Raw genomic sequence first — 57,671 nt, 5'->3', positions numbered from 1 at the left:
AATCAACTTGAAAACCAAAATGTGAATCTGACCATTCACAGTCTTGAAAAAGTGATTGACGCCCTAGAAATAACCCCAGAGGAATTTTTCAATTTTGATAGCCTTGAATCAACCTCTGATAAGAGTGACAATCTTTCACTCAAAAGAATCAACATGAAGATTAAACAGCTCCCTATTGATAAACGAGAAAAAATGTTGGTCATTTTTGAGAGTATCTTAGATAATCTTTGAGATCCCTGACTCACTTACATTTTAACTGGTGAATACTCGTATAGTCAAATTGTAGGATACGGATAAAAATTATTTATCTGCTGTTTTCCACTTATTTTCCTTCTCCAACTAATGAAAGTGAACCCATATGAATTTAAAAGATCTACAATATTTTTATGACCTCTGCCAGCTTCAATCCTATACGGAAGTAGCAAAACAACATAAAGTCAGCCAACCATCTATTTCTTATGCTATCAAGCGCTTAGAGGAATACTTTAACTGCAAATTGATTCACCATGACCCCTCGCATCGTTCCTTCAAGCTAACTCCTCAAGGACAAATCCTTCTAAAGCATACAGAACTGATTTTACCTGAGTTCATTTCTACTCGCAAAGAAATTAATCGCTCCTTGGCACAATACTCTACTGTAGGATTCCCTCCTATTATCATTCAGTATCTCTTTGCTGCCTTAAACGAAAAAGATAAATTCGATTTTTTAAAAAAGATACGTCCTATCCGCGGTGGTTCCGTAGAGTTATTAAACCTTCTCCTTAAGGGAGACCTTAATGTAAGCCTACTCGGTTTGATTGAACCTCTCAATTATCCTTCAATAGAGACACACGAGCTATTTCATAAAGAACTGTATGTCGTTTTATCTAAGAACCATCCTTTTGCCACTGCTCCTTCCCTCGCTTTTGAAGAATTAGTAGATCAATCCTTTATACTCTTAGACGAACACTTTGTTCACCTGAAAGCTTTTGAAACGCTTAATCAAAAGCATCAAAACAAGGCAGAAATATTCTTTAAGACTGATGACATTGTCATTCTTAAAGAACTTTTAAAGAAAGGAATTGGCCTTAGTTTACTGGCTGATATCGCACTTTCTGATGAAGATGACGATTTAATAAAAATTCCTCTTATACCGAAGGATAAGATAACTTTTACAGTTTATTACGCTTACCTTAAATCAGCTACACCGTCATCAGAAATAGAAGCTTTATTTAAACTCCTTAAATCATATGAATAGAAAAAACTCTAACTATCAATGAACTGATAGCTAGAGTTTTTTACATTGTAGATATTAGACTCAATGAAAATCAAAAAGCAAACTAGGAAGCTAGCCGCAGGTTGCTCAAAACACTGTTTTGAGGTGGCAGATAGAGCTGACGTGGTTTGAAGAGATTTTCGAAGAGTATTAGACTATAGTAGATTGAAGCTAGAGTAATACGCCGCGACTTCTAAACCTTTTCTAGAAATTAATTTGACTTTCCTAATCGAGTTGTTCAGATTTTATTTCATCTCACTATAATTCAATGATTTTCTAAGAATTCTATTTCTTTCGAAAATTCTTTCAAAGTTTTTTCAAATCAGTCCAACAAAAAAGGTTTATAATTTCCATAAAAGTTGACATGGAAATTATAAAACCATTATTAATTTAACCCTTGTTGGTAACGCGCCAATTCGGCTTGGTTAGCCCAAACATAGTGACCTGGACGGATTTCTACCATAGATGGCTTATCAGTCTCATAGTCGTGTTGACTTGGGTCGTAAACTTTCAAGACCTTCTTACGTTCCAAGATTGGATCTGGGATTGGTACCGCTGAAAGCAAGGCTTGAGTATATGGGTGAATTGGATTGTTAAACAATTCTTCTGTTTCTGCAACCTCTACAATAACACCCTTGTAAATAACTGCGATACGATCTGAAATAAAGCGAACGACAGACAAGTCATGGGCGATGAAGAGATAGGTCAAACCAAGTTCTTTTTGGAATTTTTTGAGCAAGTTCAAGACTTGAGCACGCACAGAAACGTCCAAGGCTGAAATGGGCTCATCCGCAATAACAAAGTCTGGTTGCATGACCAAGGCACGGGCAATACCGATACGTTGACGTTGACCACCTGAGAATTCATGAGGGTAACGAGTCAAGTGCTCAGCAAGAAGCCCCACTTCACGGATAATATTTTTAACTTTCTCTTTACGTTCTTCTTCATCCTTGAACAGATGATGATTGTAAAGACCTTCAGAAATAATATAATCAACAGTCGCACGTTCATTCAAACTTGCGGCAGGATCTTGAAAAATCATCTGGATACGACGAATCAATTCTGCAGCTTGTTCACGCGATTTCTTACCATTAATCTTTTGACCATCAAAAATGATATCCCCATTACTTGTATCATTAAGACCGATGATGGCACGACCAATAGTTGTTTTCCCACTACCTGACTCACCTACAAGCGAGAAAGTTTCTCCCTTGTTGATAAAGAAGTTAGCATTTTTAACTGCGACAAACTTCTTACTTCCTTCACCGAAGGAAATTTCTAAATCTTTGATTTCTACTAATTTTTCAGACATTTCCTTCCTCCTAGTCAGCCAGATGGGCAAATCCCATTTTTTCACGAATCTTATCATGGAGATTTGCAATCACAGCTGGTTTTTCTACTTTTGGAGCATCCTCATGAAGTAGCCAAGTTTTAGCCCAATGTGTCTCTGATACTGAGAATTGAGGAGCTTTTTGTTCGAAGTCAATCTGCATTGCATAGTCAGAACGCAAGGCAAAGGCATCACCTTTCAGGTCAGTATAAAGTGACGGAGGTGTTCCTGGGATTGAGTAAAGATCCCCTTTATCATCAGCAAGCTGAGGCAAGCTAGACAAGAGACTCCATGTATATGGATGGCGAGGGTCATAGAAGACTTCCTCAACAGTTCCATACTCAACGATTTCTCCTGCATACATAACCGCTACCTTATCTGCAATACTTGCCACCACACCAAGGTCGTGGGTGATAAAGATTGTTGTGAAATGGTACTCGTTTTGTAAAGATTTCAACAAATCAATAATCTGAGCTTGGATGGTCACATCCAAGGCAGTCGTTGGCTCATCACAAATCAAGACATCAGGTCGGCAGGCAAGAGCAATCGCAATAACGATACGTTGACGCATTCCTCCAGAATATTGGAATGGGTATTCATCAAAACGTCTATCTGCATCTGGAATCCCAACCTTATTCATGTAGTCAATGGCCAATTCTTTCGCTTCTTTAGCTGTTTTTCCTTGGTGTTTTACAATAACTTCTGTAATCTGACTACCAATTGTTTTAATTGGGTCCAAACTAGTCATTGGATCTTGGAAGATAGTCGCAATCTTAGCGCCACGAATTTGTTCCCAATCCTTGTGAGAAGATAAAGCTGTCAAATCTTGACCACGGTAGTCAATACTACCTTGGGCAATGCGACCGTTTTCTTCAAGCATACCTGTGAATGTCTTTGTCAAAACAGATTTCCCTGATCCTGACTCACCTACCAAGGCTAATACTTCTCCTTCAACTAGTTCAAGGGAAACGCCGCGAATGGCTGTCAATACTTTGTCACGAACGTCAAATTCCACGACAATATCGCGAGCAGTCAAAATTACATTTTTTTCTTTTGTCATTTCTACTCCTATCTATGTGTACGTGGATCACTAGCATCCGCTAAGTTTTGACCAACTACGAAAAGGGATAAGGATACCAAGACAAGAGTTGTCAATGGAATCCAGAACAAGTAAGCATTGGTTGTTACGTTTTGTGAATAATCCGAAATCAAACGACCCAAACTTGGCACGGTAATTGGTAATCCAAGACCGAAGAATGACAAGAAGGCTTCGTATGAGATAAAGCTTGGAAGCATTTGAGTCATGGTTGTCACAATAACAGATACCAATTGAGGCATGATATTTTTGGCAACAATCTTCAAGGTTGGTGTTCCCAGAGTACGTGACGCCAAGTTGTATTCCAAGTCACGATAACGCAAGATTTGCACACGGATCATGAAGGCAATCCCAATCCATGTCGTCACACTCATGGCAAAAATCAGATTCCAGAATCCAGCTCCGATTGAGTAAGTCAAGACAATGACAATCAAAAGAGATGGGATGTTTGAGATGACGTTATAAACTTCCATCATCACGCGGTCAACTGATTTTGAAATTCCCCAAATACCACCGACAAAAACACCGATAACCAAGTTAATTACTGTCGCAATCACAGAAATGAGGATAGAGTTACGAGCTCCGAACCAGACACCGTCAAAAAGAGATTTACCGTTACTGTCTGTACCGAACCAATGCTCAGCATTTGGCTTGATATAACGAGCACTAAAGTCGTTTACCTTGCTGACATCATTGAAATCAAACTTAGAAAACATTGGGTAGATGAAACTCATCAAAATGATAGCTACCAAGATTCCCAACATGACTACAGTTGATTTCTTCTTCATAAATTGTCTAAACACTGAACCCCAGTATGAATAAGCTGGCGCATCAATAGCTTCAGAGGCAAAATCGTCACGTTTTACAAACTGAAATTTTTCTTTATCGATTGTAGACATTATTTGCCTCCTTTCTCAGTCAATTTAATACGTGGGTCAATAATAGTCATCCAAATATCTCCCAAAAGAAGTGAGAAGATAGAAATACATGTAAAGATGAAGACAAGACCAACGACCATAGAGTTATTAGATGCTTTTACAGAGTCAATCAACATTTTACCCATACCTGGGAAGGCGAAGACTGTTTCAGTAAGGGTTGCACCACCAATAACCCCGATAACGGCACCAGGAATTCCTGAAACCAGCGGAACCATGGCATTTTTAAAGATGTGTTTGTTTGAAATTTCTTTTTCAGACAAACCTTTGGCACGAGCAAAACGAACAAAGTCCTGTGATTGCAAGTCAATCATGTAACGACGAATCCAAATAGCTGTACCAGGAGCACCCAACAAACCAAGAATCACTGCTGGTAAAACATACGAACGCCAATCTCCAGCACCCAAAATAGGGAATGAATCTGGAAGACCAATTGATGATCCAATCAAACGAACAATGTAAACCAAGGCAATGGTTGGAAGGGCCATCAAGAAGGTCAAAAACCCTGTTGAGAAGCTATCAATCCAAGTATTCTTGAAGCGAGCCATAGCTGAACCAAGTGGCACGGCAATCGCATAAGAAATCACCAAACCAATCAATCCAACGACTGCAGAGCTAGCAATCATAGAAGGATATTGGTAGTTGCTTTCAGTTGCAGTATATGGGTCATCTTTCCCATAGTTGGCTACTTCACGAGAATCAGCCTGACTAGGCGATTTGTAGGTTCTTGAGTAAATATTTACAGAAGAAGTTTTCTTACCTGTTGGGAACTGAACTTGAGATGTTTTTGTTTGCCCTTGTCCTTGAGTAATGACCTGTAAAACAGGGCTATTAGCATAGGTTGGATAAGAGTCACCTAAATTAATGTTCACAAAGTTTTGATGCACAAACGGGAACTGACTGTTGAAGTACAAGAGATATTTGTGTTTTGTTCCTGAACCGACCAAGGACCATCCGATCGCTGGATCGTTTTCAAAACGAAGGTAACGTTTCAAGTCTGGATTTTCAGGGTCTTGAATTTTATTTGTATGATCAATGTCAATCAAGTTAGCATAGAAGTGAAAAACACGTTCAAAAATCGGGATTTCACGCGTAGCGTAGAATTGGCCACTTTCAGTAAATTCTCCCAGGGTCCAACCATGACCGATTTGTTTGATGTATTTTTCATAGATAGCCTTGTTGGTATCATTGGCTTCAACTGTTACAGAAGCATCCATCTGGCTAGCTTTTTCTTGCAACTCTTTGGTATCGTAGTACTCGATATAGCCCATACGCTCATAAACGGTATTCTCATAGTTATCACGTTTATCAGCAGTTGTAGCAATCTTGTTATAGTTGGTATCCTGTTTGAAAATCAATTTTCGAGGAACCATTGTATAGATAATCGTGTAAGTCAAGGTTGTTACTAAGAAGATAGAAACCAAGGACCGCAAAACACGCATAAAAATATATTTTTTCATATCATTTCCTTTAAAAATCCCAAAAGAACCTTCTCCTCATGGAGAGAAAGTTCTATTGAAAATTATTTACTTCACATGACTTGCCAATTCTTTTTGAGCTTTTTCGTTTGACTCAGTCTTTTCTTTCAACCATTTTTCACGAGCTTTTTCATACTCTTCTTTGGTGATTGCTTTTTCACCAACTTCAGTGTACTTCAAGTATCCTGAATTTTCACCTTTAAGGCCGGCTACAGAATATGAAGAGCTAAATGGTAGAACTTTTGAAACATATGAAACGGCTGTTTCTTTAGGAGAAGCCATTACTGGAATTGTCAAAGCATTGTCAGTCAACCAAGCTTGTGCCACCGCGTATTTTTCATAACGTTTTTGAACATCTTGGTTTTCGCTGTTTGCGTCATCAAGTAATTTTCCATAGTCAGCTAAACCAAGTTTGCTTACTACTGATGCATCTGTGTTTTGGTCAATACCAAGGTAAAGGCGAGTGCTTCCTCCCTTAAGGACGAATTGATCCAAGAAAGTAGAAGGATCTTGATAGTCCGGGTTCCATCCTAGCAAGGTATGGATATCCCAGTCTTGCTCTTTAGCTGTTGGAGCGCTAAATGAAATTGGTAAAGCTTCTGCTTGAGTCATTTGTTGTAAGTCTACAACAACATTATCTGAACCCAATACTTTTTCAATTGATTGTTTCAATGATTGAACACGGTTTACAACCGCTGTTGATTCTTGGATAACCAGGGCATCCAAGTGGATTGGGAATTCAACACCTTCAGCTTGTAGACTTGATTTGGCTTTAGCAAAGACTTCTTTCGCTTTTTCTTCATTGTAAAGGCCATTTTGAGAATCTGCTAGAGACACGTTTGACCAAGTAGAAGAATTTGTCTTAGCCAAGCTATCTTGTACCAATTCACCAAATGTTTTCTTACCAACTTGAAGATTATATGGTGCGAATGTATTACGGATGGCTACTGCAGCTCCATCAGTACCATTTGTTTGAGCTGAGTAAGAATTGCGATCGACAGCAAAGTTCAAGGCTTGACGGAATTCCTTGTTTAGCAATGCTTTCTGAGTAGATGTCTTTTGAGCATCACTTGTTTTGGCAGTATGATTATAGGTTGTACGGCCATAGTTCAAGCTGACAGTTGCAACACCCGCTCCTGGTTCATTAAAGTAAATGTTATCTTTAAAGTCAGCTGCATATTTTTCATATGTAGAACTTGTAGGGAAGATACGAGCCTTGCTATATTGACCATCAGCAAAACCTTTGGCAATCACATCTTGGTCCTTACCATCCCAGAAAGTGAACTTAACGTTCTCAATTTTTACATTTTCTTTGTCCCAGTAAGCATCATTTTTAGCCATCTCGATAGATGATTTTGGAGTTACAGATTTTAAGACAAATGGACCGTTATAAAGAATAGAGTTAGCATCGGTTGGGGCACCAAAACCTTCCCCTTTTGAAGTTAAGAATTCTTCATTAACCGGCATCAAAACACCACTAGTGGTCTTGTCATTCCAGAAAGTTTCTGGCTGGTTCAAGGTATATTCTAGTGTTTGATCATCAAGTGCTTTTACTCCAACGGTTGAAAAATCGCTTGTTTCACCCTTGATATAGGCTTCTAATCCCTTAATAGAAGAGCTAACGATTGAAAGTCCTTTTGATTTTCCATCTACGGCGTGTTTCAAACCAGTAACGAAGTCTTTAGCAGTTACAGGAGCGTATTCCTCTCCCTCTGCTGTCACCCATTTAGCATCCTTACGGATTTTATAGGTATATGTCAAACCATCTTTTGAAACTGTCCATGATTCAGCAATAGAAGGAACCAAGTTACCATATTTATCATTAGCCAACAAACCATCTACAGCATTTGTTGTGACGAATGATGTTGAATCGATATTGCTGACGATATAATCCAAAGTTTCTGGATCTGTTTGATAGACATATTGGTAATCTTTTGCTAGTTTAGCATTATTTGAACTAGTGTTTGAACACGCAGCTAGAACTCCTGACGCTAATAAGGTAGCTCCCGCTACAGCAAGCACTTGACTTTTTTTCATTTATTTACTCCTCTTATAAATAAAGTATAGGTTATCATCAATTATATCATAGATTTCAAGAAAAGTAAACGAATTTTCAGAATATTTAGGCTTATTGACACAAAAAATCTGAAAAAGCTATTGACTGAAAATCATTTTCAAGGTATAATAATAAACGTTAAGGCGGTATAGCCAAGTGGTAAGGCACGGCTCTGCAAAAGCTTGATCGTCGGTTCAAATCCGTCTACCGCCTTCTATAACTTGATTTTTTCAGGTTTCATTTAAACAGAAAGCCCAATTTAAAGGGCTTTTTTCTTTTTTCCTCGAATAAATACGTATAACCTTAAAAAACTTTTGAGACTAGGTTGGGGCTGAGTTTTTCGAGGACACAATTCCCTCTTGAAATCAACTGAAAAAAGCTTCGTCACGCCTGGTGACAAAAGCCTCTAGTTTACTCTGTTTCTTCTTCTATTTCAACTTCGGTAATTTGGACTTTTACCTTGGTAACACGTCCATTTTTCACTTTATCATTGGTTAGGATAAGCTGTTTGTTTTGGCTGACTAATTCATAACTGAGTTTCTCAGTCGTTGGAATGGTCCCCACTCCTGTCAAATAGTAACCAGCGATGGTATCAACATCATCACTTTCCAGTTCAACATCAAAGTAGTCATTAAAATCATTGAGATTCATGGTGCCTTGAACGATATAAGTATCTTCTCCAATTTTATGAACTTCGATTTCAGCCTTATCTGTTTCGTCATCGATTTCCCCAACGATTTCCTCTAAGAGGTCTTCCAGGGTCACCAAACCAGCCATCCCACCGTATTCATCCAGCAAGATTGCCATTTGTCTTTGGGTATTGCGCAATTCTTTTAACAAGTCATCCACAAAAATAGTTTCAGGAACAAAAAGTGGATCTTGTAAGATTTTCTTCCAAACAATATTGTCAAAACCGTCCACAAAGCCTGCCTTAAGGAGACTCTTGGTATGAATGATTCCAATCACATTGTCTTTATCCCCATCATAAACTGGTATACGGGAGAAGTTTTGTTTTAAAATGCTTTGGATAATGGTTTGACTATCATCCTGAATATCGACCATAAAGGCATCCGTTCGAGGAACCATGACTTCTCTGGCCATCAGTTCATCTAGTGAAAAAATCCCTTGTAACATCTCAATTTCGTCAGCATCTAGTGTTTCTTCACTATTTGTCAGCATGTACTCAATTTCATCACGGGTCATTTTTTCGTCAGCATCATCAAAGGTCATAGGAGTCAAACGACTCAAAAGATTGGTAGACGCAGACAAGAGCCAGACAAAAGGACTAACTAGTTTCCCCAGACCAATAATAACTGGCGCTGTACGAATCGCTAAAGCGTCCTTTAGGTTAAGAGCGATTCTCTTAGGATACAATTCCCCAAAAACGATAGAAATATAAGTCAAAAATGCTAAAGATAGAAAACTTGCAATAGCATAAGCTGTTTCGCCATTTCCAAGCCAAGATGCAATTTCTCGTCCCAGAGTTTCTGCCAAACTTGCCCCTGACAAGATCGTAATCAAGGTAATTCCTACTTGAATAGTTGATAAAAAGTGGTTAGGATTTTCTAGTACCTTCAGCAGACGGATATAGCGTCTATCTCCTTCTTCTGCCTTTTGTTCAACCCGCGCACGGTTAAGTGAAACCATGGCCATTTCTGTGGCTGAGAAAAAGGCATTTAACACCGTCAAGATAAACAATAAAACAAATTGTAGCAACAAATTCTGACTACTTGGGTCTTCCATAGTTCTTCTCCTAAAATAGTATCTTATCCTTTATTATATCACAAAATATAGTCCAGTACATATTATTTTTCCCATACTCTTCGAAAATCTCTTCAAACCACGTCAGCTTTATCTGCAACCTCAAAACTGTGCTTTGAGTAACCTGCGGCTAGCTTCCTAGTTTGCACTTTGATTTTCATTGAGTATCAGTGTCTATTGTAGCCCTGCTTAAACTAGTAAGAAAGAACTCCTATATCCACAAGTGACATAGGAGTTTATTTTGTATTTTACTGAGTAACAGTCACTTCTCCAGTTCGGTAATCCAGTTGAAGCCCTTTTTGAACATTGGGAACTAGAACATTAAATTCCAATTCTCCGTCTGAAGACTTGGCTTCAATCTGTGAAGCTGAAGGAACTAAATCCTCGTTTGAAGCATAATAAAGAGTTACACGGTAACGAACACGCTTGTTTTTATCCAAGGCCTTACGTACCATGCTTTCATAGTAGTTTTGACCAGTCGAATCCTCGGCTTGAGCCTGATTTGCCCAGGCTGTTTGAACAGCAATGTTTTTAGGATTGCTTGTCGAGGCATCAAAACCATCCAAGCCACCGATTAAGGCATAGCCTAACAAGTGACCTCTATCGACCGCATGGGTATAAGTACCCTTTAGATTCTTAACCTGATGCCAGCCTGGAGGAGTCCATGAAGTCGAACCATTCCCAGTTTCTTCACGATTCTTGTACTGACGAGTAGCCTTAGACAAGAGGGCATTTGCTACGGTTGGCACTGTTTCCTTTCCCACTGTCTTTGTTTTATTATCAGCGTAGGGCTTACTTGAACCTTGGCATCTAGATTTGTTTTATTACCATTGACGATAAAAGCACCTGAGCCATTCCACTCCAGACTCCCTTTTATTTGACTCTTGACTGCGTCTGTTAAGACACTTTCTGCCAATTCTTGACTAGGAGCTTCCGACGCTTGTTTTTTCTGACTAACCTTTGTTTTAGGACTATTAGCTGTCGACTGCATCTGCTTGATATAATAGCTTCCCGCAGATAAAAGCAATAACACTAGCAGTCCGATCAGTGTCTGTCTTGTTTTTTTATCCATTTTTCTCCTTATCTCTAGAAAAAGACTGGTTCTCCAGCCTAATTTCCTGTAAATTTATGAATCAATTCCTGCCATTTTGCTGGAGACAGGATAGCCCATGGATCTTGACCCTTGCCCAAGATTCCATAACCTACCATTAAGCCGATACCTAGGGCTAGAGCACCTAAAAACAGTACCAAAATGACTAGAAGTAAACGCTTGATTACGTAGCTTGATTTCTTATTCATCTTCATCACTTGCCTCAATCCGCTGAATCTTAGCACCTAGCTGTGCCAACTTCTCATGGAAACGGTAGTAACCTCTATCCAAGTGAACCAATTTACCAACTACAGTTTTTCCTTGTGCCACCAAACCTGTCAAAATCAAGGCAGCACTGGCACGAAGGTCAGTTGAAAGAACTTCTGCCCCCTGCAAAGGTTGACCACCAACAATACGAGCTGTATCACGGATAATCTCAGAGTGCAAGCCCATGCGACGCATTTCTTCTAGATGTTGGAAACGATTTTCGAAAACTGTCTCCACCATAGTTGATTCCCCTTTTGCAACGGTCATCAAGGCTGTAAATTGGGCCTGCATATCTGTTGGAAATCCTGGGTGGGGCAAGGTTTTCACATGAACAGCTTTTAAATTTTCTAGTTGAGAGCGAACTCGAATTCCTTCAGCCTCCTCTGTCACTTCCACTCCCATTTCAAGTAACTTGGCAATCAAGGGACGGTTGTGCTCCCAGACAGCGTCTTTAATCAAGACATCACCACCAGTCATGGCAGCAGCTACCATAAAGGTTCCGGCTTCGATACGGTCTTGGACTACATTGTGAGTCGTACCATGAAGTTTCTCAACACCTGTAATGGTAATGGTCTCTGTACCAGCCCCCTTAACCTTAGCTCCCATTTCATTGAGGAGAATGGCTAGGTCCACAATCTCAGGCTCACGCGCAGCATTTTCAATCACTGTCACCCCATCAGCCAGAGTCGCTGCCATCATCAAGTTCTGAGTAGCACCAACACTTGGGAAATCCATATAGATATGAGCTCCATGTAAGCGATCAGCCTTGGCTTCGATGTAACCAGCTGTTTGACTAATCTTAGCCCCCATAGCTTCCAGACCTTTTAAATGAAGATCAATAGGGCGGCTACCAATCGTACAACCACCTGGCATGGATACCTTGGCATGACCTACACGGGCAAGAATTGGTCCCAAGACAACGATAGATGCACGCATCTTGCTGACATACTTGTAAGGAGCTTCCTCTGTGATATCGCCAGTCGCATCCACCTCGACAAGATGAGCTTCCTCATCAAAATCCACCTTGGCATTTAAACCGAGAACCACCTGATTCATAGTGAAAACATCTGACAAGATAGGAACATTCTGCAAGACGGTCTTCCCTTCACTTGCTAGAATAGTCGCTGCCAACAAAGGTAAGACTGCATTCTTTGCTCCTTCAATCGTAACACTTCCTACCAGACGATTATCGCCACCTTGAACCACAATTTTTTCCATACTTATTTCCTTTACATTTGATTTTATAATAATCCTCTAAGCGCTTCTTGCCACAACTGATATAGGCTGATAAAGAAAGAACTCATGATATAGCCCATTACAATGCTGAAAAAGGCTACTAGTAAACGAACTTTTCCTGTATTCTCAGCTGTCACTTTTAAAACCTTTTCCCATCTAACAAGATTCTTTAAAAGGTAAAAACTCACATAAATAAAGAGCATGTGACTGCTTAGAGTGAATAATAATTGAACCATTTGACTATTATACCATCTTCTCTGTTTGTGCGCTAGTTTGGAAACTTAACTTAAAACTAGGGATTGTTTTTCAAGTAATCAATTGCATCTTGTAGGGTTTTAACAGGCACGATTTTCATATCCGTCTTGATTGTTTTAGCTGCTTCTAGGGCTGTTTGGTAGTTGTTTTTAGCATCAGGATGTGCTGTCTTTTCTTCTTCGCTAACAGGATTATCAGGTGCAAAGAAAATCGCGGCACCTTCTCTAGCTGAAGCTACAACTTTCTTATCAATACCTCCAATGTCCCCCACATTACCATCGCGGTCAATGGTACCTGTACCGGCAACGATACGGCCATTTCTAAGGCCAGGGTCAGCTATTTGGGTATAGATGGCCAGACTAAACATGAGACCAGCACTTGGTCCGCCGATACCAGCTGTTGAAAAGCGAATTGGGACATCACTGGTCACTTCCGTACGGTCAATCAAACCGATTCCAATCCCATTTTTGCCATTTTCTAGAGTAATAATTTTTCCTTCTGCAGACTTGGTTTGCCCATCCTCTTCATAGGTGACCTTGACGGAGTCCCCTAATTTTTGAGAATTGACATAATCAATCAAATCTTTGGAACTGTCGAAGGTCTGATCATTGACTGCTGTGACCGTATCAGAGATGTTGAGAATCCCTTTAAAGGTTGAATTATCTGTCACAGTCAAAACATAAACCCCAAGATATTTGAGTTCAATATCCTTACCAGCTGTTTTTAACCCTTGATACTTGGCCATGTTTTGTGATGTTTGCATGTAGAATTGATTGATCCGAATAAATTCAACATCGGAAGAGCCACCTGTAGTCTCTTGGGCACTACGAATATCTGTAAAAGGCGTCAACCAAGCATAAATCATATGGGCTAAAGTAGCGTGCTGGACACCAACCGTAACGAATTGATAGGCCCCAGCTTCCTTATCTTCTGTGTCATTTACTTTAAGAACTTGGCGAATATCTTCCGAACCACCTGGAACCTCTATATAATAAGGCAAGGGCACTACAAATGCCAAGAAAGTCACAATCAAGGCCGCAATGACATATAAGGGCCATCTAATCTTTTTTTTCATTTCTTATTTCCTCCAAAATACTATCAGGAACATAGCCGGCAATATCCTGACCGAACTTCAATAGTTCCCTAACACCTGATGAACTGATATAGAGATGTTCAGGTCTGCTATGTAAATAAATGGTCTCTATATCAGGAGACAGCTGATGATTGTAGTAATCAAAACTGGCTTCATATTGCAAATCCAACGCATTTCTCAAGCCTCGCACTAGGAAAGTAGCCCCCAGTCTTTTTGCAACATCAACCACCAATTCATCATGAGAAGACACAACTTCAACATTTTCCAAATGTTTCAAAGCCGTTTCTAGCCCCCGTTTACGATTTTCGATAGGGAGAAATCCTTGTTTATGGGGATTAAAAAAAATACCGACATAGAGCTTATCAAAGAGTCTGCTCGCCCGTTCAATCATATCCAGATGCCCATTTGTCATCGGATCAAATGAGCCTGTGAATAAGCCAATCTTATCTGACATAAACTGTCACCTTACTAATTCCATAAATTTTTTCCTTCCAGATACCCAGGCAGGCAATTTCTTCTGGAAGTTCGACGGCCTTATCCGTCTCACACACGACCATGACATCTTCAGAAAAAAGCTCTTTCTCATCCATTTTTTCAATATCTGCTACGATTTGTTCCTTGGCATAAGGAGGGTCTAAGAAAATGAGGTCAAATTCCCCAGATACCTGTTCCAATGCCCTTTCTGCATCCATCTTGAGGAGCTCAAATTTTCCAACTTCCTTGGTCATCTGAATATTTTCAGCCACGATAGCCTGAGCCTTACGGTCTCGTTCCACCAAAACAGCGCTGGACATGCCACGCGAGACTGCCTCGATAGATAAACCACCACTACCTGCATACAGGTCCAAGACTCGTCCCCCTTCAAAGTAGGGACCAATCATGTTAAAAATGGCTCCCCTAACCTTATCCGAAGTAGGTCTTGTCGTCTTTCCTTCTAGTGTCTTGAGGGGACGTCCCCCATAGATTCCTGATACGATTTTCATACCGTTTATTATACCAAATTATGGGCGAAAAGAGAAAGAAAACCGAACCTTGCGGTTCGATTCTCTACAAAATATTTTCGTAAGTATCGCGGACTTCTTGAGGCCAAACACTTGTTTGCACTTCTCCGATGTGTTTCTTGCGAAGTAAGAACATGGCCATACGAGATTGTCCAATTCCTCCACCGATTGTCAATGGGAATAGACCATTTCAACAAAGCCTTGTGCCATTCCAATTCCAAGCGGTCTTCATCACCTGTAATGGCAACCTGACGACGAAGCGTTTCTTCATCTACACGGATTCCCATAGAAGACAACTCAAAGGCTCCCCCCAGAGACTCATTCCAAACAAGAATATCACCATTTAGACCCTTGTAACCATTTTCAGACTCACTTGTCCAGTCATCGTAGTCTGGTGCACGTCCATCGTGCGGTTTACCGTCTGGTAATTCACCACCGATACCGATCAAGCAATACTGCTCCAAATTCTTTACAAATAGCATTTTCACGCTCTTTTGGTGTCAAATCTGGGTAGCGTTCTACCAACTCTTCTGTGTGGATAAAAGTGATTTGTTTTGGCAAGATTGATTCGATGTCATAGCGGGCTTCAACAGCTAGCTCAGTAAGACGAATAGCCTTGTAAATCTTCTCAACTGTTTCTTTTAGATAAGCGATATTACGTTTACCATTTGGGATAACTTTCTCCCAGTCCCACTGGTCAACATAAACAGAGTGGGTCGCATCCAGCGAATCTTCGTCTGGACGAAGGGCCTTCATGTGGACAAAAAGGCCTTCTCCCTCACCGAAACCAAAACGGGCCAAAGTATGGCGTTTCCATTTGGCAAGTGAGTGCACCACTTCATAAGTAGCATCAGGGATTTGGAGAACCTTGACCGATACGGCATTCTCCACACCTGATAAATTATCCTGCATCCCGTCGCCGACCCTGCTCAAGATAGGACCTTGAACTTCGACAACTTCTAACTTATCTTTCAAATACTGGGTAAAAGTGTTTTTGACAAAGGAAATCTCTTCTTGTTGATGAATAAAACTTTTCTTCATAAACTACTCCTCAAAAAATTAATTAAAAGCATTATACACCTATTTCCAAGAAAAGAAAAGACCAAATATAAAAAAATCAGTGCTCCTTCGAACACTGATGTCATGAACCTTTTAGTCATTTCGACCGAAGATACGTAGAATACTTAGGAAGAGATTGATAAAATCAAGATAGATACTGAGAGCCATTGACACAACCCAACCTGTCGCTACACGGCCTTGTGATTGTTCATAAGCAAGACGAATTCTTTGGTTGTCCCAAGCAATCAACCCTGAGAAAACCAAAACCATGGCTACGCTAATCATATAATCAAAGAAGCCGCTAGCCAAGAAAATATTAACTACCATGGCAATCAGCAAACCGATAAGAGCCGCCATCATAGCCCGACCAAGGCCACTCAAATCTTTCTTGGTGAACATGCCAACTGCCGCCATGACAAAGAAGAGAAGGGCGCTAGACACAAAGGCGGATAAAACTGTACCCGGAGTATAGAAGGCCACCACAAAACTAAGAGTAAAGCCGTTTAAAACAGAGTAAAGTAAAAATACTGGAAGAGCCGCTGGACTATTCTTTAAGGCCATGTTACTGGCAACGAAAACCAAGGCCAACTCCGCAAAAGTAGCAATGGTCAACCAGAGGCGTCCCTGCATCAAAAAGTAAACCAACTGAGATTGAAAGACCGTCAACATAAGACCTGATACTAAAGCGGATAATCCGATTCCCAGACCAACAAAGGCATAAACCTTAGCGTAAAATTGATTGAGACCTGCGCGGTCGTGAATAATAGTGTGATTCATCTTTTCTCCTTTTCTATGAACATCTTTCCTTGATTATAACAAAGAAAGTTAAAATTAGCTTAAATGGAAAATTAAAATACCGGCCGCAACTGCAACATTCAAACTCTCTGCCTTCCCCTTCATGCTAATATGGACCAATTGATCTGCACTTTCAGCCATGAGGGAACTAATTCCTTGACCCTCATTTCCCATGACTAGTACAAAATTTTCTATAGGAGGCAGTTCTCTGTAATCAACAGAATCTTTAGATAGGGTTGTTGCCAGCACTGAGATACCTGCCTCTTTGGTTTCCTTAAGAAGCGCTTGACTCGACATCCTATAAATGGGCAGGTGGAAATGACTGCCTTGCATGGAACGTAGAGTCTTGAGACTGTATATATCTGCCGATTTATCTGAAACAATCACTCCAGTAAAACCTGCTGCATCCGCAGTCCGAATGATAGTTCCCACATTACCAGGATCTTGCACATCTTCCAAAAACAAGAACTTGCCCTGGCTAAAGTCAGCTTGCCCTACTTCTTCTTTTTGAACCACGGCAACAATTCCCTGTGGAGTCTGAGAATCCGCCAAATCTAGCAAAATATCCTCTGACACCCAGACAGTTTGCGAAAAAGCAGCTAACTGTTCTCGATAACTTTCTAGGGCAAAGATTTTCTCAATCGTCACTCCAGCTTGAACAGCTTCTTCAAACAAGTGCCAGCCTTCAATCAAATAAGCAGACTTGCGGTATTTTTTTTGGTGTAATTTCTTGGCATTTTTTACCACAGAATTGGCTTTTGAGGTTATAATAGTCATAGAAATATTATAACACAATCAAAGGAGTTTGGTATGCAAAAGGTTAGAATGATCGCCCAAGGCAGGGTGCAGGGAGTCGGTTTTCGTTGGGGTGTTTACAGCTTGGCGCTTGAAATTGGTGGCATCACAGGTCGAGTATGGAATAACGACGATGGCACAGTGGAAATATTAGCCCAAGCAGACTCATCTGCTACCATGGCAAAATTTATCCAAGAAATCCGCAAAGGACCCACACCTTTTTCAAAAGTCAGCTACTTAGATGTCAAACTAAGTAACTTTCCTCCCTACCCTGACTTTAAAATCGCAAATTAAGTCTCTAGAACTATTGTATATTTTGTAAAAAAACAGTAGAATAGAAAGGTATAATTTTTAAAGAAGGAATAAAAACAGTGAAATCTATTAAACGTTTTGCACTCTCGACTATGGGAGTGGCTATGTTGCTTGTCTTGACTGGCTGTGTTAGCGTCGATAAAGCAACAGGAGAGCCAACAGGATTTATTTGGAATACTTTCGGAGCGCCTATGGCTGAAGCTATCAAGTACTTCGCTACTGATCAAGGTCTAGGCTTTGGTATGGCTATCATTATCGTAACCATTATCGTGCGCTTGATTATCTTGCCACTTGGTATCTACCAATCATGGAAGGCAACGCTTCACTCTGAAAAGATGAACGCCCTCAAGCACGTCCTTGAGCCACACCAAACACGTCTCAAGGAAGCGACTACTCAAGAAGAAAAACTCGAAGCCCAACAAGCTCTCTTTGCTGCTCAAAAAGAGCACGGCATCAGCATGTTTGGTGGTGTAGGATGCTTCCCTATCCTCCTTCAAATGCCTTTCTTCTCAGCTATCTACTTTGCTGCCCAACATACTGAAGGGGTTGCTCAAGCAAGCTACCTAGGCATTCCTCTAGGTTCTCCAAGTATGATTTTGGTTGCCTGCGCAGGTGTCCTTTACTATCTTCAATCGCTCCTTTCACTTCACGGAGTAGAAGACGAAACGCAAAGAGAACAAATCAAGAAAATGGCTTACGTGAGCCCAATCACGATTGTTGTCTTCTCCCTCATTTCACCAGCCAGTGTCACACTTTACTGGGTTGTCGGTGGTTTCATGATGATTCTCCAACAGTTTATCGTCAACTATATCGTCCGTCCAAAACTTCGCAAAAAAGTCCGTGAAGAACTAGCCAAGAACCCACCAAAAGCACGTGCTTTCTCTACACCAAGTGGACGAAAAGACGTTACCCCTGAACAACCAACTGCTATCACAAGCAAGAAAAAACACAAAAATCGCAACGCTGGAAAACAACGTTCGAGATAAGAAGAAAAAGGCTTAGCTGGTTTGCTAAGTCTTTTTGCAAGTCATACTCTTCGAAAATCTCTTCAAACCACGTCAGCTTCGCCTTGCCGTAGATGTGTTACTGACTTCGTCAGTCTTATCTACAACCTCAAAACAGTGTTTTGAGCTGACTTCGTCAGTTCTATCCACAACCTCAAAACCATGTTTTGAGCAGCCTGCGACTAGCTTCCTAGTTTGCTCTTTGATTTTCATTGAGTATCAAAAGCCCGATGTTTCCATCAGGCTTCTTTTTTATCCATGTACACGTTTCATATAGTCTTGGTAACTTTCGGTATCCATGAGTTTTTTAGCGTTCTTGACGCGGTCTGCTGTTGGTGGTTTGACCCCTTCGAGGGAATATGGAATTCCCAATTCACGCCATTTAAACTCACCCATAGTGTGATAAGGCAGAATTTCAAACTTATCAACATTTTTGAGGGTCTTGACGAACTTCCCAAGTTCAATCAAGTCGTCATCTCTATCTGTCAATCCTGGAACTAGCACATGGCGAATCCAGACAGGTTTTCCAATATCTGATAGATACTGGGCACAAGCCAAGATATTTTTATTGGTTTGGCTAGTGACAATCTTGTGCTGTTCTTCGTTGATTTCCTTGATATCCAAGAGAACCAAGTCAGTGACAGCCATGAGTTTGTCAAACTTCTCAAGGTAACGTGGTTTATTACGGAAAGGAAGGGCACAGGTATCCAAGGTACAGTGGATTCCTTGTTCCTTAGCCTTAGTGAAGAGGGCAATCAGGAAATCAATCTGCAAGAGGGCTTCTCCTCCACTGACTGTAATCCCACCCTTATTTCCCCAGAAACCGCGGTAGCGCAAGGCCTCTGTCAAAACATCATCTACCGTCCGTTCACGCGATTTATTAGACTCCATAGCCCAAGTGTCCGGGTTGTGGCAATACTGGCAACGCATGTGACAGCCCTGCAAAAAGACAATAAAGCGAATACCAGGTCCATCTACTGATCCAAAGCTTTCTGTCGAATGTACCATTCCTGTCACTTGTCCATAATCAATTGTTTCTTCAGACATATCGTTACCTTCCTTGAAAACGTTTTATAGTTTTATTATATCACGACTTGAAGGAAAAACAAGATTTTTGCCTATTTTTTAGAAAGCAATCTGTTTTTCAATTTCATTTTCAATTACTTATCATTTTATTCTTCAAAATCAAAGCCATACAAGGTTGCAAAGTAGTCCTCAGGTCGCTCTGCACGGCGAATTTGACGGGCTTTACCTTCTTCGGTATAGAGGATTTCCGCAGAACGAAGTTTGGCGTTGTACTGGTAACCCATTGAAAAACCGTGGGCACCTGTATCATGAATTATCAGCAAATCACCGATTTCTGTATGAGGCAATTCGCGATTCACTGCAAATTTATCATTGTTTTCACAGAGTGAACCGACCACATCTACCACTTCAGCTGGTCCTTCTAGATGTGTCAGATTGGTAATATGGTGGTAGGCTCCGTACATGGCTGGACGCATGAGGTTGACTGCCGATGCATCCACACCTAGATAGGTACGGTAGGTTTTCTTCTTATGGGTAACTCTTGTGACCAAAGCACCGTGAGGTGCTAACATAAAGCGACCCAATTCGGTGAAAATCTTGACTTGACCAAGACCTGCTGGCGTAAGGACCTCTTCATACACCTTACGAACTCCCTCACCAATCAAGGCAATATCATTTGGCTCCTGGTCTGGACGATAGTTGACACCAATACCGCCAGAAAGATTGATAAAGTCTAGCGAAATGCCCAACTTTTCCTTGATTTCAACAGCCAATTCAAAAAGCTGACGAGCCAACTCTGGATAATAGAGATGGGTCACGGTATTGGACGCTAGGAAGGAGTGAATCCCAAAAGTCTTAGCTCCTTTTTCCTTCAAGATGGCAAAAGCTTCAAAGAGCTGGTCCTTGGTCATGCCAAACTTGGCTTCTCCAGGATTGTCCATAATATCTGTTCCTAGCTCAAAAACACCACCAGGATTGTAACGACAAGAGATGATTTCTGGAATGCCTGCTGCGCGCTCTAGATGTTCAATATCTTCAAAGGCATCCAAGTTAATGGTCGCACCCAATTCACGCGCATAGGCATATTCCTTATCTGGCGTATTGTTTGAAGAGAACATAATCTCAGAACCAGGGAAATTCAGTTTATGACTCATCAAAAGTTCTACATAACTAGAGCAGTCCACTCCACAACCTTCCTCTTGAAGAATTTTCAAGATAGCTGGTGTTGGAGTAGCCTTAACCGCAAAATATTCCTTAAAGCCCTTGTTCCAGGAAAATGCTTGGTTGACGGCCCTTGCCTTCTCACGAATCCCCTTCTCATCATATAAGTGAAAGGGAGTCGGGAACTCGGCAACAATCGCTTCTAAGTCTTCTCTATTGATAAATGGTGTTTTCATATACTTCCTTCTATTCTATTTGCAAAGAAAGGCTGGGACAAGCGTTCCAACCTTTAGTTCTATCTCTTATTTATCTTCGTCAAAGATATTACCAACCTCAACATCGATGGCTTGGTTCTTGACATCAATATTGGTTACCTTCAAGAGTGACTTGTAGTCAAACTGCTTTTCGCGTTCTTCTTGAGCATTATCCGCAAAGACCGCTACACCAGCCAATTCTGAATCAAACTCACGCAAGAGACTAATCATCCCGTTGACAGTTCCTCCGCCTTTCAAGAAGTCATCCACAATCAAGACACGGCTGCCTGCCTTGAGACTGCGTTTTGAAAGGAACATTTTCTCAATGCGGTCACCACTTGAACCTGATACATAGTTGACGCTAACAGTTGAACCTTCGGTAATTTTCAGGTCGCGGCGCACAATAACAAAGGGAACATTGAGGACATTGGCAACTGCATTTGCAAGAGGAACACCCTTAGTCGCTACGGTCATAACGGCATCAATTTTTTGGTCCATAAAGCTCTTGGCAATAATACGACCAATATTTTTCAAGATAGCTGGTGTGCTGAGCAAATCGGACAGGTAGATGTAACCACCTGGCAAGATACGGTCACTTTCTGACAACTTGGCACGCAAGTCTTCAACCATTTCCTTGGCATCATGGCTTGAGATTGATGGTGTGAAAATGACACCACCACCAGCACCAGTTACTGTCTGGATATGACCGATTTCAATTTCCTCAAAGGCACGTTTGATAATGACGATATCCTCTGAGATGGATGATTTAGCAGATTCATACTTTTCAGCAAAAGTATTGAGACTAGTTAGTTTATAAGGATTATTGATCAAATAGTTGGAAATGACAACCATCCGATCACTTCTTCTTAATTTCATTTCTATTTCCCACTTCATTTAATTTTGATATTTTATCTATTATACCATATTCACATAAAAAAACGAACATTCTTATCCTAAAAATGCTCGTTTTTCTTAAATTATTAATCTAAATCTGGTTTATAGAAGGAACGATTGTCCATAGCGAAGATTTTATTGGTCATCTCTCCTTTATCCACCAAAGCCAGAGCTGTTGACATCATCATCATGCTTGCATCCAGATTATCAATCATATGGATAATCTCTGCTTCCATAATGCGTGGACGGACTGGACTTCCATACTCAAGCAAGCCGTGGTGACTAAGGATGACGTGACGAAGCAGAACGACTTCTTCCTTGGTATCATCGATACCGAGTTCCATAACTGTCTTGGTAATTTCGCTATCAATCAAAGCAATATGCCCAAGAAGATTGCCTCGCACTGTGTACTCGGTCTGGTCTGGTCCCGTCAACTCGATGACCTTAGCCAAGTCATGCAGCATAATCCCCGCATAGAGCAGGCTCTTATTGAGCTGAGGATAAACTTCGCTAATAGCATCTGCCAAACGCACCATGGTCGCCGTATGATAGGCCAAACCCGTTTCAAAGGCATGGTGATTAGTCTTGGCAGCTGGATAGGAGTAGAATTCCTTATCATACTTGGTGTAGAGCTTTCGGACAATTCGTTGCCAGACAGGATTTTCAATTTTAAAAATCATTTGCGACATGTAGTCACGGATTTCCTTGACATCAACTGGTGACTTGACCTTGAAATCAGCTGGGTCATTGGGTTCACCAGGTTGAGGCAGGCGAAGGGTAATTTGATTGACTTGAGGGGTGTTGTTATAAACTTCTCGGCGTCCTTTCATGTGGACAACCTTACCTGCAGTATAGGCCTCAACGTTATGAGGTTGGGCATCCCAGAGTTTCCCTTCAATCTCGCCACTATCATCTTGGAAGGTAAAGGCTAGGTAGTTTTTCCCAGCTCGAGTTTGCCTCAGATCAGCTGACTTGATTAGGTAAAAACCTTCAAACAGCTCATCTTTTTTCATGTGACTAATCTTCATATTCTTCCTCATTTTCTTGGAAATGGAGTAGATCAAGCGCAGGCTCATCTTCTGACAACTCAATGTGACGGAGCGTCCGCTCGATAGCTATGGTACGACGGTTTAATAGTTCATCAATATTGCCAGAGGCATGTTGGAGGTGTTTTTGTGCCTTGACCAGAATGCCACCAAACTTGCCAAACTCGGTCTTAACGCTAGCAAGGGTCTTGCTGATATGGTCGGCACTCTTTTGGATATTGAGAGTCTTGAAGCCAACTGATAGGGAATTGAGGAGGGCTGACAGGGTACTTGGACCTGCGACAATAATCTGTTCCTCCCGTCTCAAATCATCAAAGAAAACCGGATTGCGGACAATTTCTGAGTAGAGACCTTCTGTTGGAACAAACAAGACTCCAAAATTGGTTGTCCGAGGCGGTGCTAGATACTTATTCCTGATATCCTTAGCAAAGCGCTTGACGCTTGCTAAAAGCGATTTACGACAGCGTTCAATCTCGTCCTTATCACCTGCTTCATAGGCTTCTTCTAGACGGTAATAATCTGCCAGTGGAAACTTAGAGTCAATTGGTAGGTAGACGTATTCCTGGTCGCCTTGTCCGGGCAACTTGATGGCATACTCCACTCGTTCACTAGAGTTTTCAACCGTTGCAAATTCTCTTTCGTACTGGGCAGGTGTCATGATGTCTTCGATGATTTGCCCCAGTTGCAATTCTCCAAGAATCCCTCGCGTTTTGGTTCCAGAGAGAACCTTGTTAAGGGCGCCGACATCACGGGCAACTGTCTGCATTTCTCCCAGGCCACGATTGACCGACTCCAGTTGTTTGGAAACTGTCTCAAAGGAAGCCTGCAAGCGTGTCTGTAAGGTCTTTTCTAGTTTTTCCTCGACTGTTTGGCGCATTTGTTCCAAGCGTTGCTCATTTGATTCCTGCAAGGCTTGGAGACGTTGGTCAGTCTTGTCTCTGGTTTGGAGGAGATTATCTGTCATTTCTTGACGAACCTGAGTCAGACCTTGGTGCAATTCAATTCTCACTTCTTGCAAACGGTCACTGACAGACACTTCCAAATCTTTTTGATCTAACTGGCTGGCTTGTCTTGCTTGTTCAAAGCGGTAATCCAACTGGTCTGACAAGTGATCTGCCTGATCCTCCAAGATCTTACTTAGATGTTTTTCCTGCTTATCCTGCCTTTGCCAAATCAGAAAGATACCAGCTAGGTTGGCAATCAATAATAGAACAAGTAAACTTTCCATCCTACCTCCTGTCCTTGCTATGCAGTACGACCACATAACCATCTGGGCAAGTCACCGAAACTTCCCTATCTATATATTCGTTAGAAGCGTACACTTTTTTAAAGAAAAAATTCTCCTCTGTCAACTCATACTTAGCTCCGAGAATAGTCAGCTGGCTATCCCGAACTGGCATAAAGGCTAGATAGTCGTAGTCTGAACGGGGTTCTAGCTGACTGGTCCCTTCTGGACAATAGGCAATCAAATTTTGCCCATCCTCAATTTCTATCTGGCGCATATAGGGCGCCAACTTAGGATTGCTAGGTAGAAAGACGTTAGCTAGCATATGATCAATACGACCACCCAAAGCACCGAAAATAGTAACCTGAGCCTGAGAATTTTGCTCAAAGATGGTTAAGAGAGCCAATTCCAGATCTGTATCATCTTTTTCTGGTCGGGCTTGAACAAAATGCTGGGCACGTTTTTGAATCACCTGTCGCTCTTCTGCAGTAACAGAATCAAAATCCCCAACTGCTAGAGCAAGAGGCAGCTTTTCTTCCAAGACCCAGAGCGAGCCTCGATCCACACCGACAAAGCAATCAAAGTCTGTCCGATAATGACCGCGGTCTCCGCCTGCAAAAACGGCAACCCTAGTCCAGTTGTTTTCTGAGAGTTTGTACTCGCTCATTGACATCTCCCTTAAAGACATAGGAACCTGCTACAAAAACGGTCGCACCAGCTTCTTTAGCTTGGGCAATAGTTTGGTCATCAATCCCACCATCCACTTCAATCTCAAAGTTCAAACCTTTTTCCTCACGAAGGGCAACCAACTCACGGACCTTATCCATGGTCTCTGGTAGAAAGGCTTGCCCACCAAAGCCTGGGTTAACTGTCATGACTAAGACTTGGTCAACTAGGTGAAGCACGTGCTTGATGGCTTCAACTGGTGTGCCAGGATTGATAACAACTGAAGGCTTAACTCCGAGTGAACGAATTTTTTGGAGGGCACCATGAATATGGGGCGTTGCTTCCACATGGATACTGATGATATCCGCACCTGCACGCGCAAAGTCTTCTAAATGATGCTCTGGATTAGCTACCATCAAGTGGCAGTCGAAGACCATCTTACTATGAGGACGAAGAGCTTCAACCACACCTGCACCAAAACTGATTTGCGGGACAAAATGGCCATCCATGATATCGATATGGGCATACTCTGCCCCAGTTGCTTCTAGACGTTTGATTTCACGTTCAAAGTTGGCATAATCTGCTGCCAGAATTGACGGAGCAATCTTGTATTGAGACATAGGTTTCTCCTTATTTTGGAATTTTTTTGCTGACTTTTTTATAGGTTTCTCTGCGATTTTCAATCTCACTGAGGAATTGCAGGTAGTTGTCAAAACGGAAGGGCGCAATGGTACCTTCTTCAACTGCTGGCTTAACCGCACAAGAAGGCTCATGGGTATGGGTACAAGTACGGAATTTGCAGTCTCGACTGACAGTGGCAATCTCTGGGAAGGCCTGATTGAGGTCTTCCGCCGTTGATACTTCATAATCCAAGGATGAAAAACCTGGTGTGTCTGCGATTTTACCCCCATTGAGATTATAAAAACTAACTGCTCGAGTAGTGTGGCGCCCGCGACCCAGACTGTCTGAAATTTCTCCTGTTTCAAGATTGAGGTCTGGTGCGATTTTATTGAGAAGAGTTGACTTCCCAACACCTGTCTGCCCCATAAAGACCGTAACCTTGCCTGTTAATAAAGGCAGGAGTGCCTCTTTACTGGTCACAAAGTCGTAGCCGATATTACCATAAGTCTGTTCATAAAAATCCAGTTCTTCTCTATCTTCCAACAAATCCATTTTAGAAATATAAACGATGGGATGGATTCCCTTGTGTTCCAAAAGAACCAAGAAACGATCCAGCAAATTGCTGTTAAAATCAGGTTCCTTGACGGACATGATTACTACAGCTTGGTCAATATTGACAATGGGCGGACGGACTAGGCTATTTTTGCGTTCGTGAATCTTGAGGATATAGCCTTCTGAATTTTCTTCGGCAGAAAAGTCGACCCAGTCCCCAACGTAAGGGGTATGACCTTTTTTACGGAAATTTCCACGCGCTCGTGTTTGATACACCTTGCCCTCACTTTCTACATAGTAGAACCCCGCCAAGGCTTTAATGATTTGTCCCTGCATCTTAGAGTCCTTGCCCTTTAAGTGCGTCTGCTAGGCTAGCAAACTCTGCCAAGCTGAGAGCTTCCCCACGTACACTTGGTGACAAGCCTGCTTGATCCAAAGCCTTGGTCAGCTTGTCCTTAACCTCTTCAGTCTTGCCAAAGTAACCTGTCAAGTTATTCCACAAGGTCTTGCGGCGATGGGTAAAACTAGCCTTGGAAACCTTAAAGAAGAAGTTCTCGTCTTCCACTGCTACGGCTGGCTCTGGACGACGCACCATTTTCAAGATGGCCGAATCCACATTTGGCGCTGGCACAAAGACCGTACGAGGCACGATAAAGGCAACCTTAGCTGTCATATAGTATTGAACAGCGATTGACAAGCTGCCATATGCCTTAGTGTTAGGCTGGGCTGAAATGCGGTCCGCCACTTCTTTTTGCATCATGACGACAAACTCACTAAACGGAATGCCACTTTCAATCAAGTGCATGAGAATAGGTGTCGTGATGTAGTATGGTAAGTTAGCTACTACCTTGATTGGCAGGTCAGGATTTTTAAAATTCTGGATATGTTGCGCCAAATTAACCTTGAGAATATCCTCGTTGACTACGGTCACATTGTCAAAATCACGCAAGGTATCTGCCAAAATAGGCACCAAACGGTGGTCGATCTCAAAGGCCATAACTTCTGCTGCACGCTCAGCCAAAAACTCCGTCAAGGCACCAATCCCTGGCCCGATTTCGATGACATTAACCTGGTCATCAATCTCAGCCGTATCCACGATTTTTTGAAGAATATTGGTATCCGTCAAGAAATTTTGCCCGAAGGACTTTTTAAAGGTAAAACCGTGACGCTCCAGCACTGCCTTGGTCACGCTGTAATCTGCAATTCTCATCTATTCTCTTTTCTATTATCTGTTACTTCTATTGTAACACATTCCCCTTACATTTGGGGTCTGCTTAGCTGTTCTCATAAGATTTCATAGCTTCTTCCACTTCTGCCAAGGTAACCCCAAACAACTCTAGGCGTTTGAGGAGTTGCTTGCCGTTGGAATAGCCAATTCGGAGAGCCTCTCCTAGATATTCTCGTCGCTTACGGCTGTCTGCCCCTGCTAGAAAACCAAGGCGAATCAAGTCGCTACGACTGATATCAAACTGACTCTCATGTTCAAATTGTTCTGTAATCTGAGCTAGAGCCATTTTCAGGTCTTCATAGCTGGCATGCTCAATTCCCAGAGAACGGCCCTTGGTCTTGGACTTGGGAACAGCTTCATCTCGTTTGAGGAAGGCATGCTGAACTGTTGGAATAGCCGTCATAATCATGCGACGAATCCGCTCCCCATTAAAATCTGGGTCTGTAAAGACAATGACTCCATGAAGCTCATGTAGGCGCTGAATACGTGCAATATCTTGCTCATTGATGGCAGAACCTCGTGTCTCATAGGTCTCTACATCGAAATAGCGTTTGAGATTGGCCGTATCATCGCGCCCTTCGACCACGATAACTTGGGAAATTTTTTCTTTCATTACTTGCTGTCCAATCCAAAAATTCGTTCTGCATTTGCAGTTGTTATCGCCGCTAGCTCTTCTGTCGTCATACCACGTAAGTCGGCGATAAAGTCCACTACATAGCGAGTGTAGGCTGTTTTATTTTCACGACCACGTTTAGGAACAGGAGCCAAGTAAGGCGCATCCGTCTCCACCAAAATCTTGTCCAAAGGAAGTTCTCTAGCCGCCTCTTGGATGTCGGTGGCCTTCTTAAAAGTCACCACTCCTGAGAAGGAAATAGTCATGCCAAGCGCGACAAACTTCTCTGCCCACTCAAGAGTCCCTGAAAATGAGTGCATAATCCCACCACGAGGACCAACGCCCTCACTTTTGATAATCTCATAGGTATCTTCCAGCGCATCACGAGTATGGACAACAAAAGGTAAATCCAAGTCCTTAGATAACTGAATCTGACGGCGAAAAACCTGCTCCTGCACCTCTTTTGGCGCTGTCATCCAATGGTAGTCCAAACCAATCTCACCTAAAGCAACAACCTTGGGATGCTTGAGCTTATCAAGCAAGTAGGCTTCAATCTCCTCCGTGTAAGTCCCTGCTTCTGTCGGATGCCAACCAATAGTCGCATAGAGCTGGTCATACTCATCTACCAACTCCAAGGCACGCTCAATCGTCGGTTTATCAAAACCAACAATATTCATCTGTGTCACACCCATCTCAGCAGCTAAGGCGATTTCTTCTGCCTCATGACCTGCAAATTCTTCTACATTCAAGTGTGTATGTGTATCAAAAATCATCTCTTCTAACCTCGTTTTCTATCTTCTATTATACCAAAAAACTGCCCTCTCTCCTCATCTGTACAAAATATTCTAAAATCCATCGTCGTCTCTTGACGCTATTTTCCCAAAGCAGTATAATAGCACTTATTGAAATTTTCAGAAAAGGAAAATACAATGTTTACAAAATTAAAACAGACCTTTATCGGTCGTCCTCTTAAGTCCTTAACAGAAGGCGAGGGAGGTCTGCTGGGAAAAATGCAGGCCTTGGCCATGTTGTCAAGCGACGCTCTATCTTCCATTGCCTATGGGCCTGAGCAAGTAGTCCTCGTCTTGGCTAGTCTCTCTCCTCTTGCGATATGGTGGAGTCTTCCTATCGGCCTCTTTGTCCTCCTACTCCTAGCTAGCCTGACCGTCTCCTACCGTCAAATCATCCATGCCTACCCTCAAGGAGGAGGGGCCTATATGGTTACTCGAGAAAATCTATCTCCCGAACTTGGCTTAATTGCTGGAGGTAGTCTGCTGGTTGACTACATGCTGACTGTGGCGGTATCGGTGTCATCTGGAGCCGATGCTATCACAGCAGCTCTCCCTGCTCTCCACCCTTACAACCTCCACATTTCCATTTTTCTAGTTTGTTTGCTTATGCTCTTGAATTTACGGGGCTTAAAAGAATCTGCCAGTTCACTGATGATTCCTGTCTATCTCTTTATCATCAGTACTGTCTTTCTCTTGCTCTATGGAATCTTTCAACTAGTAACTGGTTCTCTCAGCTATCAGGCAACTTCTCCTATCGGGCATGCTGTACCGAGTCTGTCTATCGTTCTCATTCTAAGAGCCTTTACCAGTGGTTCTGCCTCTCTGACAGGGGTTGAAGCTATTTCAAATGCCGTTCCCTTTTTCAAGGCTCCGAAAGAAAAGAATGCAGCTCAGACCTTGACCATCATGTCACTGATTTTAGGTTTTCTGTTTGCTGGTATTACCTTCCTAAACTACTGGATGGGAATTATGCCGCAACACGGAGAAACCATCCTCTCACAGATGGCTCAAGGTATCCTTGGTAATTCCTTCTTAGGCCACCTTGGCTATTATACCTTCCAATTCTCCACAGCCTTAATTTTGGCCGTAGCTGCAAATACCGGCTTTTCGGCCTTCCCTATGCTAGCTTACAATATGGCTAAAAACAAATACATGCCCCATCTCTTTATGGAAAAAGGAGACCGCCTAGGCTACTCTAATGGAATTTTAACTCTGGCATTTGGGGCTATGATTCTTCTTCTCATTTTTAATGGCAATACCGAACGTTTGATTCCCCTTTATACTATCGGGGTCTTCGTTCCCTTCGCCCTATCTCAGACTGGGATGATTCGCCATTGGAAAAAAGAAAAAGGGACAAATTTCTTAAAACCTGCCCTTGCCAATATCCTTGGAGCCATCATTTGCTACGCTATCGTGCTGATCCTGCTCTTTTTCCGTCTCAGTGATATCTGGCCTTTCTTCCCGATTATTCTCGTACTCACCCTACTTTTCTTGGCCATTCACAGTCATTACCAAAAAGTGGCCCAACAACTACGTCTCTATGAAGGCATCGAAAAACGTACCTACGATGGCAATCTTGTCCTCGTCCTAGTAGGAAATGTCACCCGAGTTAGCGTCGGAGCCATTAACTACGCTCAAAGTATCGGTGATGAAGTCTTAGCCATGCACATTTCTACTAAGGAAACAGCAGAGAAAGACCAAGAAATTCTCCAAGAATTTGCCGATTACTTCCCAACCATTACTCTGAAGAACATCAAGACCAGCTACCGCGACATCATCACCCCTACTGTCAAGTATGTCAAACGAATCTCTGAGGATGCCCAGAAAAAGAACTATACAGTCACTGTCCTGGTACCCCAGTTTATCCCTAATAAACCTTGGCAAAATATCCTGCACAATCAGATGAGTCTTAAACTCAAATACGCCCTTCGTTGGCACCAAGACGTCGTTGTCGCTAGCTACTCTTATCACTTAAAAGAATAAAGAAAAGGCCCTACCAGAAGCAAGAAGCGTCTGGTAAGGCCTTTTTCTGAATTCAGCCACTATGCTTATACTCAATGAAAATCAAAGAGCAAACTAGGAAGCTAGCCGCAGGCTGCTCAAAGCACTACTTTGAGGTCGTAGATGAAACTGACGAAGTCAGCTCAAAACACTGTTTTGAGGTTGCAGATAGAACTGACGAAGTCAGTAACCATATATACGGTAAGGCAACGCTGACGTGGTTTGAAGAGATTTTCGAAGAGTATTAACTGAAAAGCATGACTAGGAATATTATTGAATATGGTTAGCTAAATCTTCCTGAGCTTTTTTATTTGACTCAGCTTTTTCTTTCAGCCATTTTTCATAGAGTTCTTGATACTGTTTAGCAGTGACTGGCTCTTTTTGCAATTCAACATATTTGTAGTTGTCAGCATTTCCCTTATGACCAACGAATGAGAATGGGCCTGTAAACGGTACAGTCTTACGGAAGATTGGGTTAGCTCCACCACTTTGAACTGGTAGGAAGAGGGCACTATCTGTCAACCAAGCTTGGGCTTCAGCATATTTTTCATAGCGAGCTTGAGTATCTGTGATTTCCGCATCAGCCTGATCCAAGAGTTTCTTGTAGTCAGAAAGACCAATCTTGTTCTTGACTTCCTTGTCTTTTCCTTCAGACAAGCCCATGTTTTTCAACTGAGAACCTGTCTCTGGATCAAGAATAGCTAGGTAAGTCTTAGGATCTGAGTAGTCTCCACCCCATCCTGAGATGTCGATATCGTAGTCTTTTTGTTCTGCTGTATCTGCAAAGTAGGTTGCCTGGTCTTTTTCATCTGGAGAAAGTTGGATAACATCGATAACTACATTCTCCTTACCAAGAGTTTCTTCTACTGTTTGTTTGAAAGAGCCAGCCTGTTGCACATCTAATTTGGCAGTCTGGTCAACTGGCATATCCAAATGAATTGGGAAGGTTACTCCTTGAGCTTGCAGACTTTCTTTGGCCTTGGCAAACTTCTCTTTGGCCTTTTCAGGATTCAAGAAGGCTTGCTTACCATCGTTTAGGTTGATATTTGCCCAATCTTTACCGTAGTTGACAATTTTCTCATTGACAATGTCACCGAAGTTCTTATCACCAACTTGAACAAAGTTACTTGGTGTAATCGTATTACGCAAGATACGGTCTGCTCCATCTTCACCATTTGTCTGCGCTGCATAGGCATGACGGTCAAAGGCAAAGTTGATAGCCTGACGGAAATCTTTATTTTGCATAGCTGCGCGTGAATCCGTCTTTTCCTTATCAGACTGTTTCATAGTCTGCTTGTAGCTTTGACGATTCACGTTGAAAAGATAATAGAAAGTAACTGAGTTTTGCGGTGTGTAGGTAATCTTGTCCTCATTCCCCTTCTTGAGTTCAGCAAAGACTGAACTTGTTGGGAAGATACGGCCATCTGTATAGTTACCATCCAAGAAACCTCTAGCAATGCTGTCTTGGTCAGAACCGTCAAAGAAAGAGAGTTTCACTTTCTCGATTTTAACATTGTCCTTATCCCAGTAATTAGGGTTTTTGTCAAGTTCAATCAAAGATTTGGATGTGAATGATTTAAATAAGTAAGGACCATTTGACAAGATACTTGATGGTGTCACACTTCCAAAGTCATCTCCCTGAGACTTCAAGAAGGCTTCATTTACAGGACTAAGGATACTTGCTGTTGTTTTAGAGTTCCAATAAGTCTCAGGTTGGTTGAGAGTGTATTGTAGCGTGTAATCATCCACTGCCTTAACACCAACAGTTGCAAAATCAGATGATTTCCCTTCAACATAGTCTGCTAGTCCCTTGATAGAGTCTTGAACCAAGTACAAGTTCTCAGCTTTTTTATCAGCCGCATACTTGAGACCAGTCACAAAATCATGAGCCGTCACATCCGCATACTCTTCTCCTTCAGAAGTGTACCATTTAGCTCCCTGACGGATTTTATAAGTGTAAGTCAAACCATCTTTTGACACGGTCCATGACTCAGCCATAGAGGGGATGAGATTGCCATACTGGTCATTTTCCAACAAACCATCAACCAAGTTGGTTGTGATACTAGATGTAGAGTCTCGTGTAGAGGTAATGTAATCCAAGGTATCAGGGTTGCTGACAAAGATATAAGAGTATGTCTTGTCAGCATTGCTTGATTGAGATGACCCGCATGCCGCTAGAGCTAGACCTGCTGTCAAAGCCATAGCTCCAAAAAGCATAACTTTTGATTTCTTCATGATTATTCTCCATTTTTTACAGTATGTGAAATATTATACACTATTTGAGCAAAAATATAAAGCCTTTTTGAACTTTTTTACAAAAATAAAAATCAGTAGACTCGAGTTCCTACTGATTTTTGTTATGGTTCGTTTGGATTATGCAGCCAAAACTTTGCGTCCTTTACGACGACGAGCTGCCAATACGCGACGACCGTTTTTAGTTGACATACGGTTACGGAATCCGTGTTTGCGCGCACGACGAAGTTTACTTGGTTGATAAGTACGTTTCACGATGAATACCTCCTCATAGATTTTGTATTCGTTTAGCCGGCTATAAAGTGATCAGTTACTAAACATACTTTACTATTCTATCTGATTCTTTCACTTTTGTCAATAGCTCTAGGCAAATGTTTCCAGCTTTTTCGAATGTAAGCCCTATCTACGATACTGTTTCAAGAAACGAGTCATCTTTTCTTGGATTTGGGCTAGTTCATCAACACGAGGAAGGTAAACGATACGGAAGTGGTCTGGTTCCTGCCAGTTAAAGCCTCGACCATGAACCAAGAGAACCTTTTCCTGCTTCAAGAAATCAAGGACAAACTGTTCATCATCATCGATACGGTACATATTGCGGTCGATTTTAGGGAAGATATAGAGTCCAGCCTTGGGTTTAACGGCAGACAAACCTGGAATATCTTGAATGGCATTGTAGATGAAGTTTCTTTGCTCGTAAATTCGTCCACCTGGAAGGAGCAATTCATCAACTGATTGGTGACCACCCAAGGAAGTTTGTACGACTTGTTGGGCCAAAACGTTAGAGCAAAGACGCATATTGGACAGCATATTGAGCCCTTCGATATAGCCTTTAACATGTGTCTTAGGTCCAGACAAGACCATCCAACCTACACGGAAGCCAGCAATACGGTGGGATTTTGATAAACCATTCATGCTGACACAGAAGACATCTGGTGCCAAGCTCGCCACAGGCGTATGCACGTGTCCATCCATGACCATGCGGTCGTAAATTTCATCCGCAAAGATAATCAAATCGTTTTGACGGGCAATCTCAATAATTTCCAGCAAGAGTTCTTTAGGATAAAGGGCTCCAGTTGGGTTGTTTGGATTGATAAGGACGATTGCCTTGGTATTGGAAGTGATTTTTGACTTGATATCGTCAATATCTGGGTACCATTCTGCAACTTCATCACAGATATAGTGAACGGCATTTCCTCCAGCTAGGCTGACAGCCGCTGTCCAAAGAGGATAGTCTGGCATTGGCACCAAGACCTCGTCTCCATTGTCCAAAAGCCCCTGCATGGACATGACAATCAACTCACTAACACCATTTCCAAGATAAATATCATCAATATCTACATTTGGGAATTTCTTCAGTTGACAATACTGCATAATAGCCTTACGGGCTGAGAAAATCCCCTTGGAGTCAGAATATCCTTCACTATCACGTGCATTCATAATCAAATCATGAATGACCTCGTCTGGCGCTGTAAAGCCAAATTCTGCTGGATTTCCTGTATTCAGACGTAAAATCTTTTCTCCGTTTGCTCGCATCCGCATGGCTTCTTCCAAAACAGGACCACGGATATCATAAGCAACATGCTCTAACTTACTAGACTTGTTATATTCTTTCATCTTGTTTCCTCAATTCATCGAGATAGTAACATTATACCACTAGAAAGGGATTGCGACAAGTTTACTGAAATGTGTTATTAAAATCCTACAGAAGAAAAACCTCACTAAGAGCGAGGTCAAGACAGGGGAGATAGCAGGTGTTTTGACAAAAAAACATCACATACCAAAAGATAAGCCTAGAAAAAGCAAGCCTAAAAAGGAGTCATAAAGAAGATTGAACATGAGGAAAAGTCCCCATATCATCAAGTAATCCCAACGCCCACTTCGTTTAGCGACTAGGAATAATACCAAATGGTAGAGTAAATGAAAGACTAAAAAGCCAACAAAACCTGGATAGAGAAGCGGAATTAGCTTCTCTAATTGCCAGATCATGATAACTTCTAGCAAGACTGAAACTAGGATGATTCCATAATAAAGGAAATTTGAATTTTTTGTTTCTTGAAAAGCGTTTTTCATCATTCTCCCTCCCTTCACTTCTTTCCTGCTATCCTTTCTTTTATTTTATCATATATTTATATAGATTTTAATCGCTAACATTCTTTTGAAAAATACTTTTTTTGCTTTACTTCTATAGTGAAAAGGTTTACAATTATAGTAAGAAAATTTCAGGAGGTTTCATTATGGCACAACGTTACCAAAATATCATGGTCGCAATCGATGGTTCTAAAGAAGCGGACTTGGCTTTTGTCAAGGGAGTTCATTCTGCTCTACGAAACGACGCTAAACTCACCATCGCCCATGTCATTGACACACGCGCACTCCAAAGCGTATCCACCTTTGATGCTGAAGTTTACGAAGAACTCCAAGTCGACGCTGAAAGTTTGATGAAAGAGTACGAAAAACGTGCTAAAGATGCTGGTGTGGCAGATGTTCATATCGTCATTGAAATGGGAAATCCAAAGACCCTACTAGCGCGTACCATTCCCGATGCTGAAGAAGTGGACCTCATCCTTGTTGGCGCAACTGGCCTCAACGCCTTTGAACGCCTCTTGGTCGGTTCTTCATCTGAATACATTCTCCGCCATGCTAAGGTCGATTTGCTGGTTGTGAGAGAACAAGAGAAAACTTTGTAATAACGAAGAAAAGGAGCTAGAAGCTCCTTTTTGTTTACTGTTTATACTTCAAACCACGTCAACGTCGCCTTGCCATATATATATGTTACTGACTTCGTCAGTTCTATCTGCAACCTCAAAACAGTGTTTTGAGCTGACTTCGTCAGTTCTATCTACAACCTCAAAGCAGTGCTTTGAGCAGCCTGCGGCTAGTTTCCTAGTTTACTCTTTGATTTTCATTGAGTATTATTTCTCTCTTTATGGCGCTCATAAGCCTTGAGCTGGCGCTGCAGTTCCTTTTTAATAGCAGGTTCTGGAGCATATTTTTCTTCCCAATCATCTGGTTTTAAGATTTTATGGGTCACTGGATCAAAGTGAGCCTTGCCATCTGGGAAAATTTTCCCCATATTAGCCTGATGGACGATATCAAAAATACGTTCTGGGTCCACCCCCATCAAGACAAAACTACCGTAGGTAAAGTAAAGCGTGTCAATCAGGGCATCTACCTGACCTATCAAATCTTGCTGAGCAGGCGTCTTCTTAGCCACTTTATCGGCCGCCTTATCAAGAGCTTGATGAAGTTGCGATAGAGCTTGACCAAAGTCCTCTTCAGAAGGACTGGCAGCTCGAACAAACTCTACCAATTCTTCTATTTTAAAGCCAGCCCTGTGGGTTGCACCTTCTAAATCCCAAGCTCGAGGTTCTTCTTGGGTCCGTTCATCCATCATGTGGTGGAAGGTCTTGACCTTATTGAAATGATAATCACGGCTGACAAAGACTTTTTCTGAAGCCAAAACACCAAAATGTTCCAGTGCCTTGTGGATTCCGTCTTGTTGATTGCTAGTGGTAATGTGCTTGGCAACTTCCTTGACACTGCTACTACCATTTCCCATAGCAACCGACATCCCAACGCCTGCCAGCATTTCAAGATCGTTATCGGAGTCACCAAAGGCCATGACTTGGTTGAGGTCAAAGCCATATTCTTTTCCAACTCGGCGAATACCTTCCAATTTAGAGTTTCCTTGATTGATGACATCCGCTGCAAAAGGATTGCTACGTGTCAATTTCAAATCTTCAAAATCAGCTGCCGCCTTCTCAGATTCTTCTGGCGTCATCAGCATCAAAACTTGGTAGATAGGCTGATTGATCAGATGAAGCAGATCTTCTTCCTTTTGGGGAACAACCTTGCTGACCATACGATTAAAGGAATGACTCACCGTCCGAGTTAAAACAGAGGGAACGAAGCGACTGATTCGTTGGGAAAAAGAACCCAAACCAAAGGACATGATTTTAGAACCTAACATGGCATCCTTGGTCCCTAGAGCAATCTCCTTACCCTCTTTTTTAGCATAAGTAATGAGCTGGCGCAAATGTAACTTGGAAATAGGGCTCGTAAACAAGACTCTGTCTTTATTAAAGATATACTGGCCATTGTAAGTTACCGCAAAGTCCAGATCCAAATCGTCCATCAATTCCTTAACAAAAAAAGGTCCTCGACCTGTCGCTACGCCGACAAGTACCCCTTGCTCTTTGACGATTTTAATCGCGTCCTTAGTGGATTTCAAAACACTCTTGTGATCGTTGACCAAGGTTCCATCGATATCAAAAAAAACAGCTTTGACTTCCATCCTATCCCAATCTCCCCTTTTGTGATACAATGATTATACCACATTTCAGAAAGAGTGAGTAAATCATGCCTAAGAAAATCCTTGTTTTACATACGGGTGGAACTATTTCCATGCAGGCCGATGCTTCTGGCGCTGTTGTGACGAGTTCAGATAATCCCATGAACCATGTGTCCAACCCACTTGAAGGAATCCAAGTCCACGCCTTAGACTTTTTTAACCTGCCAAGCCCCCATATCAAACCCAAGCATATGCTAGCCCTCTACCAGAAAATTAAAGAGGAAGCTGCTAACTACGATGGAGTGGTAATCACACACGGGACCGATACTTTAGAGGAAACAGCCTATTTCCTTGATACCATGGAAGTTCCCCATATGCCTATCGTTCTAACAGGGGCCATGCGTAGCTCTAACGAACTCGGCAGCGACGGTGTTTATAACTATCTGAGTGCTTTACGGGTGGCTAGCGATGACAGGGCTGCTGACAAAGGGGTTTTGGTTGTTATGAACGATGAAATCCATGCTGCCAAGTATGTTACCAAAACGCATACGACCAACGTCGGCACCTTCCAGACCCCAACACATGGGCCACTTGGTCTGATTACGAAGCGGGAAATCCTCTACTTCAAAACAGCTGAACCTCGTGTTCGCTTTGACCTTGATCACATACAAGGCTTAGTCCCTATCATCTCGGCTTATGCAGGTATGACAGATGAGCTGATTGATATGCTGGATTTGGAACAATTGGACGGCTTGATTATCCAAGCCTTCGGAGCTGGTAATATTCCCAAAGAAACGGCTCAAAAATTAGAAAACCTTCTGCAAAAAGGAATCCCAGTCGCCCTGGTATCACGATGCTTTAACGGTATAGCGGAACCTGTTTATGCCTACCAAGGTGGAGGCGTACAGTTGCAAAAATCAGGCGTTTTCTTTGTTAAAGAACTCAATGCCCAAAAAGCCCGTTTGAAACTCCTCATTGCCCTCAATGCCGGACTAAGAGGACAGGCTTTGAAAGACTATATGGAAGGGTAAGTCTCTTCTCCAGAAAGCAAAATCAGGAAATCTGCACGATTCCCTGATTTTTTCTATTTCCGTTTTCGTGTTGAGCGACGTTCTGTCAAACCATGAGGTAAGAGAACTTCACGTTCTTCCAACTCTTCCTTGTGCATAATCTTGGTCAACATACGCATACTGATGGCCCCAAGGTCATAAAGAGGTTGGGCAATAGTTGTCAAGTTTGGACGGGTAAAGCGTGAGATTTGTGAATCATCACTAGTAATGATTTCAAATTCTTCTGGTACTGATACACCCTTATCAGCAAGGCCGTTCAAGACACCTGCTGCCAGCTCATCACCTGTTACAACTGCTGCAGTTGCGTTTGATGAAATCAAGCGTTCTGCCAAGGCATAACCATCTTCATAAGTGTATTTAGACTCAAATACCAATCCTTCGCTATAAGAAATACCTGCTTTTTTCAAGGCTTCCTTGTAGCCAACCAAACGAACCTTACCATTGATATCATCCACTAGTGGACCGCTTACGAAAGCAATGCGCTCATTTTCTTTAGCAAGGTAGGTCACTGCATCAATCGTAGCTTGTTTGTAGTCAATATTAACACTTGGAAGTTGGTGTTCTACATCCACAGTTCCTGCAAGAACAACTGGTGTTCGAGAACGAGAAAACTCTGAACGAATTTTTTCAGTCAAGTGGTACCCCATAAAGATGATACCATCCACTTGCTTAGAAAACAGGGTATTGACAACTGAAACTTCCTTATCATCATCCTCATCACTATTAGCAAGAACGATATTATACTTGTACATTTCAGCAATATCATCAATCCCTTTGGCAAGCGTTGAGAAATAACCATTGGTAATATTTGGTATCACCACACCGACAGTGGTTGTCTTTTTACTTGCAAGACCACGCGCCACTGCATTTGGACGGTAATCCAAACGGTCAATCACCTCAAGCACTTTTTTACGAGTATTCTCTTTTACATTCTTATTGCCATTGACTACACGGCTAACTGTCGCCATTGAAACTCCTGCTTCACGGGCGACATCATAAATCGTTACTGTATCGTCTGTATTCATTCCATTTCCTTTCTATATCATACCTCACGAGACTCTAAAAAAGAGACGGTATGAAAATTTCGTTTTCATGATTCTACTTATTCCATTTTATCACTATTTGTAAACACTTTCAAGCTTTTTTTGAAGATTATTTGAAAAAATTTCATAGGAAGCTATGTTTATGAAGAAAAAATCACCTTTTCTTGATTTTTAATCCTATTTGCTGTATGATAAGGGAAAAGAAAGGGGGGCAGAAATATGGCTTTTACCAATACCCACATGCGGTCGGCTAGTTTTGGCATTGTAACCAGCTTACCTGATGATGTCATTGACTCTTTTTGGTATATCATCGACCACTTCTTAAAAAATGTCTTTGAATTGGAAGAAGAACTCGAATTTCAATTGCTTAATAACCAAGGCAAAATTACCTTCCACTTCTCAAGTCAACACCTCCCTACAGCCATTGATTTTGACTTTAACCATCCTTTCGACCCTCTTTATCCCCCGAGAGTTCTGGTTTTAGACATGGATGGTAGAGAGACTATTCTCCTCCCAGAAGAAAATGACCTATTTTAATACTCAATGAAAATCAAAGAGCAAACTAGGAAGCTAGCCGCAGGCTGCTCAAAACACTGTTTTGATTTTGCAGATGGAAGCTGACGTGGTTTGAAGAGATTTTCGAAGAGTATAAAAACTCTAGCCTTCAGTTGCAAGTGACTGAAAACTAGAGTTTTTTCTATTTTTTCAAAGCATTATACAAGTTACGGATAGGTTGCTTTAATGTCGGATGGATAAAATGAGGCGCAATTTCTTGTAGAGATTCAAGGACAAAAAGGCGTTCCGCTATGTAAGGATGAGGCAATATGAGGTCGGCTGTATAAAGGATCTGGTCCTCCACAAAGAGCAAGTCCAAATCAATCAAACGAGGTCCCCAATGCACTTCTCTCACCCGTCCCATCTCTGACTCAATGGCTAACAAGCTTTCTAACAAGACCGGTGCTGGTAGCCAGGTTTCCACCTCAACCACTTGATTAGCAAAGCTATCCTGCTCCACTCCACCCCAAGGCTCCGTCGTTAAGACACTGGACTCTTTAAGAATATGGATGCCACGAGCTCGCAGTTTGTCAATGGCTTGCTCCAAGTTTGCTTGTTTATCTCCCATATTGCTTCCTAGAGCGATAAAGGCTCGTTGCTTGCGGCGATGAATGGTTACCGAGCAAGTATCTAGTGGCAAATGAACCGGCGCCCAAGGTTTTTTCAGTTCCAGCTTGATTTCTTGGACAAGAGGATAAGTTTCAAAGGTACGTTCTACCAGTTTGTAGGCTACCGTTTCAATCAAGTCCTCAGTTGTTTCCTGAAACCAAGTCGTCCACTGCTGACACAGTTCTCCATAATGGACAGAGGCTGTTAAATCCAAGTCTGTAGCCGCCTTGGTCATATCATAGGATAGGATTGCGGAAATAACAAACTTCTGCCCTAATTCCTTTTCACTAGGAAAAAGACCATGATAGGCAAAAATTTCCAAATCCTTAATCTGCAGTTGATCCATAATGATTCCTTTCTAGAAAAATCCGCCCAAAGCGGATTCTTTTTATAGTCCCATTAAACGATAAGCCTGGTCTCGGAGGTCCTTATCTGTTTCAAATAGACCACGAGCTACTGTCGTCAAGGTTGCAGTGCCTGGTTTTCTGACACCACGCATGCTCATACACATATGTTCCGCCTCAATGACAACAAAGGCTCCTTTAGCACCTAGATAGTCCATCAAGGCATCGGCCACTTCGATATTCAAACGTTCTTGAATTTGTGGTTTTTTCGAATAAACTTCAACCGTACGGGCTAGCTTAGACAAACCTGCTACACGGCCATCTGGAATATAGGCAATATGCGCTCTACCATAAAATGGCAAGAAGTGGTGTTCACACATAGTATGGAAAAAGATATCCTTTTCTACCACCATATTATCGTCGATAATCTCAAAGGATTTTGACAAATGTTCCTCCGCTGTTTGACCAAGCCCTGAAAAAATCTCTTGGTACATACGGGCCACACGAGCAGGCGTTTCCTGCAAGCCCTCACGGTTAGCGTCCTCTCCGACAGCCTCGATAATCATTTTTACAGCTGTTTCAATCTTTTGTGTATCCATTTTCGTTCTTCCTCTCCATCAGATAAGCTCTCACTTGGCTCAAGAAATACAATGAACCTGTGACAATCCTAACTGTTTGTTTCTCTTCTTTTTTATCTGTCAATTTCTGCTCTAGAAAATCCTGCCAACCTTGGTAGCTGAGATTTCTAGACTTAGCTGCCTCTTTCAGCACGTTTTCATCAGTCGCCCGACTATCGTCAAAATGTGTCAGAGTAAGCTCGGTATCTGGCATGGCCCCCAGCAAGTCCAACATATCCTCCAAGGCCTTGGTTTTGATACAAGTAAAGAGGATTTCCTTACGATAATCTGCAAAACGTTCTTGCAAGGTTGCTAATAAAGCCTTAATAGCATGGGGATTGTGGGCTCCATCCAAAATCATCAAGGGATCTCTTGACACGATTTCCAAACGCCCTGGCCAACTTGTTTCTTCCAAGGCTTGAGCAAGCAAGTGATTGCTTGCTAGTTCTCGACCATCTTCTTGACAAAAAGTATCAAGTAAAGCTATGGCCATCCCAGCATTCTCTATCTGGTGCAAACCAAGCAGGCCAGTCTGGAAGTGACCTTGTCTGAGAGAGCTAGTATAATCAAAGACTTCCCCTGTCATCACACTCTTTTGATGACCAACCTGATAATCTGCCCCGTAGGCAAGTCTCGGCGCATCTTTCCCTTCCGCAGTGTGGTCAATCACAGCCAAAGCTTCTGGAGCAATGCGACCTGTCACCAAGGGAATACCTTGTTTGATAATACCAGCTTTCTGCTCTGCTATGGCTTCCAAGGTGTCACCTAAAAGGGCTACATGGTCCAATCCAATAGTCGTGATGCCTGTTAGAATAGGCTGGCAGACATTGGTACTATCCAAGAGTCCACCCATGCCCACTTCCATGATAGCCACATCTACTTGCTCTGAGGCAAAGTAGTCATAGGCTATGGCTGTGATAATCTCAAACTCGGTTGTGCCCTGTAAATTAGCGACCGCTTCTCCCTCCAGCAAAGACTGATAGTCTGCCATGAGGGTTTCTAGCTTCGCTTCTGGGATAGATTCCCCATTGATGCTAATCTGGTCTGTATAATGAATGAGATAGGGCGAGCTGAACACCCCAACTCTCAGCCCTAGCTTTTCTAGCATATTTTTCAAAAAAGCAATGGTAGACCCCTTGCCATTGGTCCCTCCGATATGGATGACCTTAAGTTTGAGATGGGGATTGCCACGCAAAGCTAACAGTTCCACCATTCGTTCCAAGCCAAAATGCGGTTGGTCCGTCCGGTAGTTAGTAATCCACTGATTGTTTTCAATTTCTTTCATCTTATTTGTATTGTTTTAAATCTAGATTTTCCGCTTCATCAGCCAGACGAATAGCGGAGGCAATTTCAACCGCCATCCTGTGACTAGCTACGTCATGCACTCGTACCACTTCCACACCCTGTCGCGCAGCGATACTAGTTACATGAGCCGAAGCCGTATCTCGATTACGGAAACCAGGTTCTGTCTCAGGATTGACTTCAAAACCATTTTCTTCAAGGATATTGATGACAAACCGCTTGCGCGATACTCCGAGAAAGATTGGATACCCCTTCTGATTTAGTTTATCCAGGTCACGTAAAAGAAGCAGATTTTCTTTCTTGGTCAGACCAAAGCCAATTCCTGGATCCAACAGGATATTCTCTTGTGCAATCCCAGCTTCCTCTGCTCTCGCTAAGGCTCTGTAAAAGAAAGCCTCCATCAAGTCTTCGATTGGCAATTTTTCAAAGCCATCTAACTCCTCCACTGTAAAAGCCTGACCAAAGCCAAAATGAGGAAATATGAGCGAGCTAGGATGCTGAGGTCGAGCCATAACGGGATTAAACATGATGATCACCTTCGCTCCAGCCTTAGCAACCACATAGGCCATTTTTTCATCACCCATGAGACCAGTAATATCATTGACTAGATTGGCACCAGCAGCCAAAGCAGCCTCTGCTACCTGACTTTTCCAAGTATCAATGGAGATAAGGACATCACTTTCCTTGCGAATAGCTTTAATCACTGGAACAACACGCTGGATTTCCTCTTCTATCTCAACATAGCTACTTCCCGGCCGAGTCGATTCTCCGCCGATATCTAGCATGCTGGCTCCTTCCGCTATCAATTTACGAGCCTGCTGGAGCGCCTGCTCAAGAGCAAAAAATTGACCACCATCCGAAAAGGAGTCTGGGGTTACATTGATAATTCCGCAAATAGCTGTCTTTGCATGATTGGTTTTACTTGACATATCGGTCACTCCCTCAAGGCTTTTCACCATATTATTTCTCTATTTTACCATAAAAAGAAAAAGATGGACACGATTGCATTCATCTTTTTCCCAGTAGAAACAAGTAAGCAATTGTCAAAAATCTTAAACAGAAATCCCTAATGTCCGACTCAAAATCACCACGAGAGCCAACAAACAGAAAACAACCCCATTAACAATCATGTGAAGTAAGATAGACATTTCCAAACGTTGGGTCTTGTAAGCCGTCCAAGATAGCACTGTTGACATACCTCCATAGATAAGAAGGGAAGGTAAATTGGTCGGTAAATGAAGCAAGGCAAAGATAATAGCACCGACTATATAACCCACATTTTCTTTACCACGAAAGAGTTTTTTGGGAATCACTCCTCGACATAAAATCTCCTCACAGATAGGAGCTATTAGAACGAGTAAGAAAAAACTGGAAATCAAGGAACTATTCTGGACCAGATCATTAATGTTTGATTGATTGCTGGTTGTTGTTTCATTCCTCAAATGTAACAATAATACACCCGAAATATTACTAATAAGAATGACTAAATAACTTACGGCCAATCTAACCAAGTCCTTTACCTTAAAAAACGATAAACTAAAACTAGCCAACTGTGATTTTCTAGCACCTATGATAAATACAGTTAAAACCACAAGAGATAAGATTCCTACTAATAGTCCAGTTTGAAGCAGTGGAAATTTTCTGCTAGTTAGAAAAGTTGCTAGAGCCAAAGGAAACTGAGAAAATAAAAGCCCTACTAGAAAGATTATTAGCCACTTCCCCCTGTTTAATACTTCACTCCAAATATTCTTTTTTATCATCGATCATCCTCCTATCATTTAATCAAAATCACCTACTTAGTTTAAAGCAATTTTCAAGTAACTATAATATAAAAGGGGGAGACCCCCTTTTTATATTATAGCATTTATAGTGCCATACTAATGTAGTTAAGGATAAACAAGGCATCCAAAATCCAAATCATTACATGAACATCTTTAGCTTGACCTTTGACAAGCTTAGTCAAGGTATAAGTCAAGAAACCAACTGCAATCCCTTGAGTGATAGAGTAGCTGAATCCCATAAAGATAGATGTGAAGAAAGCAGGAACCGCTTCAGCCATATCATCCCAATGGATATTTTTCAAGCTAGCCAACATCATAATCCCAACGATAATCAAGATTGGAGCTGTAGCAGCTGTTGGTACGATCGCTAGAAGTGGGCTAAAGAAGCTTGAAATTGCAAAACAGATTGCCACAACCAAGGCTGTCAAACCTGTACGTCCACCTGCACCAATACCAGCAGCAGACTCAACATAAGTCGTTACGTTTGAAGTACCGGCGATGGCACCAATTGAAGTACCAATCAAGTCTGAATAAAGAGCCTTGTCCAACTTAGCTGATTGGTGATTTTCACCATTTGTCGCTACGATACCAACTTTTTCACCTGTACCGATCAAGGTACCAATTGTATCAAAAATATCTGTCAATGAAAAGGCAAGAATAGCCATCAGAGTTTCAGGCAAGCGAGCTGTATCTGAAATCAAAGCTCCCAAACCTTCTGAACCAAGAGCTGCACCAAAAACTGTCTTCAAGTCTTCAAAGGCTGCACCAACATGGTTATTAGCAAAATCGATACTAGACAAATCTACCAAACCAACTGCAATAGCAAGAATAGTTGTTGTCAAGATAGAAAGGATAATTCCCCCTTTAATCCCTTTAATGACAAAGAAGATAGTAATGGCAAGTCCTGCAAGAGCCACCAAAACAGCTGGATTATTAAAGCTGACCAAGCCTGGAACTGCTGAAGAGTTTGCTGCAATCGTTGCTTGAGCTTTGTCAGCCCCTTCTCCTACAACAATATAGTTGCCTGGATCAATCGTAAATTTCAAAAGTCCAGCATTCTTAATTCCCACGTAGGCAAGGAAGACACCGATACCAGCTGAAATAGCTGAGCGAAGGGCATTTGGAATCGATTCAATGATCATTTTACGAACATTTGTCAAAGTGATAATCAATGAGATAATTCCACAGATGAAGACCATAGCTAGGGCTTCTTGCCAAGAATAACCGAGTCCAAATACAACTGTAAAGGTAAAGAAGGCATTAAGTCCCATACCTGGCGCTTGGGCATAAGGTAAGTTAGCGTAGAAAGCCATCATCAAGGTACCAGCTACTGCACCGATAATCGTTGCGAGGAATACACCCTGAGCAGGCATTCCTGTTTGCGAAAGAATTTGTGGGTTTACAAAGAGAATATAACTCATTGCAAAGAAAGTTGTTAAACCAGCGAGAACCTCTGTACGAACGTCTGTACCGTTCTCTTTTAGTTTAAATAATTTGTCCATTATCAATCTCCTTTTAATTTTTACGAACAATAATAGAATTATATCATTTATCATTCACTTTTTCAACATCTTTGTTTGATTTATTTAAGAAATTGATCTAATTTCATTTTTTGTTTGGAATCTGCTTTTCTGCCTGCTTTCTGTTATAATAGAAAACATCTTATCTGAAAAGACACTAGAAAGGTCCCTATGACGAAAAAAATTATTGCAGTTGACCTGGATGGCACCCTGCTCAACTCAGACAGTCAAATTTCTGACTTTACCAAAAAAACCATTAAAAAAGTTGCTGAAAAAGGCCATCAGGTTATTATTACGACAGGGCGCCCTTACCGCATGGCAAAAGATTTTTACCATGAACTAGGCTTAGACACTCCTATGATTAATTTCAACGGCTCCCTCACTCATTTACCAGACCAAACTTGGGACTTTGAAAAGTGTTTGACTGTAGACAAAAAATATCTGCTAGATATGGTTCGACGTTCAGAGGACATTCAAGCCGATTTTATCGCTGGAGAATATCGTAAAAAATTCTACATTACAAATCCTAATGAAGAAATTGCTAATCCCAAACTATTTGGTGTAGAAGCTTTCCAGCCTGAAGATCAATTCCAGCCTGAGTTGGTAACCAAGGATCCTAACTGTATTCTTTTACAGACCAGAGCCAGTGACAAATATGCCTTGGCAAAAGAAATGAACGCCTTCTACCAGCATCAACTGTCTATCAATACCTGGGGAGGTCCGCTCAATATCCTTGAGTGTACTCCAAAAGGAGTCAACAAGGCCTTTGCTTTGGACTACTTGCTCAAGGTAATGAACCGCGACAAAAAAGATTTGATTGCTTTTGGAGATGAGCACAATGATACCGAAATGCTCGCTTTTGCTGGGAAAGGTTATGCAATGAAAAATGCCAACCCAGAGCTACTCCCCTATGCAGATGAGCAAATTTCCTTGACAAATGACCAAGACGGGGTTGCCAAAACTCTGCAAGATTTATTCTTATAGTTCATTCTGACCAGCTTGCAAGCTGGTCTTTGTGCTCTTTTCACAGTCTCATCAACCAGTTAATCAATTATTCTATTTTTTACCTCCAAAACCTTGGAAAAGGCTTTCTTTTGTGATATAATTCACATATAAATACAAGAGAACTCGTCATACTCGACTCTGTTGACACAAAATCAATCCAGTCCCGTTATCCCTGTTCTCGGTCAATATCAAGGAGGATAGCTATGAAAGCTGTTGTTGTAAATCCAGAAAGCACTGGTGTTGCTGTTGAAGAAAAAGTACTCCGTCCACTTGAAACTGGGGAAGCACTTGTAGAAATTGAATACTGTGGTGTTTGCCACACTGACCTCCACGTTGCCCATGGTGACTTTGGTCAAGTACCAGGACGTGTCCTAGGTCACGAAGGTGTTGGTATCGTTAAAGAAATTGCCCCAGATGTGAAAAGCCTTAAAGTCGGTGACCGAGTCAGCGTTGCTTGGTTCTTTGAAGGATGTGGCACTTGCGAATACTGTACAACTGGTCGCGAAACCCTTTGCCGTACAGTGAAAAATGCTGGCTACTCAGTAGATGGTGGTATGGCTGAACAATGTATCGTAACTGCAGACTATGCTGTCAAAGTTCCTGACGGACTTGATCCAGCCCAAGCCTCTTCTATCACATGTGCTGGTGTAACAACCTATAAAGCCATTAAAGAAGCCAAAGTTGAACCAGGCCAATGGGTTGTTCTTTACGGCGCTGGTGGACTTGGTAACCTAGCTGTTCAATACGCTAAAAAAGTATTCAATGCTCATGTCATCGCAGTTGATATCAATAACGACAAACTTACCCTTGCAAAAGAAGTAGGTGCTGACATTGTGATTAACGGCCTCGAAGTTGAAGATGTACCTGGACTCATCAAGGAAAAAACTGATGGTGGAGCTCATTCAGCTGTCGTAACTGCTGTGTCTAAAGTTGCCTTCAACCAGGCTGTTGACTCAGTTCGTGCTGGTGGTCGCGTAGTCGCTGTTGGTCTTCCTTCTGAAATGATGGAACTCAGCATCGTCAAAACCGTTCTAGATGGAATCCAAGTCATCGGTTCTCTTGTTGGAACTCGTAAAGACTTGGAAGAAGCCTTCCAATTCGGTGCAGAAGGTTTGGTAGTTCCAGTTGTTCAAAAACGTCCAATAGAAGATGCCGTAGCAATTTTCGACGAAATGGAAAAAGGTCAAATCCAAGGACGTATGGTACTCGACTTCACCCACTAATCTAATAAAAACCTATTTTAAAAGTTGGAATACGCTTCCAACTTTTTTATATTAAATTTTTTAATAAGGATTCAAAAAAACTTCTCTAAAACTCAATATATCAATATTTTCAGATGTAATCTTTTTAATTATTTTATGATAAATAGTTGATTTTTAGATGAAAACGGTTTATACTTAAAAAGTCTTAAAGTTTTCTTAAACGAAAACTAAAACAAAAAGGAGGAATGACAATAATGAGTATCGGAATCATTATTGCGAGTCACGGCGAATTTGCTGCGGGTATTCATCAGTCAGGTTCTATGATCTTTGGTGAACAAGAAAAGGTTCAAGTTGTAACCTTTATGCCAAATGAAGGTCCTGATGATCTATACGCTAAGTTTAATAACGCTGTTGCTGCATTTGACGCAGAAGATGAGGTTCTAGTTTTGGCTGACCTTTGGAGTGGATCTCCATTTAACCAAGCTAGTCGCGTGATGGGAGAAAATCCTGAGCGTAAGTTTGCCATCATCACAGGACTTAACTTACCGATGTTAATTCAAGCCTACACAGAGCGCCTGATGGACGCTGCTGCAGGTGTAGAAAAAGTCGCTGCTAATATTATCAAAGAAGCCAAAGATGGCATCAAAGCTCTTCCAGAAGAGCTCAATCCAGCTGAAGAAGTTGCAAGTGCTACAGCTACTCCAGTTGCCCAAGCTGCTATCCCAGAAGGAACTGTTATCGGAGATGGAAAACTCAAGATTAACCTTGCCCGTCTTGACACTCGTCTCCTTCACGGTCAGGTTGCAACTGCTTGGACTCCAGATTCAAAAGCAGACCGCATCATCGTTGCTTCAGATAACGTTGCCAACGACGACCTTCGTAAAGAATTGATTAAACAAGCAGCTCCAAATAATGTCAGAGCTAATGTTGTTCCAATTCAAAAATTGATTGAGGTTTCAAAAGACCCACGCTTTGGAGAAACACATGCCCTTATCTTGTTTGAAACACCTCAAGATGCCCTTCGTGCAATCGAAGGTGGCGTGCCAATCAAGACCCTTAACGTAGGATCAATGGCTCACTCAACAGGTAAAACAATGGTCAACAACGTTTTGTCTATGGACAAAGATGACGTTGCTACATTTGAAAAAATGCGTGACCTCGGTGTTGAATTTGACGTACGTAAAGTACCAAACGACACTAAAAAAGATTTGTTTGACTTGATTAGCAAAGCCAACGTTCAATAACAAATATCAAACTATAGAAGAATCCTAAGAAAATTTTTCACTTTATTATCATTAAATAGAAAAGGAATAAAACCATGTCAGATATTTCAATTATTTCTGCTGTCTTGGTTGTAGTTGTTGCCTTCCTTGCAGGTCTTGAAGGTATCCTCGACCAATTCCAATTCCATCAACCAATCGTCGCATGTACCCTTATCGGACTTGCAACTGGTAACCTCGAAGCAGGGGTTATGCTTGGTGGATCACTTCAAATGATCGCCCTTGGTTGGGCAAATATCGGAGCTGCCGTAGCTCCTGACGCTGCTCTTGCATCTGTTGCCGCAGCAATCATCTTGATCAAAGGTGGTAACTTTACTACTGAAGGTATCGCCGTTGCAACAGCAACAGCTATCCCTCTTGCCGTAGCTGGACTTTTCTTGACTATGATTGTTCGTACAATCTCAGTTGGTTTGGTTCACACTGCAGATGCTGCTGCTAAAGAAGGAAATATTGCGGCTGTTGAACGTGCTCACTTTATCGCACTTCTTCTTCAAGGTCTTCGTATTGCTATCCCTGCAGCCTTCCTTATCGCTATCCCAGCTTCTGCCGTTCAAGATGCTCTTAAATTGATGCCAGAATGGTTGAACGGTGGTATGGCTGTCGGTGGTGCTATGGTCGTTGCCGTTGGTTACGCTATGGTTATCAACATGATGGCAACTCGTGAAGTATGGCCATTCTTCGCAATCGGTTTTGCACTTGCTGCGATTTCTCAATTGACTTTGATTGCCCTTGGTGTAGTCGGTGTTGCCCTTGCCTTCATCTACCTTAACCTTTCAAAACAAGGTGGTAACGGTGGCGGCGGAGCTGCGACTTCTAACGACCCAATCGGTGATATCCTAGAAGACTACTAGAAAGGGGAACAATCATGACTGAAAAACTTCAATTATCAAAATCAGATCGTAAAAAAGTTTGGTGGCGTTCACAATTCCTTCAAGGTTCTTGGAACTACGAGCGTATGCAAAACTTGGGTTGGGCTTATTCATTGATCCCAGCTATCAAAAAATTGTACACTACTAAAGAAGACCAAGCTGCTGCTCTTGAGCGTCACCTTGAATTCTTCAATACTCACCCATACGTAGCTGCTCCTATCATGGGGGTTACTCTTGCACTTGAAGAAGAACGTGCGAACGGTGTTGAAATCGATGACGCTGCTATCCAAGGGGTTAAAATCGGTATGATGGGACCTCTTGCTGGTATCGGTGACCCAGTATTCTGGTTTACAGTTCGTCCTATCCTTGGAGCTCTTGGTGCATCACTTGCTGCATCTGGTAACTTAGTTGGGCCACTTCTCTTCTTCTTCGGATGGAATGCGATCCGTATGGCCTTCCTATGGTACACACAAGAGTTTGGTTACAAAGCTGGATCTGAAATCACTAAAGATATGTCTGGTGGTATCTTGAAAGACATCACTAAAGGTGCTTCTATCCTTGGTATGTTCATCCTTGCCGTCCTTGTACAACGTTGGGTATCGATTAACTTCACTGTTAACCTTCCTGGTAAACAATTGGCTGAAGGTGCCTACATCAAATTCCCAGAAGGACCTGTATCAGGTGCTGAATTGAAAGGTATCCTTGGTCAAGCACTTGGTGGATTGAGCTTGGATAGCGTTCAACCACAAACCCTGCAAGGTCAGTTAAACTCATTGATTCCAGGATTGATGGGACTTCTCCTTACTTTCCTTTGCATGTGGTTGCTTAAGAAAAAAGTATCACCAATCTCAATCATCCTTGCACTCTTTGCAGTAGGTATCGCAGCTCGTTTCTTCGGTATCATGTAATCTTGGTGAGAATGTACAAACAAAAAAAGAATCAGGTTTATCACCTGATTCTTTTGGCTCTTTGTCAAATAGTGTTGATGAAGAACCTAATGAAAAAAGAATCCAACAAAAATTGGACTACCTGTCTCCGGTTGAATACCGAAGACGGTAGCCCTAGGGTGTTTTTATTAAATTCTCACTTTTTGGGGTCAGTCCCTAAGCCTGATAGTAATTTTTTGTTCATACTATTCCCCTTTAGTCATTTACTACTTTAAGTTGCATTGCTTTAGCTACTTCTTCTGCCTTTGATCCCTTAGGTGTATGGATTTCTACATCTGGGTTACAGTTATCCACAAAATAGAAGTATTCTGTAATTTCTGTTACACTTGCTGGAATTGTAATAGATTTAATTGATGATGTCCCCCAAAATACTAATGTTCCAATACTCTTTGTTCCTTCTGGGAATACAACTGATTCTAATGAACTATCAGAGTTGAAAACATCATCTTCTACTGTTTCTATTGACTTACCAAAGTGGACATACTTTAACTTATTGTCAATCGTAAACGCACCTTTTCCAATATATCGTACTGTATCTGGTAAAACGATTGCCTCACAATGTTTCAAGTTCGCAAGACCACGTTCTCCAATTGCGATAACAGGTTTACCTTTAATTTCCTTTGGTACACGAACAACCTTATCGTCAGAAGTACAACTATAGATGACATAACCTTCTTCCCATAAATATAAGCATGTTAATATATTAATATATTTAAGGATTTATAACTATAGTTCCTTAATTTTCCCAGTAAAAAAACGAAAGGCACCACAAGTTATTTATGTGTTTTCTTTAAACGATTCATGTACTTCTGTCGCAACTTCTCACCCGCCTTTAATTGCGGTTGCGATAGATTGAGGACCTAAATATGCATCCCCTGTTATTAGTTCATTTCTATTGTATTCTGATGTTGACCGAAAGTCAAATTTTTACCTTTCATCTAGAACACTAAAGTCTACTTTTGTTCAATTGCTGCAACGACAAGGTCACATGGAATAATATGTTCACTACCTGCCACTTCATGCGTTGATCTTCTTCCACTTTCATCTGATTCACCAAGTTCCATTGTAATAACCTTTACACCAGTTACTTTCCCACTCTCATCACGCAATACTTCTTTAATATTCTCTAAGAAATGGAATGTAACACCTTCATTGTGTGCATCTTTGATTTGTAGTGTAGCTTCTAGTATATTGTTCATATGGTCATCATTCTTTTGTTTTAGGTTTCAGCGCTTTTAATATAATGGATGTTGGCCTTTTTGTATACACTAAAATAGGGTTGGTGGAAAATTTCCATCAACCCTAAAAATTATAGAACCACACAAAACCCTGACCAGAGATGGCCAGGGTTTTGTATTTCAAAAATTATTCTGTAAATTCTATAGTTACTTTTACTTCAGAATCCATTGAAGAAAATATTGTTTTATAATAATTGATTGCAGATTCTTTAATTTCACTCTTAAATTTATCTAAATACTCTGCTTGTTTATCACTAGAAAGTTGGTTAGCGACCAATTTCCCAGTATCAATATCTTCTGTAGTTCCACTTAATAACTCTCCATGACTATCATATAAATCATAAGGATTATCTTTTGAAAGTTCAACACCAATTACTTCCAATTTTGGAACAATAACCTTATATTCTTTTTCGCTTATTTGTTCAACCTTTACACTACTTTTAATTCCAAATTTAGCTTTATAATTTAAAATTACTAATGCTGCTTTTTTAGAGAACGGCACATCAAACCCAAAAACTTGAGTTGTTTTTGTTTCAGAAATAATTTCATTAATTCCCGCATTCAAAAATACAACTTCATTCACTTTTTCAATACTTTCGATATTAATTGACGATTTGACTTCTGATTTATGTTCCTTAGGTAAGAAAAATAGCACTCCAATAGCTATAATAGCTATTAATACCACATTCAATAGTACACTAAACATATTAACTTTCTTCTTTAATATAGACAAGATAAAAAAACCTCACTTTAAATAATCTATCTAAATTTTACACATTCTAAAGAAAATAGTCAATATTTTTTCGTACTATCTTCTAAAATTAATTGTGCCTATTAAAAATGAAATTAGTTTGTTGCATTTGATTATATTTTTTGAACACCAAATCCATTTAAAATTGAGTGCTATTTTGAGCACTAAAAAAGGGCTCTTTGTCAAATAGTGTTGATGAAGAAATTTAGGAAGGGATTAAGCAACTAATTGTTGCTTAATTCCTTTTTGTTTTGGGCCAAACATTTTTGTTATTAAAATAATCCTATTTCTAAAATGGTAATAGTTTCTAAAGCCGTAGGCATTTCTTTTAAGCACTTTTATTTTATTGTTTATTCCTTCAATAGGGCCATTTGTTCTAGTTGGATACTCACAAGTATTTTGAATATATGGCAAGTAAGTCATAAGAGTCTTTAATACTCTTTTTAAACCAGGAGATAGGTCTAATTGCGTAGCTGCTTCAATCGTTTCCTTGAATTCTATATAATCTCTATCCTGTATACATTCACGAAGTGAATGTACAACCTCATAATCATTTTTAAGAGATGGATTTTTTTCTAAGATATAATCTACGATTCCTTTACTTGTTATGAAGCTTTCAAAAAGCTTATAACGATTATATTTATAGTTCTGAAGTTCATTAGAGTTCTTTAAAATTAACTTCCAATAATGTTTTAACTTTCGATATAATTTAGAGTCTTTATAGCGATGCTTATTCATGACACGTACCCGAGTTCGATTTAATTCTCTATTTAAGGCTTGTACGATATGAAAAGGATCAATGATAATTTTAGCGTTAGGAAACATTTCTTTTATTAATTGAATGTACGGTAAGTACATGTCGATGGAGATAGTTTTTACCTTTAATCTAGTCTTAGGCTCAAAACGATGAAAATACTTTTTCAAGCTGTAAGATTTTCTATCTCGTACAACATCGACCAGCTTGTGTGTAGTGCTATCACAAATAATGAAGCTCATATTACTATCGGAAGATTTGACGGATTTAAATTCATCAAAACACAAATGCTCAGGTAAATCGTGTAATGGTTTAATCTTTAGTAAACGTGTTGTATCATCTATGATACGTCTTACCGTATGAACTGAAACATTTGTTTCTTTTGCGATATAGGTTTCAGATACTGTTTCACTTATTTTTGATTTAATTTCGTTTTTTAAGCGTTTAGAGATATGACAGTGTTTTTCTACGATTCGACTAGTGTCTGCGGTAAATGAAGAGCCGCATTCTCTACAGAGAAATCTCTGCTTGCGTAGATTTAAGTAGGCCGCTAGGCCTGAAACAGAACAGAGAGTGATACGAGATGTTTTCGTGCCGTTTTTAACGATATTATTATTTCGGCTAACACACCCACAAACGGTACAAAATTCTGGTTTATGCGTATAAGTAGCTGCATAAAATAAAGATTTTCTCTTTTTAAATATCTTCTCTTGAACTTTATTATCCCAAATAATGTTTTTATCTTTGATTTGTAGTGTAGCTTCTAGTATATTGTTCATATGGTCATCATCCTTTTGTTTTAGGTTTCAGCGCTTTTAATATAATGGATGTTGGCCTTTTTGTATACACTAAAATAGGGTTGGTGGAAAATTTCCATCAACCCTAAAAATTATAGAACCGTTCTTTTTATATCTCATTTATTCAGCCAAGGCACCCATTGGATCCCATGGTGCAAGGACGATTGGTTCTGCTTCATAGGCAGCTTGTTCTTCTGCTGTTAGTAATTCCTTACGAACAACAATTTGGTAAGTGTACTCGTCCATCCAAGCATCTGAGGCAACAAAGTACCCATCGGTACCGACCTTGTCTCCCCATGAGTTTTCAACCTTCCACTTGGTTGACTTCCCATTTTCGTCCAAATCAACACCTGTCAAGACCATAGCGTGGGTCATTAAGCTTTCACTATAGTCCAGACGTCCAGCCTTGTCTTGAGTGAATTGAATATCCATGCTTGATTCAAAGTCATAAACATCTGTCGCAAGGATTCCAGCTTTACGGTTGCTGAGCTGACCAACATCAGAACCAAACCAAACAGTCTCACCTGCTTGCATTTGAGCAATTGCCAATTCTTTCAAGCGATCCATCGGCACGTTGATGTAACGAACCGCACGGCTACCAACCACATTTTCCCAACATCTCAACTGTGTAAGAATTTGCCGTATGGTTTATCAGCAGTTGGAGCATTGATAACAGAAACGTAGTCTTCTAGAGGAAGATTTACATATTTCTTGTAAAACTCTTGTGGTGTAATGTCCTTTTCGCTTTGGTAGTTGTTGTCTTTATCGCGATAAGCAAAGTCAAACTGACGTGGTGGAAGACCCAATGACATAGCAAGGAAGTTAAAAATTTCTTGCAAGAGGTCTTCTTTCTTAGCTTGAACAGTCGCTTGGTCTGCACCAGAAGCAAGCAAGTCACGCAAGATTTGAGCATCTTGACGAAGCAATTTGTTGAGAATGGCATTTAGTTCACGGCTGCTACTAGATGAAACAGACTCAGGATAAACAGACTTAGGTACGACACCGTATTTCTCAAAGAGAGAAACGACCATATCCCACTGACCGCCATCTTGTTGTGGTGTTTGGAGTAGAAATTTAACCTTACGGCTCGTCAAGTCTTGGTCTGCAGTCGCAATGACTTGTTCCAAGAACCAGTTTGATTTCTCATACTTGTCCCAGAAGAAAGTGTGGGCCTGTGACAACTCAAAGTTTTCTAGTTTGTATTGTGAGATGAGCTTGTGGCGGAAAGTGTTAAGGGCTGCAAACATCCAGCAACGACCAGAAGCCTTCTGGTTAGTTACTTTGTCCTTGGTCAAATCCAATGAGAAAACAGGGGTGTTGTCTACATGGCTTTGGCGACGTTCTAGGGCTGCAAAAATTCCGTTGTGGCTGGCAGCATTTTCAATCGCTTGGTATTTTACATTTGCTTCATAGTTGGCAAATAATTTATCAGTAAATGATTCTTGAATCGCGTTCATAGATTCCTCCTTTTATTCTACAGTCTATTATAACTCTTTTCACAAAGGAAGCAACTGAAAAACATAAAAGGCGAGGACATTCTCCCTCGCCTTTTTCAAATATAAACCAAATTAAGCAATACTAGCAAGAAGATTTTCTAATTCCTCCTTGGTCAAGCGACGCCATTCCCCTCGTTCTAAGTTCTCATCCAATACTAGCGTTCCCATAGTCAAACGTTGCAAGTCTACTACTTCCTTGCCACAGTAGCCCACCATACGCTTGACCTGATGAAACTTCCCTTCTGCAATGGTCACACGGATTTGGCTTTGATTTTTTTCTGTATCTATGGATACAAGCTCCAGTCTAGCGGGTTGACAGGTAAAGTCTTTGAGAGGAATACCCTCAGCAAATATATCCACATCTCCTTGGGTCATAATTCCTTTGACCTGAACCAGATACGTCTTGTTCACATGACGCTTAGGTGAAAGAAGAGCATGGGCCAGCTGGCCATCATTGGTCAAGAGTAGAAGACCATGTGTATCAATATCCAAGCGTCCTACTGGGAAAACTTCCTTGCTCCGAGCAATATCATCCAGCAAGTCCAGAACGGTTCTGTGCTTGGGATCCTCAGTCGCTGAAATAACCCCTTGGGGCTTGTTCATCATGTAGTAGACAAACTCTTCATACTCCAACACTTTCCCATCAAAGCGAATCTCATCTCTTTCTTCATCAATCTGCAATTTAGCTGACTTTTCTTTTTTACCATTTACCGTCACGCGACCAGCCTTGAGCAAGTTTTTGACCTCAGTTCGGCTCCCCACAGCGCAGGCAACTAAAAATTTATCTAATCTCATAGAACTATTATATCATACTCAAAAGGAGGCTGGTACAATGACCAACCTCCTTTTCGTTTCATACTCTTCAAAAATCTCTTCAAACCGCGTCAACGTCGCCTTGCCGTATAGATGTTACTGACTTCGTCAGTTCTATCTGCAACCTCAAAACAGTGTTTTGAGCTGACTTCGTCAGTTCTATCTGCAACCTCAAAACAGTGTTTTGAGCTGACTTCGTCAGTTCTATCTACAACCTCAAAACAGTGCTTTGAGCAGC

55 protein-coding genes, 1 tRNA gene and 3 pseudogenes (1 of these 59 cut by a window edge) are annotated in these 57,671 nt (G+C 41.3%); 14 read left to right on the top strand and 45 right to left on the bottom strand.

Going from position 1 to position 57,671, the window contains the following annotated elements; all coding sequences use genetic code 11:
- Both SM12261_RS01545 and SM12261_RS01540 read left to right on the top strand, forming a co-directional pair.
- Nucleotides 1-231: the 3' portion of a helix-turn-helix domain-containing protein gene (locus SM12261_RS01545; RefSeq protein ID WP_000208711.1), read on the top strand. 120 nt of this gene lie to the left of the window's left edge; the window shows 231 of its 351 coding nt (coding positions 121-351); its start codon lies beyond the left edge, outside the window; its stop codon occupies nt 229-231.
- 127 nt (nt 232-358) lie between these two features.
- Entirely contained in the window at nt 359-1,237 is an 879-nt protein-coding gene (locus tag SM12261_RS01540) for a LysR family transcriptional regulator (RefSeq protein ID WP_001049302.1), read from the top strand.
- 403 nt (nt 1,238-1,640) lie between these two features.
- On the opposite strand, the gene SM12261_RS01530 is transcribed toward SM12261_RS01540, so the two are convergent.
- From SM12261_RS01530 to SM12261_RS01510, 5 genes are all read right to left on the bottom strand, one after another.
- Complete coding sequence (locus SM12261_RS01530) at nt 1,641-2,567, bottom strand: ATP-binding cassette domain-containing protein (RefSeq protein ID WP_001291284.1); 927 nt, start codon at nt 2,565-2,567, stop codon at nt 1,641-1,643.
- A 10-nt stretch (nt 2,568-2,577) separates the two neighbouring features.
- On the bottom strand, nt 2,578-3,645 hold the full coding sequence (locus SM12261_RS01525) for an ABC transporter ATP-binding protein (RefSeq protein WP_000159550.1): 1,068 nt from the start codon (nt 3,643-3,645) through the stop codon (nt 2,578-2,580).
- 8 nt (nt 3,646-3,653) lie between these two features.
- Nucleotides 3,654-4,580: an oligopeptide ABC transporter permease OppC gene (gene oppC / locus SM12261_RS01520; protein ID WP_000103691.1), complete on the bottom strand. Its 927-nt coding sequence runs from the start codon at nt 4,578-4,580 to the stop codon at nt 3,654-3,656.
- Entirely contained in the window at nt 4,580-6,076 is a 1,497-nt protein-coding gene (locus SM12261_RS01515; RefSeq protein ID WP_000759915.1) for an ABC transporter permease, read from the bottom strand. Before SM12261_RS01515 ends, oppC begins: the two co-directional genes overlap by 1 nt.
- Nucleotides 6,077-6,142: 66 nt before the next feature.
- Nucleotides 6,143-8,131: a peptide ABC transporter substrate-binding protein gene (locus SM12261_RS01510; protein WP_000749582.1), complete on the bottom strand. Its 1,989-nt coding sequence runs from the start codon at nt 8,129-8,131 to the stop codon at nt 6,143-6,145.
- Nucleotides 8,132-8,292: 161 nt separating this feature from the next.
- On the opposite strand from SM12261_RS01510, the gene SM12261_RS01505 reads away from it, so the two are divergent.
- Nucleotides 8,293-8,363, top strand: a tRNA-Cys gene (locus SM12261_RS01505).
- Nucleotides 8,364-8,561: 198 nt separating this feature from the next.
- Here the strand turns inward: SM12261_RS01505 and SM12261_RS01500 are convergent.
- The 11 genes and pseudogenes from SM12261_RS01500 to SM12261_RS01440 form a co-directional block, all read right to left on the bottom strand.
- Nucleotides 8,562-9,893 (bottom strand): hemolysin family protein, encoded by a 1,332-nt coding sequence (locus SM12261_RS01500; RefSeq protein WP_000390033.1) that lies wholly within the window; start codon nt 9,891-9,893, stop codon nt 8,562-8,564.
- A gap of 266 nt (nt 9,894-10,159) precedes the next feature.
- A pseudogene (gene endA / locus SM12261_RS01490) lies at nt 10,160-10,983 on the bottom strand (DNA-entry nuclease EndA).
- A gap of 38 nt (nt 10,984-11,021) precedes the next feature.
- Nucleotides 11,022-11,210, bottom strand: coding sequence for a DNA-directed RNA polymerase subunit beta (locus tag SM12261_RS01485; RefSeq protein WP_004241151.1), 189 nt, complete (start codon nt 11,208-11,210; stop codon nt 11,022-11,024).
- On the bottom strand, nt 11,203-12,486 hold the full coding sequence (gene murA / locus SM12261_RS01480) for a UDP-N-acetylglucosamine 1-carboxyvinyltransferase (protein WP_000411901.1): 1,284 nt from the start codon (nt 12,484-12,486) through the stop codon (nt 11,203-11,205). The genes SM12261_RS01485 and murA overlap by 8 nt, the downstream gene beginning before the upstream one ends.
- Before the next feature lie 23 nt (nt 12,487-12,509).
- On the bottom strand, nt 12,510-12,740 hold the full coding sequence (locus SM12261_RS01475; RefSeq protein WP_000250399.1) for a DUF1146 family protein: 231 nt from the start codon (nt 12,738-12,740) through the stop codon (nt 12,510-12,512).
- Nucleotides 12,741-12,796: 56 nt separating this feature from the next.
- Entirely contained in the window at nt 12,797-13,834 is a 1,038-nt protein-coding gene (locus SM12261_RS01470; protein WP_000727271.1) for a SepM family pheromone-processing serine protease, read from the bottom strand.
- Complete coding sequence (gene coaD, locus SM12261_RS01465; RefSeq protein WP_001280765.1) at nt 13,818-14,306, bottom strand: pantetheine-phosphate adenylyltransferase; 489 nt, start codon at nt 14,304-14,306, stop codon at nt 13,818-13,820. The genes SM12261_RS01470 and coaD overlap by 17 nt, the downstream gene beginning before the upstream one ends.
- Nucleotides 14,296-14,835, bottom strand: coding sequence for a 16S rRNA (guanine(966)-N(2))-methyltransferase RsmD (rsmD, locus tag SM12261_RS01460; RefSeq protein WP_004238805.1), 540 nt, complete (start codon nt 14,833-14,835; stop codon nt 14,296-14,298). Before rsmD ends, coaD begins: the two co-directional genes overlap by 11 nt.
- Before the next feature lie 64 nt (nt 14,836-14,899).
- Nucleotides 14,900-15,894, bottom strand: a pseudogene (asnA, locus tag SM12261_RS01455) (aspartate--ammonia ligase).
- Between the two features lie 111 nt (nt 15,895-16,005).
- Nucleotides 16,006-16,689 carry a Bax inhibitor-1/YccA family protein gene (locus SM12261_RS01445; RefSeq protein ID WP_001016903.1) on the bottom strand — a complete coding sequence of 228 codons (684 nt, stop codon included), beginning with the start codon at nt 16,687-16,689 and terminating at the stop codon, nt 16,006-16,008.
- A gap of 54 nt (nt 16,690-16,743) precedes the next feature.
- Nucleotides 16,744-17,484, bottom strand: a complete 741-nt coding sequence (locus tag SM12261_RS01440) for a TrmH family RNA methyltransferase (protein ID WP_000152689.1) — start codon at nt 17,482-17,484, stop codon at nt 16,744-16,746.
- A gap of 33 nt (nt 17,485-17,517) precedes the next feature.
- On the opposite strand from SM12261_RS01440, the gene SM12261_RS01435 reads away from it, so the two are divergent.
- Entirely contained in the window at nt 17,518-17,796 is a 279-nt protein-coding gene (locus SM12261_RS01435) for an acylphosphatase (protein WP_001174616.1), read from the top strand.
- 77 nt (nt 17,797-17,873) lie between these two features.
- Nucleotides 17,874-18,800, top strand: coding sequence for a membrane protein insertase YidC (yidC, locus tag SM12261_RS01430; RefSeq protein WP_000835964.1), 927 nt, complete (start codon nt 17,874-17,876; stop codon nt 18,798-18,800).
- Between the two features lie 270 nt (nt 18,801-19,070).
- On the opposite strand, the gene pflA is transcribed toward yidC, so the two are convergent.
- The 11 genes from pflA to SM12261_RS01375 all read right to left on the bottom strand — a co-directional run bounded on the left by pflA (nt 19,071) and on the right by SM12261_RS01375 (nt 28,877).
- Nucleotides 19,071-19,865, bottom strand: a complete 795-nt coding sequence (gene pflA, locus SM12261_RS01425) for a pyruvate formate-lyase-activating protein (protein ID WP_001288288.1) — start codon at nt 19,863-19,865, stop codon at nt 19,071-19,073.
- Nucleotides 19,866-19,990: 125 nt separating this feature from the next.
- Complete coding sequence (locus SM12261_RS01420) at nt 19,991-21,241, bottom strand: diaminopimelate decarboxylase (protein WP_000856507.1); 1,251 nt, start codon at nt 21,239-21,241, stop codon at nt 19,991-19,993.
- 66 nt (nt 21,242-21,307) lie between these two features.
- Nucleotides 21,308-22,135: a pur operon repressor gene (gene purR, locus SM12261_RS01415; protein ID WP_004238844.1), complete on the bottom strand. Its 828-nt coding sequence runs from the start codon at nt 22,133-22,135 to the stop codon at nt 21,308-21,310.
- A gap of 104 nt (nt 22,136-22,239) precedes the next feature.
- Entirely contained in the window at nt 22,240-23,181 is a 942-nt protein-coding gene (locus tag SM12261_RS01410) for a 3'-5' exoribonuclease YhaM family protein (RefSeq protein WP_000703213.1), read from the bottom strand.
- Nucleotides 23,171-24,427: a DNA recombination protein RmuC gene (locus SM12261_RS01405; protein WP_000444769.1), complete on the bottom strand. Its 1,257-nt coding sequence runs from the start codon at nt 24,425-24,427 to the stop codon at nt 23,171-23,173. The genes SM12261_RS01410 and SM12261_RS01405 overlap by 11 nt, the downstream gene beginning before the upstream one ends.
- Nucleotide 24,428: 1 nt before the next feature.
- Nucleotides 24,429-25,091 carry a thiamine diphosphokinase gene (locus tag SM12261_RS01400; protein WP_000006127.1) on the bottom strand — a complete coding sequence of 221 codons (663 nt, stop codon included), beginning with the start codon at nt 25,089-25,091 and terminating at the stop codon, nt 24,429-24,431.
- Nucleotides 25,054-25,710 carry a ribulose-phosphate 3-epimerase gene (rpe, locus tag SM12261_RS01395; protein WP_000084990.1) on the bottom strand — a complete coding sequence of 219 codons (657 nt, stop codon included), beginning with the start codon at nt 25,708-25,710 and terminating at the stop codon, nt 25,054-25,056. The genes SM12261_RS01400 and rpe overlap by 38 nt, the downstream gene beginning before the upstream one ends.
- Before the next feature lie 10 nt (nt 25,711-25,720).
- Nucleotides 25,721-26,599 carry a ribosome small subunit-dependent GTPase A gene (gene rsgA, locus SM12261_RS01390; RefSeq protein ID WP_001162002.1) on the bottom strand — a complete coding sequence of 293 codons (879 nt, stop codon included), beginning with the start codon at nt 26,597-26,599 and terminating at the stop codon, nt 25,721-25,723.
- 1 nt (nt 26,600) lies between these two features.
- Nucleotides 26,601-27,473: a 16S rRNA (adenine(1518)-N(6)/adenine(1519)-N(6))-dimethyltransferase RsmA gene (rsmA, locus tag SM12261_RS01385; RefSeq protein ID WP_001216850.1), complete on the bottom strand. Its 873-nt coding sequence runs from the start codon at nt 27,471-27,473 to the stop codon at nt 26,601-26,603.
- A 64-nt stretch (nt 27,474-27,537) separates the two neighbouring features.
- Nucleotides 27,538-28,104 (bottom strand): ribonuclease M5, encoded by a 567-nt coding sequence (gene rnmV / locus SM12261_RS01380; RefSeq protein ID WP_000659993.1) that lies wholly within the window; start codon nt 28,102-28,104, stop codon nt 27,538-27,540.
- Nucleotides 28,104-28,877 carry a TatD family hydrolase gene (locus SM12261_RS01375; protein ID WP_033684736.1) on the bottom strand — a complete coding sequence of 258 codons (774 nt, stop codon included), beginning with the start codon at nt 28,875-28,877 and terminating at the stop codon, nt 28,104-28,106. The genes rnmV and SM12261_RS01375 overlap by 1 nt, the downstream gene beginning before the upstream one ends.
- Before the next feature lie 156 nt (nt 28,878-29,033).
- On the opposite strand from SM12261_RS01375, the gene SM12261_RS01365 reads away from it, so the two are divergent.
- Nucleotides 29,034-30,878 (top strand): APC family permease, encoded by a 1,845-nt coding sequence (locus tag SM12261_RS01365; protein ID WP_000494451.1) that lies wholly within the window; start codon nt 29,034-29,036, stop codon nt 30,876-30,878.
- A gap of 288 nt (nt 30,879-31,166) precedes the next feature.
- On the opposite strand, the gene SM12261_RS01355 is transcribed toward SM12261_RS01365, so the two are convergent.
- The 4 genes from SM12261_RS01355 to SM12261_RS01340 all read right to left on the bottom strand — a co-directional run bounded on the left by SM12261_RS01355 (nt 31,167) and on the right by SM12261_RS01340 (nt 35,222).
- The gene (locus SM12261_RS01355) at nt 31,167-33,131 is read right to left on the bottom strand and encodes a peptide ABC transporter substrate-binding protein (RefSeq protein WP_000748905.1); all 1,965 of its coding nucleotides are present in this window, start codon (nt 33,129-33,131) and stop codon (nt 31,167-31,169) included.
- Nucleotides 33,132-33,269: 138 nt separating this feature from the next.
- On the bottom strand, nt 33,270-33,404 hold the full coding sequence (gene rpmH / locus SM12261_RS01350) for a 50S ribosomal protein L34 (protein WP_000831905.1): 135 nt from the start codon (nt 33,402-33,404) through the stop codon (nt 33,270-33,272).
- A gap of 144 nt (nt 33,405-33,548) precedes the next feature.
- On the bottom strand, nt 33,549-34,763 hold the full coding sequence (locus SM12261_RS01345; RefSeq protein WP_000666474.1) for a pyridoxal phosphate-dependent aminotransferase: 1,215 nt from the start codon (nt 34,761-34,763) through the stop codon (nt 33,549-33,551).
- A 156-nt stretch (nt 34,764-34,919) separates the two neighbouring features.
- Nucleotides 34,920-35,222 carry a hypothetical protein gene (locus tag SM12261_RS01340; protein ID WP_000977176.1) on the bottom strand — a complete coding sequence of 101 codons (303 nt, stop codon included), beginning with the start codon at nt 35,220-35,222 and terminating at the stop codon, nt 34,920-34,922.
- A gap of 161 nt (nt 35,223-35,383) precedes the next feature.
- Here SM12261_RS01340 and SM12261_RS01335 point away from each other — a divergent pair, with 161 nt between their 5' ends.
- On the top strand, nt 35,384-35,836 hold the full coding sequence (locus SM12261_RS01335) for a universal stress protein (RefSeq protein ID WP_000079148.1): 453 nt from the start codon (nt 35,384-35,386) through the stop codon (nt 35,834-35,836).
- Between the two features lie 215 nt (nt 35,837-36,051).
- Here the strand turns inward: SM12261_RS01335 and SM12261_RS01330 are convergent, their stop codons facing one another.
- Nucleotides 36,052-37,443 carry a Cof-type HAD-IIB family hydrolase gene (locus tag SM12261_RS01330; RefSeq protein WP_078228369.1) on the bottom strand — a complete coding sequence of 464 codons (1,392 nt, stop codon included), beginning with the start codon at nt 37,441-37,443 and terminating at the stop codon, nt 36,052-36,054.
- Between the two features lie 65 nt (nt 37,444-37,508).
- On the opposite strand from SM12261_RS01330, the gene SM12261_RS01325 reads away from it, so the two are divergent.
- Nucleotides 37,509-38,471 carry an asparaginase gene (locus SM12261_RS01325; RefSeq protein ID WP_001124765.1) on the top strand — a complete coding sequence of 321 codons (963 nt, stop codon included), beginning with the start codon at nt 37,509-37,511 and terminating at the stop codon, nt 38,469-38,471.
- A gap of 53 nt (nt 38,472-38,524) precedes the next feature.
- On the opposite strand, the gene ccpA is transcribed toward SM12261_RS01325, so the two are convergent.
- A complete protein-coding gene (gene ccpA, locus SM12261_RS01320) occupies nt 38,525-39,535 on the bottom strand; it encodes a catabolite control protein A (protein WP_001090627.1) in 1,011 nt (336 codons plus the stop codon).
- Between the two features lie 237 nt (nt 39,536-39,772).
- Here ccpA and SM12261_RS01315 point away from each other — a divergent pair, with 237 nt between their 5' ends.
- Nucleotides 39,773-40,090 carry a DUF960 domain-containing protein gene (locus SM12261_RS01315; protein ID WP_000886035.1) on the top strand — a complete coding sequence of 106 codons (318 nt, stop codon included), beginning with the start codon at nt 39,773-39,775 and terminating at the stop codon, nt 40,088-40,090.
- A gap of 160 nt (nt 40,091-40,250) precedes the next feature.
- Here SM12261_RS01315 and folK read toward each other — a convergent pair whose 3' ends face one another.
- From folK to SM12261_RS01285, 6 genes are all read right to left on the bottom strand, one after another.
- Nucleotides 40,251-41,063: a 2-amino-4-hydroxy-6-hydroxymethyldihydropteridine diphosphokinase gene (folK, locus tag SM12261_RS01310; RefSeq protein WP_000372493.1), complete on the bottom strand. Its 813-nt coding sequence runs from the start codon at nt 41,061-41,063 to the stop codon at nt 40,251-40,253.
- A gap of 42 nt (nt 41,064-41,105) precedes the next feature.
- The gene (gene folE, locus SM12261_RS01305; RefSeq protein ID WP_000380931.1) at nt 41,106-41,660 is read right to left on the bottom strand and encodes a GTP cyclohydrolase I FolE; all 555 of its coding nucleotides are present in this window, start codon (nt 41,658-41,660) and stop codon (nt 41,106-41,108) included.
- Complete coding sequence (locus SM12261_RS01300; RefSeq protein WP_000658435.1) at nt 41,641-42,963, bottom strand: bifunctional folylpolyglutamate synthase/dihydrofolate synthase; 1,323 nt, start codon at nt 42,961-42,963, stop codon at nt 41,641-41,643. Before SM12261_RS01300 ends, folE begins: the two co-directional genes overlap by 20 nt.
- A gap of 1 nt (nt 42,964) precedes the next feature.
- On the bottom strand, nt 42,965-43,939 hold the full coding sequence (folP, locus tag SM12261_RS01295; RefSeq protein WP_000240964.1) for a dihydropteroate synthase: 975 nt from the start codon (nt 43,937-43,939) through the stop codon (nt 42,965-42,967).
- 93 nt (nt 43,940-44,032) lie between these two features.
- Nucleotides 44,033-44,740 carry a CPBP family intramembrane glutamic endopeptidase gene (locus SM12261_RS01290; protein WP_000592384.1) on the bottom strand — a complete coding sequence of 236 codons (708 nt, stop codon included), beginning with the start codon at nt 44,738-44,740 and terminating at the stop codon, nt 44,033-44,035.
- A 104-nt stretch (nt 44,741-44,844) separates the two neighbouring features.
- Nucleotides 44,845-46,263: an NCS2 family permease gene (locus SM12261_RS01285; protein ID WP_000359259.1), complete on the bottom strand. Its 1,419-nt coding sequence runs from the start codon at nt 46,261-46,263 to the stop codon at nt 44,845-44,847.
- A 189-nt stretch (nt 46,264-46,452) separates the two neighbouring features.
- On the opposite strand from SM12261_RS01285, the gene SM12261_RS01280 reads away from it, so the two are divergent.
- The 5 genes from SM12261_RS01280 (at nt 46,453) to SM12261_RS01260 (ending at nt 51,545) form a co-directional block, all read left to right on the top strand.
- Nucleotides 46,453-47,265, top strand: coding sequence for a Cof-type HAD-IIB family hydrolase (locus SM12261_RS01280; RefSeq protein ID WP_078228367.1), 813 nt, complete (start codon nt 46,453-46,455; stop codon nt 47,263-47,265).
- A 224-nt stretch (nt 47,266-47,489) separates the two neighbouring features.
- Complete coding sequence (adhP, locus tag SM12261_RS01275; RefSeq protein ID WP_000649187.1) at nt 47,490-48,509, top strand: alcohol dehydrogenase AdhP; 1,020 nt, start codon at nt 47,490-47,492, stop codon at nt 48,507-48,509.
- A gap of 233 nt (nt 48,510-48,742) precedes the next feature.
- On the top strand, nt 48,743-49,732 hold the full coding sequence (locus SM12261_RS01270; protein ID WP_000021967.1) for a PTS sugar transporter subunit IIB: 990 nt from the start codon (nt 48,743-48,745) through the stop codon (nt 49,730-49,732).
- A 74-nt stretch (nt 49,733-49,806) separates the two neighbouring features.
- Entirely contained in the window at nt 49,807-50,619 is an 813-nt protein-coding gene (locus tag SM12261_RS01265) for a PTS mannose/fructose/sorbose transporter subunit IIC (RefSeq protein WP_001280330.1), read from the top strand.
- A gap of 14 nt (nt 50,620-50,633) precedes the next feature.
- Complete coding sequence (locus SM12261_RS01260; protein ID WP_000136857.1) at nt 50,634-51,545, top strand: PTS system mannose/fructose/sorbose family transporter subunit IID; 912 nt, start codon at nt 50,634-50,636, stop codon at nt 51,543-51,545.
- Nucleotides 51,546-51,779: 234 nt separating this feature from the next.
- Here SM12261_RS01260 and SM12261_RS01255 read toward each other — a convergent pair whose 3' ends face one another.
- From SM12261_RS01255 to SM12261_RS01225, 6 genes and pseudogenes are all read right to left on the bottom strand, one after another.
- Entirely contained in the window at nt 51,780-52,175 is a 396-nt protein-coding gene (locus SM12261_RS01255; protein ID WP_075230488.1) for a leucine-rich repeat domain-containing protein, read from the bottom strand.
- A 362-nt stretch (nt 52,176-52,537) separates the two neighbouring features.
- On the bottom strand, nt 52,538-52,783 hold the full coding sequence (locus SM12261_RS01250) for a hypothetical protein (RefSeq protein ID WP_004238875.1): 246 nt from the start codon (nt 52,781-52,783) through the stop codon (nt 52,538-52,540).
- Between the two features lie 166 nt (nt 52,784-52,949).
- Nucleotides 52,950-53,528, bottom strand: a complete 579-nt coding sequence (locus tag SM12261_RS01245; RefSeq protein ID WP_000493216.1) for a DUF4230 domain-containing protein — start codon at nt 53,526-53,528, stop codon at nt 52,950-52,952.
- A 261-nt stretch (nt 53,529-53,789) separates the two neighbouring features.
- Nucleotides 53,790-55,106: an ISL3 family transposase gene (locus SM12261_RS01240; protein WP_001059646.1), complete on the bottom strand. Its 1,317-nt coding sequence runs from the start codon at nt 55,104-55,106 to the stop codon at nt 53,790-53,792.
- Between the two features lie 138 nt (nt 55,107-55,244).
- Nucleotides 55,245-56,581, bottom strand: a pseudogene (gene pepC, locus SM12261_RS01235) (aminopeptidase C).
- 111 nt (nt 56,582-56,692) lie between these two features.
- A complete protein-coding gene (locus SM12261_RS01225) occupies nt 56,693-57,415 on the bottom strand; it encodes a pseudouridine synthase (RefSeq protein WP_004238883.1) in 723 nt (240 codons plus the stop codon).
- Nucleotides 57,416-57,671: the final 256 nt, after the last annotated feature.

It is taken from the genome of Streptococcus mitis NCTC 12261, from assembly GCF_000148585.2.
GTDB classification, from domain to species: Bacteria; Bacillota; Bacilli; order Lactobacillales; family Streptococcaceae; genus Streptococcus; species Streptococcus mitis.
This window is presented reverse-complemented; position numbering and strand designations above follow the sequence as displayed.

Excerpts from the sequence above, each read along its gene's own strand:
- SM12261_RS01540 (WP_001049302.1), top strand. The coding sequence starts at position 359 with ATGAATTTAAAAGATCTACAATATTTTTATGACCTCTGCCAGCTTCAA.
- SM12261_RS01530 (WP_001291284.1), bottom strand. The coding sequence starts at position 2,567 with ATGTCTGAAAAATTAGTAGAAATCAAAGATTTAGAAATTTCCTTCGGT.
- SM12261_RS01525 (WP_000159550.1), bottom strand. The coding sequence starts at position 3,645 with ATGACAAAAGAAAAAAATGTAATTTTGACTGCTCGCGATATTGTCGTG.
- oppC (WP_000103691.1), bottom strand. The coding sequence starts at position 4,580 with ATGTCTACAATCGATAAAGAAAAATTTCAGTTTGTAAAACGTGACGAT.
- SM12261_RS01515 (WP_000759915.1), bottom strand. The coding sequence starts at position 6,076 with ATGAAAAAATATATTTTTATGCGTGTTTTGCGGTCCTTGGTTTCTATC.
- SM12261_RS01510 (WP_000749582.1), bottom strand. The coding sequence starts at position 8,131 with ATGAAAAAAAGTCAAGTGCTTGCTGTAGCGGGAGCTACCTTATTAGCG.
- SM12261_RS01500 (WP_000390033.1), bottom strand. The coding sequence starts at position 9,893 with ATGGAAGACCCAAGTAGTCAGAATTTGTTGCTACAATTTGTTTTATTG.
- SM12261_RS01485 (WP_004241151.1), bottom strand. The coding sequence starts at position 11,210 with ATGAATAAGAAATCAAGCTACGTAATCAAGCGTTTACTTCTAGTCATT.
- murA (WP_000411901.1), bottom strand. The coding sequence starts at position 12,486 with ATGGAAAAAATTGTGGTTCAAGGTGGCGATAATCGTCTGGTAGGAAGT.
- SM12261_RS01475 (WP_000250399.1), bottom strand. The coding sequence starts at position 12,740 with ATGGTTCAATTATTATTCACTCTAAGCAGTCACATGCTCTTTATTTAT.
- SM12261_RS01470 (WP_000727271.1), bottom strand. The coding sequence starts at position 13,834 with ATGAAAAAAAAGATTAGATGGCCCTTATATGTCATTGCGGCCTTGATT.
- coaD (WP_001280765.1), bottom strand. The coding sequence starts at position 14,306 with ATGTCAGATAAGATTGGCTTATTCACAGGCTCATTTGATCCGATGACA.
- rsmD (WP_004238805.1), bottom strand. The coding sequence starts at position 14,835 with ATGAAAATCGTATCAGGAATCTATGGGGGACGTCCCCTCAAGACACTA.
- SM12261_RS01445 (WP_001016903.1), bottom strand. The coding sequence starts at position 16,689 with ATGAATCACACTATTATTCACGACCGCGCAGGTCTCAATCAATTTTAC.
- SM12261_RS01440 (WP_000152689.1), bottom strand. The coding sequence starts at position 17,484 with ATGACTATTATAACCTCAAAAGCCAATTCTGTGGTAAAAAATGCCAAG.
- SM12261_RS01435 (WP_001174616.1), top strand. The coding sequence starts at position 17,518 with ATGCAAAAGGTTAGAATGATCGCCCAAGGCAGGGTGCAGGGAGTCGGT.
- pflA (WP_001288288.1), bottom strand. The coding sequence starts at position 19,865 with ATGTCTGAAGAAACAATTGATTATGGACAAGTGACAGGAATGGTACAT.
- SM12261_RS01420 (WP_000856507.1), bottom strand. The coding sequence starts at position 21,241 with ATGAAAACACCATTTATCAATAGAGAAGACTTAGAAGCGATTGTTGCC.
- purR (WP_004238844.1), bottom strand. The coding sequence starts at position 22,135 with ATGAAATTAAGAAGAAGTGATCGGATGGTTGTCATTTCCAACTATTTG.
- SM12261_RS01410 (WP_000703213.1), bottom strand. The coding sequence starts at position 23,181 with ATGAAGATTAGTCACATGAAAAAAGATGAGCTGTTTGAAGGTTTTTAC.
- SM12261_RS01405 (WP_000444769.1), bottom strand. The coding sequence starts at position 24,427 with ATGGAAAGTTTACTTGTTCTATTATTGATTGCCAACCTAGCTGGTATC.
- SM12261_RS01400 (WP_000006127.1), bottom strand. The coding sequence starts at position 25,091 with ATGAGCGAGTACAAACTCTCAGAAAACAACTGGACTAGGGTTGCCGTT.
- rpe (WP_000084990.1), bottom strand. The coding sequence starts at position 25,710 with ATGTCTCAATACAAGATTGCTCCGTCAATTCTGGCAGCAGATTATGCC.
- rsgA (WP_001162002.1), bottom strand. The coding sequence starts at position 26,599 with ATGCAGGGACAAATCATTAAAGCCTTGGCGGGGTTCTACTATGTAGAA.
- rsmA (WP_001216850.1), bottom strand. The coding sequence starts at position 27,473 with ATGAGAATTGCAGATTACAGCGTGACCAAGGCAGTGCTGGAGCGTCAC.
- rnmV (WP_000659993.1), bottom strand. The coding sequence starts at position 28,104 with ATGAAAGAAAAAATTTCCCAAGTTATCGTGGTCGAAGGGCGCGATGAT.
- SM12261_RS01375 (WP_033684736.1), bottom strand. The coding sequence starts at position 28,877 with ATGATTTTTGATACACATACACACTTGAATGTAGAAGAATTTGCAGGT.
- SM12261_RS01365 (WP_000494451.1), top strand. The coding sequence starts at position 29,034 with ATGTTTACAAAATTAAAACAGACCTTTATCGGTCGTCCTCTTAAGTCC.
- SM12261_RS01355 (WP_000748905.1), bottom strand. The coding sequence starts at position 33,131 with ATGAAGAAATCAAAAGTTATGCTTTTTGGAGCTATGGCTTTGACAGCA.
- SM12261_RS01345 (WP_000666474.1), bottom strand. The coding sequence starts at position 34,763 with ATGAAAGAATATAACAAGTCTAGTAAGTTAGAGCATGTTGCTTATGAT.
- SM12261_RS01340 (WP_000977176.1), bottom strand. The coding sequence starts at position 35,222 with ATGATGAAAAACGCTTTTCAAGAAACAAAAAATTCAAATTTCCTTTAT.
- SM12261_RS01335 (WP_000079148.1), top strand. The coding sequence starts at position 35,384 with ATGGCACAACGTTACCAAAATATCATGGTCGCAATCGATGGTTCTAAA.
- SM12261_RS01330 (WP_078228369.1), bottom strand. The coding sequence starts at position 37,443 with ATGGAAGTCAAAGCTGTTTTTTTTGATATCGATGGAACCTTGGTCAAC.
- SM12261_RS01325 (WP_001124765.1), top strand. The coding sequence starts at position 37,509 with ATGCCTAAGAAAATCCTTGTTTTACATACGGGTGGAACTATTTCCATG.
- ccpA (WP_001090627.1), bottom strand. The coding sequence starts at position 39,535 with ATGAATACAGACGATACAGTAACGATTTATGATGTCGCCCGTGAAGCA.
- SM12261_RS01315 (WP_000886035.1), top strand. The coding sequence starts at position 39,773 with ATGGCTTTTACCAATACCCACATGCGGTCGGCTAGTTTTGGCATTGTA.
- folK (WP_000372493.1), bottom strand. The coding sequence starts at position 41,063 with ATGGATCAACTGCAGATTAAGGATTTGGAAATTTTTGCCTATCATGGT.
- folE (WP_000380931.1), bottom strand. The coding sequence starts at position 41,660 with ATGGATACACAAAAGATTGAAACAGCTGTAAAAATGATTATCGAGGCT.
- SM12261_RS01300 (WP_000658435.1), bottom strand. The coding sequence starts at position 42,963 with ATGAAAGAAATTGAAAACAATCAGTGGATTACTAACTACCGGACGGAC.
- folP (WP_000240964.1), bottom strand. The coding sequence starts at position 43,939 with ATGGTGAAAAGCCTTGAGGGAGTGACCGATATGTCAAGTAAAACCAAT.
- SM12261_RS01290 (WP_000592384.1), bottom strand. The coding sequence starts at position 44,740 with ATGATAAAAAAGAATATTTGGAGTGAAGTATTAAACAGGGGGAAGTGG.
- SM12261_RS01285 (WP_000359259.1), bottom strand. The coding sequence starts at position 46,263 with ATGGACAAATTATTTAAACTAAAAGAGAACGGTACAGACGTTCGTACA.
- SM12261_RS01280 (WP_078228367.1), top strand. The coding sequence starts at position 46,453 with ATGACGAAAAAAATTATTGCAGTTGACCTGGATGGCACCCTGCTCAAC.
- adhP (WP_000649187.1), top strand. The coding sequence starts at position 47,490 with ATGAAAGCTGTTGTTGTAAATCCAGAAAGCACTGGTGTTGCTGTTGAA.
- SM12261_RS01270 (WP_000021967.1), top strand. The coding sequence starts at position 48,743 with ATGAGTATCGGAATCATTATTGCGAGTCACGGCGAATTTGCTGCGGGT.
- SM12261_RS01265 (WP_001280330.1), top strand. The coding sequence starts at position 49,807 with ATGTCAGATATTTCAATTATTTCTGCTGTCTTGGTTGTAGTTGTTGCC.
- SM12261_RS01260 (WP_000136857.1), top strand. The coding sequence starts at position 50,634 with ATGACTGAAAAACTTCAATTATCAAAATCAGATCGTAAAAAAGTTTGG.
- SM12261_RS01250 (WP_004238875.1), bottom strand. The coding sequence starts at position 52,783 with ATGAACAATATACTAGAAGCTACACTACAAATCAAAGATGCACACAAT.
- SM12261_RS01245 (WP_000493216.1), bottom strand. The coding sequence starts at position 53,528 with ATGTTTAGTGTACTATTGAATGTGGTATTAATAGCTATTATAGCTATT.
- SM12261_RS01240 (WP_001059646.1), bottom strand. The coding sequence starts at position 55,106 with ATGAACAATATACTAGAAGCTACACTACAAATCAAAGATAAAAACATT.
- SM12261_RS01225 (WP_004238883.1), bottom strand. The coding sequence starts at position 57,415 with ATGAGATTAGATAAATTTTTAGTTGCCTGCGCTGTGGGGAGCCGAACT.